The sequence below is a fragment of the Thermus neutrinimicus genome, assembly GCF_022760955.1.
Taxonomy (GTDB): Bacteria; Deinococcota; Deinococci; order Deinococcales; family Thermaceae; genus Thermus; species Thermus neutrinimicus.
Window position 1 is genome coordinate 1 of the sequence record NZ_JAKTNU010000011.1, and the last position, 55536, is coordinate 55536.

The window sequence follows — 55536 nt, forward strand, 5'->3', positions numbered from 1 at the left end:
TGGCTAAAATGCAAGCGGAGTCGGTCCCCCAGTCTCAGATGTATTGACCGATTACACTTTCTTGACAACGCCCGGGTTGGGTCTGCTAGAATCGAGCTAAGCCGGTCCGCTTCCCGACAAAAGGAGTGCCCATGGAGCTGTACCTGGATACCGCCAACTTGGAGGAGATACGGGAGATCGCCGCTTGGGGGGTGCTCTCCGGTGTGACCACCAACCCCACCCTGGTGGCGAAGGAGTATGCGGGCCGAGGAGCCAAGTTGACCGAGGAGGCCTTGTTCGCCCACCTAAGGACCATCTGCGAGGTGGCAGACGGGCCTGTTTCGGCGGAGGTGACCACCTTGGAGGCAGAGGCCATGGTGGAGGAGGGCCTGCGGCTTGCCGCCATCCACCCCCACATCGTGGTCAAACTGCCCACCACCGAGGAGGGCTTGAAGGCCTGCAAGCGCCTTTCCACCCGGGGGGTGAAGGTGAACATGACCTTGATCTTCTCCGCCAACCAGGCCCTGCTGGCGGCCCGGGCAGGGGCAGCCTATGTCTCCCCCTTTCTGGGCCGGGTGGACGATATCTCCTGGGATGGGGGAGAGGTTTTGCGGGAGATCGTGGAGCTAATCCAGGTCCAGGACCTGCCGGTCAAGGTCATCGCCGCCTCCATCCGCCACCCCCGCCATGTGACGGAGGCCGCTCTTCTGGGGGCGGACATCGCCACCATGCCCTATGGGGTCTTCAAGCAGCTTCTTAAGCATCCCTTGACGGACCTAGGCCTTAGGCGCTTTATGGAGGACTGGGAGAAGGTTAAGCCATGAGGAGAAAAGCGGATACCCAACAGGAAGCACCCCTTACCTACCAGGAGCTCTCGGCCAAGATTCTTCCGGAGCTCCACCTGCTGGCCCAGGAAGCGGGGATCGAGAACTACAAGCGCATGAAGAAGGACCAGCTCATCATGGCCCTCCTGGAGCGGCAGACCCAAGGGGAGGGCCTGCAGCTGGTCAAGGGCTACCTGGAGATCAGCCCGGATGGGTATGGGTTCATCACCGAGAACCTGTACAACTTGGAGTCCAGGGTGGCCATCGTCTCTGCAGGGCTCATCCGGCAGTATGCCCTAAGGAGCGGGGACTACATTGTGGGCCGGGCGCGGCCGCCGCGGGAGAATGAGCGGTACGGCACCCTCCTCAAGGTGGAGGCGGTAAACGACCTAGATCCCGAGGCCGCTAAGAGCCGGCCCCGCTTTGACGAGCTCATCCCCCAGTTCCCCGACCGGCAGATCAAGCTGGAGACCACCCCGGACGAGCTTTCCACCCGGGTGATCGACCTGCTGGCCCCCATCGGCCGGGGGCAACGGGGGCTCATCGTGGCCCCGCCCAAGGCAGGCAAGACCACCCTCCTCAAGAAGATCGCCAATGCGGTCCTGAAGAATGAGCCCGACATCAAGGTGATCGTTTTGCTCATAGATGAGCGCCCCGAGGAGGTCACGGACTTCCGGGAAAGCGTCCAGGGAGCCGAGGTCATCGCCAGCACCTTTGATGAGCCGCCCCAAAACCACATCCGGGTGGCGGAGTTTGTGCACGAAAGGGCCAAGCGCATCGTGGAGGAGGGAGGGCACGTGATGATCCTCCTGGACTCCATCACCCGCCTGGCCCGGGCCAACAACCTGGTAACCCCGCCCACGGGCCGCACCCTTTCCGGCGGGTTGGACTCCGCTGCCCTTTACTTCCCCAAGCGCTTCCTGGGGGCAGCCCGCAACATCCGGGGCGGGGGTAGCCTCACCATCCTGGCCACCGCCTTGGTGGAGACCGGAAGCCGCATGGACGATGTGATCTTTGAGGAGTTCAAGGGCACGGGCAACATGGAGCTCCACCTTTCCCGCCGCCTCGAGGAGCGTCGCATCTTCCCGGCCATAGACATCCTGAAGTCCGGGACCCGTCGGGAGGAACTCCTTTTGGGCGAGGAGGTGGTGCACAAGATGTGGCTTTTGCGCAAGGTTCTGGCGGACATGGACCCGGCGGAGGCCATGGAGATGCTCCTGGCCCGCTTGGCCCGCACCAAAAACAACAAGGAGTTTTTGGCATCCCTGGCCGCCCGCTAGGCGGCATTTCCCCTTGGGGGGGGCGGGTAGCCCGCCCCCCCAAGGCCTTTTGCCCCTTGCGTTTTCCCCGCTTGGTCCTGGTATAATCCCCGCGAGGTTTTGGCGGGGTTTGGGAGGTGAGCATTGCGGGGAGTATGGGGAGGTATATGGATCCTGGTTTCCTCTTTGGCCTTCGCCAAGCTGCCTGTTCTTAGCCCCCTTCCCCTTCCCGAGAACACGGTGGAGGTGGGCCAGGCATCCAAAAAGGGGTGGGTCCTCTATGAGGTAAAGCCTGGGGATACGTTGGCAGGGGTCGCGGCCCGCTATGGGGTGGACCCTCGGCACATCATCTGGTCCAGCGGTCTGCAAAGCGACCGCCTGCAGGTGGGGCAAAGGCTTCTCATCCCCTTGGTGGCTGCGGAGGACCGTCCTCCCAGGGTGCCTCCTGGAGTGGAGGTGTATCGGGTGCGCCCGGGGGATACCCTGCAGGGGGTGGCGAGCCGTTATGGTGTAGGCGTTCTGGACCTGGTTTCCGCCAACCCTTCCCTGGAGAGCCTGGACCGGTTGGTGGCGGGGAGCGTCCTTTACATCCCCAAAAGGGCCAAGGGTTTGGTGCTAACCCTGCCCGAGGGGGAGACCTTGGTGGACCTGGCGGCTCGTTTTGGCCTTTCCCCGGTGGCGGTGGCCCGGGCCAACGGGGTGGAAAATCCCACGGAGCTCCGTCCCGGCGACCTGGTCCTCCTCCCCGGCATAGAGGCCAAGACCACCTACCAGCGCCTTCTGGCCAAGCAGGAAGAGGAACGCAAGGCCCGCCTCGAGGCGGAGCGGCGCCGCCAGGAGGAGCTAAGGCGTCTGGCGGAGGAACGTAGGAGGCAGCAAGCCCTGGCCCAGCAGCGTACCCGGGAGGCGCAGCGGGTCCAGGCCCAGCGGCCCCAGGTGCGCCGGGTGAGCTACCAGGAGGGGGCCATGCGCTGGCCCCTTTCCGGCTTCCGCATCACCACCTACTTTGGGCAAAGGGGGGCCTTCCAGCGCTATCACACGGGGATCGACCTGGCCGCTCCTTACGGCACCCCCATCGTGGCCGCCAAGGCGGGGCAGGTGGAGGTGGCGGGTTGGAGTTCGGTGGGATACGGCTTCCACGTGGTCTTGGACCACGGGGGTGGGGTAGAGACCCTTTACGCCCACATGTCCCGCATCGCCGTGCGGGCCGGGCAGTGGGTGGAGGCTGGGCAGGTGATCGGGTACGTGGGGTCCACCGGCTGGTCCACGGGGCCCCACCTGCACTTTGAGGTGCGGGTGGGGGGCGTGGCCCGTAACCCCTTGGCCTACCTCCCCTAGGCGTGGGTGAGCGGTCCGGGGGCCTTTGGGCCCCCGGCTTCTTTCCGCTTGACCCGGCGGGCGGTAAGCTGGAGGATGGAGGACGGGATGGAGAAGGGAACCTTCCAGATCAAGACCGGCTTTGCCGAGATGTTCAAGGGCGGGGTGATCATGGACGTGACCACCCCCGAGCAGGCGGTGATCGCCGAGGAGGCGGGGGCGGTGGCGGTGATGGCCCTGGAGAGGGTACCCGCCGACATCCGGGCCCAGGGAGGCGTGGCCCGCATGTCGGATCCCAAGGTCATCAAGGAGATCATGGCCGCGGTGTCCATTCCCGTGATGGCCAAGGTGCGCATCGGCCACTTTGTGGAGGCCATGATCCTCGAGGCCATCGGGGTGGACTTCATCGACGAGTCCGAGGTCCTCACCCCTGCCGACGAGGAGCACCACATCGACAAGTGGAAGTTCAAGGTGCCCTTCGTCAACGGGGCCCGCGACCTGGGGGAGGCCCTGAGGCGCATCGCCGAAGGGGCGGCCATGATCCGCACCAAGGGGGAGGCGGGCACGGGCAACGTGGTGGAAGCGGTCCGGCATGCCCGCACCATGTGGAAGCAGATCCGCTACGTGCAGTCCCTACGGGAGGACGAACTGGTGGCCTACGCCAAGGAGATCGGGGCCCCCTTGGAGCTGGTAAGGTGGGTCCACGACCACGGCCGCCTTCCCGTGGTGAACTTCGCCGCCGGGGGCATCGCTACCCCGGCCGACGCCGCCTTGATGATGCACCTGGGCATGGATGGGGTCTTCGTGGGGAGCGGCATCTTCAAATCCGGTGACCCCAGGAAGCGGGCCAGGGCCATCGTGCGGGCGGTGACCCATTACAACGACCCCGAGGTGCTGGCCGAGGTCTCCGAGGACCTGGGTGAGCCCATGGTGGGCATCAACCTGGACCAGCTTAAGGAAGAGGAGCGCTTGGCCAAGCGGGGCTGGTGAGGGAAGCCTTGGGTAGGGCCATGGCGCGGGCGGTCTGCGGGGTTTACGAGATCCACCCCGAGCGGGTGGAGAAGGCCCGTGCGGCTTTGCCCCAGGAGGCGGCGCTAAGGGAAGCCGCCCTCCTTCTCAAAGCTTTGGCCGACCCTACCCGGATGCGCCTTCTTCTGGCTTTGAAGGCGGCAGGGGAGCTTTGCGTGTGCGATCTAGCCCTCCTCGCTGGGGTCTCGGTGTCCGCGGTGAGCCACCAGCTGAGGCTTTTGCGCCAGGGGCGGCTGGTGGCCTTCCGGCGGGAAGGAAAGCAGGTCTACTACCGCCTGGCGGATGAACACGTGGAAAGGCTTCTTGAGGGGGCTTTGGAGCACGCACTAGAAAACACTTGAACAACTACTCAAGTGATGCTACCCTGGGGGCATGGAGGCTCCCAGGGTTCGGGTCTTCCGGGTGGAGGGCCTGGACTGTGCTGACTGCGCCTTGAAGGTGGAGAAGGCCCTTTCCGGGGTTCCTGGGGTGGTGCAGGCCCAGGTCAGCTTTGCCAGCGGTAAGGCGTACCTGCACCTCGAGGTCCCCGGGGCGGAGAAGCAGGCGGAAAGGGTGGTTTCCGCCTTGGGCTATCGCCTGAGGCCTGAGGGGGAGGTGGCCAGGGGTGTTCTTGGACCCTGGCCCTGGGCCCTGGCCTCCGGGGGGCTTCTCCTGCTGGCCTTTTTAGCCTCTTTCCTCCTCCCCGGATTAGCCCCCTGGGGTTATGGGCTGGCGGCCTTGGTGGGGGTTTTCCCCCTGGCCCGCCGTGCGGCGGCCGCTTTGCGGCAAAACCCCTTCTGCATGCAGGCCCTGGTCACGGTGGCCACCCTGGGGGCCCTCGTCATCGGGGCGGAGGCCGAGGCGGCAGCGGTGGTTTTTCTCTTCCTGGTGGGAGAGGTGCTGGAGGCCTACAGCGTGGCCCAGGCGCGTAGATTCCTTTATGCCCTTTCCGAGCTTCTTCCCAGGCGGGCCTACCGCCTAAGGGAGGGAAGGGTGGAGGAGGTGTCCCTTAGGGCCTTGAGGGTGGGGGACTTGGTGCGGGTGCCCCCGGGGGAGAGGGTACCGGCCGACGGGGTGGTGGTGTCTGGGCAGGCCTCCTTGGAGGAGGCCGCCTTCACCGGGGAGTCCTTGCCTAGGCCTAAGGGGGCAGGGGACCGCGTTTACGGGGGTAGCCTGCTGGTGGAGGGAAGCCTGGTGGTAAAGGTGGAGCGCCTTCCCGAAGAGGGCTTCTTGGCCGAGATGGAACGCCTGGCGGAGGAAGCCCTTCTCAGGAAGAGCCAGGCGGAGCGGGTGGTGGATGCCTTCAGCCGCCGCTACACCCCGGCGGTCCTTGCCCTGGCGGGCTTTGTGGCCTTGGTGCTTCCCCTCTTTCAAGGGGATTTTCAAGGGCATATGTATAAGGCCCTAGCCCTCCTCCTCATCGCCTGCCCTTGTGCCTTGGTGGTTTCGGTGCCTGCGGCCATCGCGGCTGGGGTAGCCCGGGGGGCCAGGGCCGGGGTGCTCTTTAAGGGTGGGGTGGCCCTGGAGCGCTTAGCCGGGGTGCGCTTCGTGGCCTTGGACAAGACGGGGACCCTGACCCTGGGGAGGCCTCGGCTGGTTAGGGTGGTTCCCTTCGGCATCTCGGCGGAGGAGGCCTTGGCCCTGGCCAAAGGGGTGGCGGAGGGGTCTTCTCACCCTTTGGCCAAGGCGGTGCGGGAAGCTTCGGGATCCAAGGCCTTGCCCTCGGAGGAGCACCGGGCGGTGCCGGGTCTTGGAGCCTTCGCCCGGGTGGAGGGGCGGGAGGTGGGACTGGTGCGCCCAGAGGCGGTTAGCCTACCTCAGGAAGTCCAGGCCCAGCTTATGGCCCTATCGGGGGAAGGCTTCAGCCTTTCCCTGTTGGTTAGGGAAGGGGTTCCCCTGGCCCTTTTGGCCTTCCAGGACATCCCCCGCCTCGAGGCCCAGGAAGCCTTAACAAGGCTACGCCAACTGGGCCTTAAACCCATCCTCCTCACCGGCGACCGGGAGGCCCCGGCCCTGGCCCTGGCCGCGGCTTTGGGGCTGGCTTCCGAGGAGGTCCGGGCGGGTCTTTCCCCCTTGGAAAAGCTCCGCCTGGTGGAGGAGATGGAAAGTAGGGGCGGTGTGGCCATGGTGGGGGATGGGGTGAACGACGCCCCAGCCCTGGCCCGAGCTACGGTGGGACTTGCCGTGGCCGAGGGAACCGAGGTGGCTTCAAGGAGCGCCGACGTGGGACTTTTAGGCCTTTCCGCCTTGCCTCGGGCCTTTCGGCTGAGCCGCCTCACCCTTTCGGTGATCCGCCAGAATGTGGGCCTGGCGGTGGGGCTCAAGGGGCTTTTCCTCCTCACCACCTTACTGGGCTTAACCGGTCTCTGGCCGGCGGTTTTAGCCGACAACGGGGCCCTGGTCTTGGTAACCCTAAATAGCCTACGCCTTCTTTGGGCTCGGTTATAGACTATAATGCCTCCATGCCTAGGGTCTATCCACGTTTGCTGGAGCAGTTTCTTCAGAGCGAGGCCAAAGGGGGTATTCTTCTTTTCTTAGCAGCCCTTTTGGCCTTTATCCTAGCCAACACCCCATGGTCTAGCATGTACTTTGCTCTGCGGGAGGTGCCCGCTGGTGTCCGGCTGGGAACCTTTGACCTGGAAAAGCCCCTTCTCCTTTGGGTCAACGATCTCCTTATGGCACTTTTCTTTCTTCTGGTGGGGCTTGAGCTTAAGCGGGAGGTTCTTTCGGGGGAGCTAAGGGACTACCGGCGGGCGGGCCTGGCCTTGGCTGGGGCTTTGGGGGGTATGGCAGGCCCCGCCCTCCTCTTTCTGGTGGTGAACCCCGGCCTGCCCGAGGCCCGGGGATGGGGGGTGCCCATGGCCACCGATATCGCCTTTGCCCTCGGGGTGCTGGCCTTGGTGCCCAGGGCGCCTCTTGGGCTAAAGCTTTTCCTTACCGCTTTGGCCATTGTGGATGACCTGGGGGCCGTTTTGGTGATCGCCCTCTTTTACACGGGAGGCTTAGAACCCCTCCCCCTGGGCTTGGCGGCCTTCACCCTGGGGGTGGGTTTGCTCCTAAACCGCTTGGGGGTCTGGTACATTTGGCCCTACATGCTTCTGGGATTGCCCCTGTGGTACTTTGTCCTCAAGTCCGGCCTCCACGCCACCTTGGCTGGAGTGCTTTTGGCCTTGGCTATCCCTTTGCGGAGGGCTAGGCCCTTCCAAGGGGCTACTTCTGCCCAGGATCCCGAGGATTTGGAGGGGGAGCTGGAGGGCCTCGAGGAGGGGGTGGAGGGGGCCCAAAGCCCCCTGCACCGCCTGGAGCACACCCTGCACCCTTGGGTGGCGTATGGGGTGCTGCCCGTCTTTGCCTTTTTCAACGCGGGGGTAGCCTTGGCGGGCTTGGAGTTTGGAGCCGTGGCCCTGGGCGTGGCCTTGGGGCTTTTGCTGGGCAAGCCCTTGGGAATCCTCCTTATGGCCTGGTTGGCCCTGCGACTGGGGCTTGGGACCTTGCCCGAGGGAGTGGACCTGAGGGCCATCCTGGGGGTAGGGTTTCTGGCGGGCATCGGCTTTACCATGGCCCTTTTCATCGCGGGGCTTGCCTTCGAGGGGAGCCTATTGGACCAGGCCAAGGTAGGGGTGATGGCGGCTTCCGTGCTGGCTGGGCTTTTGGGCTTTACTTTGGTGCGGGCTTCCCTTGACAGGGCTTTGGCCTAGGCCCAGGATGAGGAGCGTGGTTGGCGTCCTGGCCCTACAAGGGGATTTCCGCGAGCACAAGGAGGCGCTAAAGCGCCTGGGGGTTGAGGCCAAGGAGGTGCGCAAAAGGGAGCACCTGGAAGGAGTGAAGGCCTTGGTGATCCCGGGGGGTGAATCCACCACCATCGGCAAGCTGGCCCGGGAGTACGGCATAGAGGAGGAGGTGCGAAGGCGGGTGGCAGAAGGCTCCCTTGCCCTCTTTGGCACCTGCGCCGGGGCCATATGGCTTTCCCGGGAGATTCTGGGCTACCCCGAGCAGCCCCGCCTTGGGATGCTGGACGTGGCGGTGGAGCGGAATGCCTTTGGCCGGCAGGTGGAGAGCTTCGAGGAGGACCTCGAGGTCCGGGGCCTGGGTCCCTTCCACGGGGTCTTCATCAGGGCCCCGGCTTTCCGCAAGCTGGGAGAGGGGGTGGAGGTGCTGGCGGAGCTGAGTGGCCTTCCCGTCTTGGTGCGCCAAGGTAAGATCCTCGCCAGCGCCTTTCACCCCGAGCTTACGTCGGACACGAGGCTTCACGGATACTTTCTGGGGTTAGCGGGTTTTTAATGGCAGCTACTTGTCGTAAACTAGGCTCGGTAACCATGTGGCCAATCCTGGGAAGAGCATGAGGAGGATAAGGCCCGTGAGCTGAAGTAGGAGAAAGGGGATGGCTGCCCGGTATATAGTACCCATGGAGATCTGGGGTGCCACCCCCCTTACGTAGAAGAGAGCGTACCCGAAGGGAGGAGAGAGGAAAGACATCTGCATGTTTACCAAGTAGAGGACCCCAAACCACAAGGGATCAAATCCAAGGCTCCGGATAATGGGTACAAAGACGGGGACAGCCAGGAGGAGTATTCCTACCCAATCCAGAAACATCCCCAAAACGATAAGGATGATCTGCATTACAATCAAGATTCCCCAAGGGGAAAGCCCTGTGCCTAAAAGGAGCTCGCTGACGAAGCGGTCCCCTCCTTGGGCCACGTAGAAGGCCACGAAGGCGTTGGCCCCAAAGATGATCCAAAGCACCATGGCGGTGGCCTTGGCGGTCTGTTCTAAAGCCAGCCGCAGGTTTTTCCAGGTGAGCTTACGATGTAGGCCTGCCACCACCAGGGACCCGAAGGCTCCTACGGCTGCTGCTTCCGTGGGGGCGGCTAGGCCCAAAAAGATGGTTCCGAGCACCAGGAAGATGAGAAGGAGGGGGGCCCAGATGGTCCTTAGGGCTCGCCAGCGCTCCGCCCAGGTGGGCATTTCCTCCCTTGGGATTCTGGGCACAGCCTGGGGGTAGAGGAGCGCATAGACGATGGAGAAGAGCATGTATAGGCCCGAGAGGACCAACCCGGGAAGCACGGAGCCCAGGTAAAGCTCTCCCACGGACTGGTTGGCCACCAGGCCGTAAATGATGGCGAGAACACTGGGAGGGATAAGGATGCCGAGGGTGCCCCCTGCCATCACGGTGCCTGCGGCTAGCACAGGGCTATACCCCCGGCGTAGCATCGCTGGTAAGGCCACTAGTGCCATGGTGACCACCGCCGCGCCGATCACCCCCACCATGGCGGCGAGAACGGTAGAAGCAGCAACGGTAGCGACCGCTAAACCCCCTGGGATCCGCCCCAGCCACTTGTAGGCGACGTCAAAGATTTCCTCAATAAGCCCAGACTTTTCTAGCATGGACGCCATGAAAATAAAGAGGGGAATGGCCGCTAGAAGGTACTGGGTCATGTTATTCCACATGCGCTGGGGCACTAGGGCTAAGGCGTCCGGGCTCCAGAGCCAGGCAATGAAAGCCACAGCAACGCCTCCTATCAAAAAGGCCAGCGGGTAACCCGTAAACAGGAGGAGGAAGAGACTCCCGAACATCAACCAGGTCAGCGTTTCAATGGGCACGATCTTCCTCCTTTCCTAGAAGCACGAGAAGGTCTCGGATTGCGTTAGCTAGACCCTGTAGAAGCAGCAGAGCGGCACCCATGGGGATGGCCAGCTTGAAGGGAAATATGGGGATGGCCTGGTTGGCCAGGGAAAACTCCCGGTTCTGCCAGGAAGCCAGGAAGAACTTCCAGCCATACACCACCAGGGTGCCAGCAAATAGCGCTAGAAAAACGAAGCCCAGAAGGTTGACCCAGGCTTGTCCTTTACGGGGGAGCCGGCTATAGAAGACGTCCACACCCACGTGAGCCTTTTCCTTTAGGGCATAAGCACCAGCCAGCACATACAGGAGGCCGAAGAGGAGCGTGGACACCTCGTGGGCCCACTGGGTGGGGGCGTTGAAGAAGTATCGCCGCACCACCTCGGCGGTAAGGATGAGAACCGCCAGCAAGGTAAGCCAGGCGACCAACCGCCCTGACCCTAGGCTTAAGGCGTCAATGAGGTTGAGGAGGCGCAGCAGGGTTTGGATCACGGCGCAACCCTCGAGGCTAGAGGCTCAAGCCGCGGATATCCGCATCGGTGACGTACCCCAAGGCCTTCATGTACTCCAGTTGGCTAGCAAAGGCTTCTCGAGCGTACTTGTCCTGTTTGGCCCACTTGAACCAGATGGGGATGGCCACGCGGCGGAACTTGCGCACATCCACCGTGGAGAGGCGAATGATCTGCACACCCGCGGCCTTGTATTTGGGCCAGGTTTCTAGGTTTGCCTTCTGGATGCCGGCATAGTGGATCCAGCTCCACTCGTGAACTGCTGCCTCAAAGCGCTCCTGAAGGTTCTTGGGCAGGGCGCGCCAGCGGTTGATGTTGATGGTGATATCCGCCAGGTCCACAGGTTGATGGATGCAAGGCGTTTCGGGTGGACCCATAATGATGTATTTGGTGACTTGGTGGAAACCCAGGTTGTAGTTCACCGCCGGGCCTACAAAGTCGGCCGCATCGATGACCCCGCGCTCCAAGGCTGGATACACCTCACCGCCCGGCAGGAGCACCGTGGCAGCGCCGGCGGCGGCAAAGATCTCGGCGATCATGCCCCCGGGCACCCTGAGCTTCACCCCCTTAAAGTCCTCGAAGCTCTTGATCGATTTCTTGGAATGAATGAGGTTATAGTCATGCTGGACCGGGCCCACAAAGAAAAGCCCCTGTTCCTCGTAGGCTTTGCGGGCCAACTGCAGGCCACCTAGTGCGTAGTACCAAGTTTCCCACTGGTCAGGACGGTCCAGGCCCAAAGGATAGGAGGAAAGGAAGGCAGTAACGGGCATCCTCCCTGCCCAGTAGAGGGTAAAGGGATGCATGCCATCCAGGACCCCGGTCTTGACCGCATCGAACATGTCAAAAGTGCCCACCACTGCCCCGGCAGGGAAGGTTTGGATTTCTATTTGGCCGTCGGTGAGCTCTTTGACCCGCTCGGCGAACTTCTGGAACAGGCTATAGCCCACGGTTCCTGCGTCCCAGGCCGACTGGATGCGCCAGCGGAACCTGGGGGCCTGGGCAATAGCCAGAGGGCTAAACACCGAGCTCGCCGCCACGCCAGTGGCTAGCCTGCGAATAAAGTTCCTCCGGTTCTCCTTCATGGTTCCCCTCCAGCGTAGAACGATACAAGCACCTCTGGGAATAACGCAGCAGGTTGGTGACGGACTTATAGAAACACGAGTTGCCTCATTTGTCAAGCCTTGGTATGTTTTTTCATTTAGCGAAATATCGGGATTCCTGATGGGACCAGGCACTCAAGGAAACTTCCCCCCGCCAGAGAGCGTGGGAAGGGGGATTTTAGGGTCGGAAGGAAGAAGGTACCCTGATGCTCAGGGCCGCATCCGGGTGTACATCCTGGGGAAGGGGATGGCCTCGCGCACATGGGAGAGGCCGCAGATCCAAGCCACGGTGCGCTCCAGGCCCAGGCCGAAGCCCGAGTGGGGCACGCTGCCAAAGCGCCTCAGGTCCAGATACCAATCGTAGACCTCCTCCGGGAGGCTGAACTCTTGAATTTTCCTGCGTAGGAGCTCCAGGTCGTGGATTCTCTGGCTTCCCCCGATGATCTCCCCGTACCCCTCGGGGGCCAGGAGGTCGTCGTTGAGGACCAGTTCCGGGTCCTCTGGGTCCGGCTCCATGTAGAAGGCTTTGATGCGGGCGGGGTAGCGCTCGATAAAGACGGGCCGGTCAAACTGGCGGCTGAGGGCGGCCTCCTGGGGGGCCCCGAAGTCCTCCCCGTAGGGCAGGGGTGGCACCTCGGGGTCCTTTTCCGCCAGCCGGTTTACCAGGGCCACGGCCTCCTTATAGGTGAGGCGAGGGTAGTTCCCTTCTGCGGCGGGTTCCAGGGCCCTGGGGTCCCGCCCTAGCATCTCCAGCTCCTTAGCCCTGCGCTCCAGGACACGGCCCACCAGGTAGCTCACCAGCTCCTCCTGCAGGGCCATGTTCTCCTCGTGGGTCATGAAGGCCACCTCGGGTTCCACCATCCAAAACTCCAAAAGGTGGCGGCGGGTTTTGCTCCTTTCTGCCCGGAAGGTGGGGCCAAAGGTATAGACCTTGCCATAGGCCAAGGCCCCGGCCTCCGCGTAGAGCTGGCCCGACTGGGAGAGGTAGGCCTTTTCCCCGTCAAAGAGGTCCACCTCAAAGAGGTCCGTGGTGCCCTCCACGGCGCTGGGGGTGAGGATGGGGGCGTCAAAACGCAGGAAGCCCTGCTCGGCGAAGAAGTCGTGGATGGCCCTTTCCACCTCGTCCCGGATGCGCATCACCGCAAAAGGGCGGCGGTGGCGGAGCCACAGGTGCCGGTGGTCCATGAGGAAGTCGATGCCGTGCTCCTTGGGGCCAATGGGATACTCCCCGTGGGGGAGGCTCATCACTTCCAGGTTCCGCACCGCCAGCTCAAAGCCCCCGGGGGCCCTCGCGTCCCGCAGCACCAGGCCGAAGGCCTTTAGGGCCGTTTCCTGGGGCAGGTGATCCGCCTGCTCAAAGACCTCCTCCGGCACCTCCCCCTGGAAGAGGGTGGCCTGCAGGAAGCCCGTGCCGTCCCGGAGGATGAGGAAGTGGATCTTCCCTTTGGAGCGCTTTTGGTAGAGCCAGCCCCTGAGCTCCACCTCCTGGCCCTCGTATTTGGCGATCTCATCAACGAAGACCCGCATACCCTTTCTATCCTAAGGGGCCTCGAGGCGTCTATGGGGATGGGGCGGTAAGAAGGGTACGGATCTGCCTTTTCCGCCCAGGGCAAAAGCCAGCCCCGAAAGGGGTGCGCACGGGGGTAGGAAGGGGCTTGTGGCCCCTGGGGCTTAAGAAGACGGAAACGAGGCAGTAAGGACCCCGGTCTTAAGAACCAATCCAGAAGGGGCCGGCATTTAGGTGGGAGCCAGGCTGGGCGGGTGGTAGGGGCAAGGTTCAGACCATTCCCTTAGGGCGTTTGGCTGGGCAGTAGGCCGGCAAGGGCCTCCGCCAGGCCGCACGCCTCCACGGGAGCCACTACTCGTTGGGCTGCCCTCTTGACCTGGGGTGAAGCGTTGCCCATGGCGATGCCCAGGCCTACTTCTTGTATAAGTTCCAGATCATTTTCCCCATCCCCCACCATGGCGCACTGGGCCAGGGTGAGGCCGTAGCTTTCCGCCACGAAGCGGGCGGCGGTGAGCTTGCTCACCCCCCTTTTGGTAAGGGAGACGAAGCGTACCCCGGGCATCCTGGGGCTTTCCGCCACGTGGGCTTGGAGTTCTCGGGGCAAGGGGTCCATAAAGGCCCCCAGGGGGGCTTGGGCCTCGGCCAGCACCTGGAGGCGGACCAAAGGAGTGGGAAGCCCCAACAGGTCCGCTTCCTCGGCCACTATGCCCAGGAGTTCTTGGTGGGCCTTTAGGAGAGGGTTATCCCCCTCGATGAAGAAGCCCCCGTCGGCGGTGTAGCCCTCGAGGGGAAGCCCAAGCCTACGGGCCAGGCGGATGGCTTCCCGGGAAGCCTCCTTTGGCAGGGCCTCCACCAGGAGGGGCTGGGTAGGCGGGGAGTGGGGATCCTGGGAAAAAGCCACCACCACCGCCCCCGACTCAAACACGTGTAGGCCCGTGGGGTCCAGCCTACGGGCGTAGGCCAGGGCGTGTCCTCGGCCCGGCCGGCCAGTGATGAGGCTTAGGCGGATCCCTCTGGCCCTAAGGGCTTCCACCGCGGGCCACACGCACTCGGGCACCCCTTCCTTGCCCACCAGGGTGCCGTCCACGTCCACAAAGACCAGCTTCACCATCAGATTTCCCCTGCGAACACCTGGACCGCCTCCCCTCCGATCTGCACCCCGTAGGGTTGGCCCGTGGGGCTGTACTCCACCACCACCTCCACCACCCCCGGGTTGCCCAGGCGGTGGCCCTGGTAGATGGTGAGGGCCACCCGGCCCTCCCGCCTGGGCACCACCCCGGAGCGGGCCAGGAGGGCCCCCAGGGCGGCGTTGGCGGAGCCCGTCACCGGGTCTTCGGGAATGCCCAGGATGGGGGCGAAGTCCCGGGCGTAGAAGCTCCTGGGTCCCATGGGGGCGTAGGCGTGTACGGTGGCGATCTCCAGCTTCCGCGAGACCCCCGCCAAGGCCTCCATCTCCGGCTCCAGGGCATCCACCACCCCGGGGGCAACGAGGGGGACGAAGAGGCTCCAAAGCCCGGTGTAGGCGATGCCGTAGGGCAGGCCCCGGTGCAGGTAGCGTTCGTCCGAGCCCAGGGCCTCGAGGACCTCCTTAAGGACCTGGAAGGGAGGGAGATCCCGGAACCTGGGAGCAGGACCCCTCACCAAGGCCTTCTTGGGTTCCCCAGCCTCGTAGAGGATTTCCACCGGCAGGGCCTCCGTGGGGGTGTGCAGGAAAAGCCGCTGGGTGCCCTCGGGAGCCAGGCCCAGGCGCACCAGGGTAAGGCCCAGGGCTACGGCGGCGTGCCCGGAGAACTCCACCTCTCCCGCAGGGGTGAAGAAGCGCACGGCGAAGAGGGTGCCTTGCTTTTCCGTCACGAAGGCGGTTTCCGGTTCGCCCAGCCGACGGGCTAGGCTTCGCATCTCTTCCAGGTCCATACCCCGAGCGTCCAGTACGATGGCCACCCGGTTCCCGGCCCCCGGGGTGGAGGCGAAGGCGTCCACAATCACGTAGGGGATCCTAGCCATGGGCGATCACCTTGAGGCCCAGCTCCCGAAGCTGTTCCTCGGATACTGGGCTCGGGGCCCCGGTGAGGGGGTCCTTGCCCTCCTTGTTCTTGGGGAAGGCGATGACCTCGCGGATGGAGGGGCTGGCCGTCATGAGGGCCAGGAGGCGGTCCAGGCCCCAGGCGATGCCCCCGTGGGGCGGGGCGCCGTAGGTGAGGGCCTCGAGGAAGAAACCGAACTTTTCCCGCTGCTCCTCCTCTCCGATGCCCAGCACCTGGAACATCCTGGCCTGGAGAGCAGGATCGTGTATGCGGATGGACCCGCCCCCCACCTCGGTGCCGTTCAGGACCAGGTCGTAGGCCAAGGCCCGCACCCTCCCAGGGTCGGTGTCCAGGAGGGGCAGGTCCTCGGGATGGGGGCTGGTAAAGGGGTGGTGCATGTAGGTGTACTGGCCCCTTTCCTCGTCCCACTCCAAAAGGGGAAAGTCCACCACCCAGAGGAAGCGGAAGCCCTCCCGGGGAAGGCTCAGGAGCTCAGCCAGCTTAAGCCGCACCTGCCCCAAGGCGGTAGCCGCCACCTTGGCGGGCCCCGCCACGAGGAGAAGGGTGTCCCCCGGGGCCGCGCTGGTGAGCTCCAGGAGGCTTTGCCGCACAGGCTCCAGGAACTTGGCGACCCCGCCTGCAAATCCTCCCTCCTCCACCCGGGCAAAGGCCAGGCCCTTGGCCCCGTGGCGCTTGGCCAACTCCTCCAGGTCGGCGATTTCCCTTCGGGAAAGGGCCCTAGGCACCGCCAGGGCCTTTACCCTCTCCGCCTCCCGGAAAACCTGGAAGGCGCTTTCCCGGAAGAGGTGCCCCACCTCCTTAAGCTCCAGACCGAAGCGGGTGTCGGGCTTGTCCGAGCCGAAGCGTTCCATGGCCTCCAGGTAGGTGAGGCGGGGGAAGGGGAGAGGAAGCTCCACGCCCAGGGCTTCCCGAAACACGTGGGCCATGAGCCTTTCGTTAAGCGTTAGGATATCCTCCACCTCCACGAAGCTCATCTCCAGGTCCATCTGGGTGAAGTCGGGCTGGCGGTCGGCCCGAAGGTCCTCGTCCCGGAAGCAGCGGGCGATCTGGAAGTAGCGGTCCAAACCCGCCACCATGAGCATTTGCTTGAAGAGCTGCGGGGACTGGGGGAGGGCGTAGAAGAGGCCGGGCTGCTGGCGGTAGGGCACCAGGAAATCCCGGGCCCCTTCCGGGGTGCTCTTGGTGAGAAAGGGGGTTTCCACCTGGATGAAGCCCTCCCGGTCCAGGAAGTCCCAGATGGCCTTGATGACCCGGTGGCGGAGGCGCAGGTTTTCCTGCATCCTCCTCCGGCGCAGGTCCAGGTAGCGGTACTTGAGCCGGAGCTCTTCGGAAACCTCCTTTTCCTCTTCGCCCCGCCAGCCGGCGTCCACGGGGAAGGGGGGTGTTCTGGCCTCGGAGAGGACCTCGAGGGAGGAAAGCTCCACCTCCACCTTTCCGGTGGGCAGGCGGGGGTTGGGCTCCGGGCGCAGGCGCACGGTGCCCCTGGCCCGCACCACCCACTCCGAGCGGACGCGCTCCGCTTCCCCATAGGCGGGGCTTTCCGGGTGGGCCACCAGCTGGACCAAACCCTCGCGGTCGCGGAGGTCCAGGAAGATGAGCCCCCCCAGGTCCCGGCGGCGGTTTACCCACCCCTCGAGGACCACCTCCTCCCCCACGTGTTCTTCCCTTAGGCTTCCGGCGAAGTGGGTACGGCGCATAATCCCCCAAATCTTAACGGATTCTCACGCCAGGGCGGAAAGGAGGAAGCCCAAGGCCTCCTGCTGGGGTAAACGGACCTGCTCGCCCGTGGAGAGCCGCTTCAGGGTGACCTCCCCCCCTTTGAGCTCGTCCTCTCCCAAAAAGCCCGCGAAGGCGGCGCCTCGCTTTAAGGCTTCCTCCACGCCCTTGCCCGGCTTCTTGGGGGTAAGGCCGTATTCCACCCGCAGGCGGGGCCTGAGCCTCTCTGCCAGGTAAAAGGCCTCGGCCACCGCACCCTCCGTGAGGGGGATGAGGTAGAGGTCGGGTCCCCTTTCCTCGGGGAGGCCAAACCCTTCCGCCTCGAGGGCCAAGGCCACCCGCTCCACCCCAAAGGCGAAACCCACCCCGGGTACCCTTGGCCCCCCCAGGAGCTCGGAAAGCCCATCGTACCTTCCCCCACCCCCCAAGGCGCTCTGCGCCCCGATCTCCGCATGGTGCACCTCGAAGGCGGTGCGCACGTAGTAGTCCAGGCCCCGCACCAGGGTGGGGTCCAGTTGGTAGGGCACGGAAAGCCTTTCCAGGTGGCGCTCCACCGCCTTTAGATGGGCCCTCGCCTCCTCCCCCAGGAAGTCCAGCATGGGCCTGATGCCGAGCTCCCTGAGGAGGGCCTGGTCTTGCTCGCTCTTGGAGTCCAGGATGCGCATGGGGTTGAGCTCCAAGCGTTCCTGGGAGTCCTGGGAGAGCGCCTCCCGGTGGGGGAGGAGGACCTCCCGTAGGTAGGCGTTGTAGCGGGCCCGGTCCCCTGGGTCCCCCACGGAGGACAGCTTGACGGTGAGGTTCCTCAGGCCGAGCTCCTTGAGGCTTTCATAGAGGAGCACCACGGCTTCCGCATCCAAAACGGGGCTTTCCGAGCCCAAGGCTTCGTAGTTCACCTGGTGGAACTGGCGGTAGCGTCCTTTTTGGGGGCGTTCTGCCCGGAACATGGGCCCCGCCATCCAGAGCCTCACGGGCTGTGGCCATACCTTCATCCCGTGTTCCAGATAGGCCCGCACCATGGCGGCGGTGCCCTCCGGGCGCAGGGTGAGGGAGCGCCCACCCCGGTCCTGGAAGGTGAACATCTCCTTCCTGACGATGTCGGTGGCGATCCCCACCCCCTTTTCAAAGACCTGGGTTTCCTCAAACACCGGGGTGATGAGCTCCAAGGCCCCCGCCGCCTCCAACACCCGGCGGGCGGTGGCCACGATGTGCTGGTGAAGCCTGAGCTCTTTGCCGAAAAGGTCCTTGGTGCCGCGCACGGCCATACCCCTTCACTTTACCCGAGGGGGAGGGCTATACTTTAGCCATGCCCTTTAGGGGTTCCGCACGGGGGTTCCTGGTCTTCCTCTACCTCCTCCTCACCCTCACTGCCTCCACCGGGGTGGCCCTGCAGATGTACCTCATGCAGGTGCAAAACCCCGGCCTCCGGGCGGACCTCTGCCAGGCTCCCGGGGAGGAGAGGGAGGTGGACCACTCCCTCTTCTGCGGCCTGCAGGTGGCCCCTGGCCTGCCTCCTATAGGGGAGGTGTCCCCTCCTACCCTGGTGGAGGTACTGCGGGCTAGGGTGGCGGCGGAGCCGGGTTATCCGGAACCCCCAGCAAGGGCTTTTTCTCCCCGCTCTCCTCCTTTTGCCCAGAGGGTTTTCGCTTGAGTAAGGCGAAAGGTCTCTAGGCGAAAGGAGGAAGCCTTGGAAGCGGTGGTGCATACGGACAACCTGTACATTTACGCCCAGGTTTTTGGGGCGTTGAGCAAAGCGGGTTGGAAGGTTTGCTGGAAAGAGGGCCAGGGCCTGGCCCTGGCGGGCTTAGATCAGCTGGAGAAGGGGGAGGTTCTTCTCTGGACCACCCCCTGGGGGCTTAGGGCCTATGACCCGAAGGGCAGGGCTTTCCTCACCCGTCGGGATGATCCCAAGACCCTGGCCCTGGGCCTCGAGGCGCGGGGCTTTCCCACGAGGCAGGGAAAGCTGGGCCTTAGGCTTCTCCCGGGGGAGGAGGCGGTGTTGCTGGCGGCGGGTCGGGGGGTTCCCCTGAGGCCAGGGCCCATGGCCCGGGCTCTTGGGCTTCCCCAGGACCGGGTCCGGTTTTTTCTGAAAGGCGTGGTCAACAAGTTTGGCCTGGGGGAGGAGGACCTAGTCCGCCTCGCCCGGCATCAGGTGCAGGTAATGGGGTTTGAGCACCACCTGAAGCCGCTGCCCGGGGTGGAGGTTCAGCCGGGCCTGGACGTGCCTGGGGAGCAATACCTGGAGGTGGATGGCTCCTTGGAACACACCCCGGTAGGCGAGGCCTTCCGGGTGGAGGTTGGCCAGCACGCCCTCTAGGACGTTTTCCGCAGGTGGGGGCCGGTCCTGGCGCACCACGATAACCTCCTCTGCCCGGATGCCCACCCAGGCCGTCTCCTCGGGCCGGGCCCAGGGGGGGAGGGAGAGGCGGAGGTGCACCCCATTGACCTCCACACCCCCAGGTCGGATACGGGCGGGAAACAGGTTTTCGTAGCCCAGCAGCCTGGCCACCAAGAGCTGGCTTGGGGCCGAGAACACTTCCTCCGGCGCTCCTTCCTGCAGGATGCTTCCCGGCCCCATCACCACCAGCCAGTCGGCCATGCGGGCCAGGATGGGGTCATGGCTCACCGCCAGGGTGGGGATCCCTTCCCGGCGGATGAGCTCCACCAGCTCCCCCAGAACCTGGTCTTTGGTGAGGGGGTCCAAGGCGCTGGTGGGCTCATCCAAAAGGAGCAGTTCTGGATTTCTGGCCAGGGCCCGGGCTAGGGCCACCCGTTGTCTCTGGCCGCCGGAGAGCTGGGCTGGGCGTTTGTGGGCGTGCTCCTCGAGGCCAACCCGCTCCAGGAGGGCCAAAGCCCTTGCCTTCCGGCTTCCTCCCGCAAGGGGAAAGGCCACGTTCTCCCAAGCGGTCATGTGGGGGAAGAGGGCCAGGTCCTGCGGCAGGTAGCCCACGGGCCGCCTTTCCGCGGGCAAGCCGCCGAAGGGGGTACCCTGGGCAGGTATGAGACCGGCCAGGGCCTTGAGGAGGGTGGTCTTGCCCACCCCGCTTTCCCCAAGGAGAACGGTAAAGCCCTGGATGCGAAAGCGGGCCTCGAGGAGAACGGGCTTTCTTATCAGGTAATGGACTTCCATGCGCGCCCCTTGGCCTCCAGGGTTCTTGCCGCCACCAGAAAGGCCAGGCTGAGGAAAAGAAGCACCAAGGCTGCTTTGGAAGCCTCCTCAAAGCGAAGGGCTTGCACCAGGTCGTAGATGTAGATGCTCACCATCTGGGTCTTGCCGGGGATGGAACCCCCCACCATCAGGACCACGCCAAACTCCCCCAGGGTGTGGGCGAAGGCCAGGAGGGTTCCGGAAAGGAGCCCTGGCCAGACCAGGGGTAAGACCACCTTGGCCCACACCTTGGGCTTGGGTGCCCCCAGGGTCCTGGCCACCTCCAGGAGGTTCCGGTCCAGGGCCAAAAAGGCCTCCCGGTAGGCGGTTAGGGCAAAGGGCAGGCTGAAGAGGACGCTGGCGAAAACCAGCCCCTCAAAGCGAAAGGCCCAGGAGAGGCCTGTGACCTTGTGCCAGGGGCCCTCAGGCCCCAAGAACAAGAGGACGTAGAAGCCCAACACCGTGGGGGGCAGGACCAGGGGCAGGAGAAAGATGGCCTCCAGGATGGCCTTTCCCGGGAAACGGCGAAAGGCCAGGGTCCAGGCCAGGGGAATGCCCAGGAGGAGAAGGATTAGGGAGGCTACGAGGGCCACCTGGAGGGATAGGCTGAGGGCGGTAACGAAGAGGGGGTCCATGCTACTCAGGTTTCTCGCCGGGCAGTAGGAACCCGTACCGCTTGAAGGTAGCCCGGGCCTCAGGGCTTTCCACGAACCGGTAAAAGGCCATAACCTCGGGCCGCTTCCTTCCCTTCAGGATCACGTAGTCCTGTTCCAGGGTAAGGTGGCTCCCCAGGGGGGAAAGCCAATAGACCCCGGGTTTGGAAAGGCTTTCATGCACGGCAAGGGAGAGGGCCAGGATGCCGGCCTTGGTGGCGGTGAGGGCCAGCTGGGCCGTGTGGGAGATGTTTTCCCCGTACACGAACTCGAAGCTGGGCTTCCCCTGCCTTAAGGGACTTGCGTCCCAGTAGGCCTCCACCCCGCGGGTAAGCTCCTCCCAAGGGATTTCTTCCCAGGAAAGGCTAGCAAAAGGTTTCTTTAAACCCGGGATGGAAACGTCGGGGCGGCGCTTAAGCAGGCCGAGATGTTCCAGGAGGGTGACGGCAGCCCGGCCGTAAGGGGCGTGCACGGGGTTGGCGATGGCGAGCCGGGTGATCCTGGGGTCCTTGAGGGCCTCGGGGCTTGGCTTAAGGCCCAGGCTCCGATCCAGCCAGATCACCATGCGCCCTATGGCGTAGGGCTTGCGGGTGTTGGGTTCAGCAAGCCCTTTTTCCTCGAGGAGCTGGGGATAGATCTTTTCGGCGGAAAAAAAGATGTCGGCCTCGAGGCCCTGGGTGAGCTGGGTGTAGAACTTACCCGAGGAACCAAAGCTTAGCGAAACCCGGATCGCGGGATTCTTGGCTTCAAACGCTTGGGCCACTTCCTTCAAGGCATACTGCAGATCCGCTGCCGCCACTACCTGCACGGTTTCCTGTGCCCAAGCAGAAATTCCAAGAACCGCTGCTAGAACCACAAGGGATTTTCTCATGTCTACCTCCTTTGCAACCGCGGCAGGCGGCGGGGTTGCCCCCGACACCCCGGGGCTTGAAGCCCGGCCCGGAAGGCCCAGGGGGTCTATCCGGGCTCGGAGGCTAGGGGGATGTTAGCCTGGGGGTTCATCCCCTGTCAACCTGAGGCTTGGGGTTGCATAAGTTTGCAAGGGTGCGGTATGCTATAGGCCTCATGGCGGGAGACGCCCTCACCCGGCCCAAGAATCTTTTGGACTTCTCGGCCTACGGCCGACAGGAGATCGAGGCGGTTTTGGCCTTGGCGGAGAGGCTGAAAAGGGAGCGCTACCGCGGGGATGACCTTAGGGGAAAGGTCTTGGCCCTTCTCTTTGAGAAGCCTTCCCTGCGCACCCGCACCACCCTCGAGGTGGCCATGCTCCACCTGGGAGGGCATGCCGTCTACCTGGACCAGAAACAGGTGGGGATCGGCGAGCGGGAGCCTGTGAGGGACATAGCCAAGAACCTGGAGCGCTTCGTGGAGGGGATTGCCGCCCGCGTATACCGGCACGGGACCGTGGAGGAACTGGCCCGCCACGCCCGCATTCCGGTGATCAATGCCCTTTCTGACCGGGCCCACCCCTTGCAGGCCCTGGCGGACCTCCTCACCTTGAAGGAGGCCTTCGGGGGATGGGAGGGCCTCGAGGTGGCCTGGGTGGGGGATGGGAATAACGTGTTGAACTCCCTCCTCGAGGTGGCTTCCCTGGTGGGCCTTAGGGTGCGGGTGGCCACGCCAAGGGGGTACGAGCCGGATCCTGGCCTTTTGCAAAAGGCAGGGGCCTTTCTCACCCACGATCCCAGGGAGGCCGCCTTGGGAGCCCATGCCCTCTACACCGATGTCTGGACCAGCATGGGCCAGGAGGCGGAGAGGGAAAAACGCCTGAGGGACTTTGATGGCTTCCAGGTAAACGGGGAACTGTTGCGCCTTTTACGTCCCGAGGGCATCTTCCTCCACTGCCTTCCGGCCCACTATGGGGAGGAAACCACGGAGGAGGCGGTGCACGGGCGGCAGAGCCGGGTCTTTGACCAGGCGGAAAACCGCCTCCACACCGCTAAGGCCGTCCTCCTGCGCCTGCTAAGCTAGGGGTATGGTCCGGCCTTTCCGCTTTTACCTCGAGGGGTTTCCACAGCTTCCCCTGCCCGAGCGGGGTATGGAGCTTTTGAGGGGAGAGACCCACCAAATGGCACCGATAGGATCCCGCCCTGCGGATCCAGGGGATCGCTGGGCAGAGGGGGTCCTGCGCATCCTCTCAGGTGGGGCCCGGGTACCGCCGCAGGGTCCTTTGGATAGCCCACCAGAGACCCATCTGGAGCCCCATATCCTTCTTTGCCAGGGGAAGGATTACCGGGAGCGCTATCCCGGTCCGGATGAGGGGGTACAGGGATCAACCCAAGGCCGCCTCTTGGCCTTCCCTGGCCTCCCTTTGGAGGTGCCGTGGTAAGGGTGGGGATCATCGGGGCCTCGGGGTATGGGGGAGGGGAACTGATCCGCCTCCTCAAGGCCCATCCCGGGGTGGAGTTGGTGGGGTTTAGCAGCCGCAAACACGAGGGGAAACCCCTTGCCGCCGCCTGGCCCCAGTTATGGGATGGGGAGCTTTTTGCTTCCCTGGAGGAGGTTCTGGAGCGGGCAGAGGTGGTCTTTTTGGCCTTGCCCAATGGGCTTGCCATGGAGCTCGCCCCCCGGGCCTTGGGGGAGGGCAAGCGGGTCATAGACCTCTCCGGGGACTTCCGGCTTCCCCCGGAGGTTTACGAGTCCTGGTACGGGATCCCCCACAGGAGCCCAGGGCTTTACCGGGAGGCGGTCTACGGCCTTCCCGAACTGCATCGGGAGGAGCTAGGGGAGGCCCGTCTGGTGGCCAACCCCGGGTGTTACGTGACGGCCACCACCTTGGCCCTGGCCCCTCTGGCGGCGGAGGGTGTCTTGCGGGGAGCCTTCGTGGTGGGCCTTAGCGGGGTTTCCGGGGCGGGTAGGGAAGGGGAGGGTACCTTCTTTGCCGAGGTGAACGAGAACCTCAAGCCCTACAAGGTGGGGGGCGTTCACCGCCACATTCCGGAGATGGAGAGAAACCTGGGCCGCCTTTTGGCCCAGGGGCGTCCGGTGCGCACCCATGGGCCCCTGGGAGAGGTGCGCCTCTCCTTTGTCCCCCACCTGGTGCCCATGACCCGGGGCATCCTGGTCACGGTGGAGGCGGCGGTGGAGGGAAGTTGGAGCCAAAAGGCCTTGGACGAGCTTTACCAGGACTTCTACGCGCGGGAGCCTTTTGTGCGGATCACTTTGGCCTTGCCGGAGACCAAGGGTACCTATGCTTCCAACCGGGTGGATGTGAAACCCCTTTATGAGGCGAGGACGGGGCGCGTGATGGTGTTTGCCGCCTTAGATAACCTGGTGAAGGGGATGGCGGGGCAGGCGGTGCAAAACCTGAACCTGATGCTGGGTTTGCCTGAGGAGACCGCGCTTCCCAAGGAGGGCATATGGCCATAAGGCTTCCCCGGGGTTTTCGCGCCGGGGCTACCCGGGCGGGCATCAAGCCTTCCGGAAAGCCCGATCTCGCCTTGTTGGTTTCCGGTCTTCCCGCTTCCTGGGCCTATGTGGCCACGCAGAACCGGGCTGCTGCCCCTTGCGTTCATCGGGGCAGGGCCCTTTACGCCCAGGCTAGGGCCTTGCGGGCGGTGGTGGTCAATGCGGGCAACGCCAACTGTGCCACCGGGGAGCAGGGCTTTTGGGATGATCGGCGTATGGCCGAGGCCGCTGCCTTGCGCCTGGGGGTTTCCGTGGAAGAGGTCTTGACCGCCTCCACAGGGGTTATCGGCGTTCCTCTGCCCGTGGAAAAGGTGGAGGCGGGGTTGCCCCAGATAGAACTCGCCCCCTATGCCGATGCCTTTGCCGAGGCCATCCTCACCACCGATCTGGTTCCCAAGGTGGCTGAGGCCGAGGTGGAGGGGGCGAGGATCGTGGGCATGGCCAAGGGAAGCGGGATGATTCACCCCAACATGGCCACCATGCTGGCCTTCTTGGTGACGGATGCCGCTTTGCCCCAGGAGGCCTTGAGGGAGGCCTGGCGAGGCATCGTGGACCGCACCTTCAACCAGGTGACCGTGGACGGGGACACCTCCACCAACGATCTCGCCCTGGTGATGGCGAACGGGGCCCATGGGGCGGTGCCCCTCGAGGCCTTCCTCCCCGCCCTGGAGGAAGTGGCCCGCGAGCTGGCGCGTAAAATCGCCCGGGACGGGGAGGGAGCCACCAAGCTCATGACCGTGCGGGTGGTGGGGGCGGCCACGGAGGAGGAGGCCAGGCGGGTGGCTAGGGCCATAGCGGGAAGTGCCCTCTGGAAAGCGGCCCTCTACGGTAATGACCCCAACTGGGGCCGCATTCTGGCCGCTCTGGGGAATTCCGGGGCCCGTTTTGACCCCTTGAGGGTGCGTATCCAGGTGCAAGGGATTCCCCTTTACGCCGGGGGTGCCCTTCCCTTTGACCGGGAGGCGGCCAGCCAGGCCATGCGCTCCGAAGAGGTGGAAATCCTGGTGGAGCTTCAGGAGGGAAAGGGGGAGGGTGTGGCCTGGGGGTGTGACTTGACGGAAGGTTATGTTAGAATTAATGCCCTTTATATGACATAACTTCATGATTGACATTTCCGACAGCACTTGATAACCTTAACGTGAACAAGCTCTAAAGCAGAGCTTGTTCGGAAGGGAGGTTAGGAATGAAGAAGCTTATCCTAGGTGGTCTCGTGGCTTTGGGGTTGGCGTTGGCGCAAGCGCCCTATGTAGGTGGTCACGTGGGACTTTTTGGGGGCTCCGGCGTGAACCTCTTCAATGGGGGGATCCACGCGGGGGTTGGTTTGTCAGGGGGCCTCGAAGTGCGGGGTGGGGTTGACTTCACCCCTACCATGGGCGTTGTTATTACCGGCGTTAGCGCCGATCTTTTGCTGAACCTGAACATGACGGGCTCCCCGGTTCTTCCTTATGCGGGTTTAGGTGGCAACCTGTGGCTTCTTCCTGGTGGAAATAACTCTTTTGGCATTCACGGGACGCTGGGCCTTAAGTACCCTATTGTCGGCGTTCCTGTGGTGCCTTTCCTGGAGGTGCAACCAGCGTATGCCTTTGGGGGAGGAGGTAGCTTTGTCTACTACCTGAAGCTTGGGGCTAACTACGGCTTCTAGCAGAGGAGGGTAAGATTGGGGGGATGCGCTGGCATCCCCTCGTCTTACTCATATTGCTCGCCTCTTGTAGCCGGCCTGACACGTCTTCCCCTGAGGTGGGGCTTACCGAGCCCTTGGGCGGAGCGGTGGCCCCAGGAAGGGAGGTCAGGGTCCAGGGCTACGCTTTTGATCCCATAGGGGTGGCGAGCGTAAAGGTGAATGGGCGCGAGATCTTGCCCTCTGAGGAGGCGGGTAAGCGCTTGGTTCAGTTTCGTTTCCGCCTGCAGGCTCCGGCTTCTGGGAAGGTGGAGCTTTTGCTACAAGCAGAGGACGTCCGGGGGAACCGGGGAGAGAAGAGGGTGCCCTTGGTGTTGGATGCGTCCCCGCCCCGCATCGTGGTGGAGCGATGGGAGCGGGAAGGGGATCTATACCACGTTTACGGGCGGGTGGAGGACAATGTGCAGGTGGACCGGGTGGTGGTCCAGGTGGGTGGCCGTTTCGTCCCCCTATCCTTGCCTAAGGAGCCCTCGGTGGCCTTTTCCGCAGAGGTGCCCGCGGGGGCTATAGTGGTGGCGGTGGATGCTGCTGGGAACCGTACCAGCCGGCACGTTCCATAAGGGGCGGGGTATGATATGCTCCTTGGGGTTATGGGGCGGAACGGCGACACCTTGGCGGATCTAGCCCGGGCTTTAAGGGGAACTCCCCTCGAGGCCAGCCAGGCTTCCAGGTTCCGCGAGATCGCCAGGCTTCTCCACCGGCTTCCCCCAGGGCGCGAGCGGGATGGACTTTTGGCGGTGGCCTATCTGAAGCTCTACCAGCTTTTGGGCCAGGAGGAGGATTACCTGAAGGGCTATAGCTACGGGCGCACGGCAAAGCTGGAGCCTGTGCGCCTTTTGGGCGAGCGGCTAGCGGAGGGGAAGCGGTGAGGGAACTCTTGGGTTTGCTGGCGGTTTGGAGCATTGTGCTTTCCGGGTTAGCCCTGGTGACAGGGGTCATCCTGATCAAGAGGGGAAACCGGGTCGCCCACCATCGGGCCATGTTGACGGCTACTTCTTTAGCCCTCCTTTTTCTGGTGTTTTACCTGGCCAAGTGGGTCCTCCACGGCACCACCACTTACGGGGGGCCGGAGGCTTTTCGGGGGGCTTACTACCTCCTGCTAATCAGCCACACCCTCCTGGCCACCCTGAACGGACCCCTGGCCCTTTATGTGATTTGGCGGGCTTTTAGGGGGGAGTTTGTTCTGCACAAGCGTTGGGCCAAGGTGCTGGTGCCCATCTGGCTCTACGTGGCGGTATCGGGTTGGATTATTTATGTGGTGCTGAAGCGGTACGGGGTAGAAACGGGAACTATCGCTTTCTAGCCGGCTCCACCACGATCTTTCCTTCCTGGACCCGGGCGATCTCAGGGCCCTGCGTGCCCTGCCCCTCCGGTGCTTGGGCCAAGTGGGGGCCGATGCGTACCTGCTTGGCGGCCAGCTCCAGGGCGAAGATGAAACGCTCCTCGTCGCCCCCCGCTCCCGCGTGGGCCAAACCCCGCAGCTTGCCCACCACGATCACGTCCCCCCCCGCCACCACCTCGGCCCCGGGGTTCACGTCGCCCAGGACCACCACCGTGCCGGGATGTTCCACCCGTTCGCCGGAACGCAGGGTCTTGCTGAGGACCAGGGTGCCGGCGGGAAGGCGGTTTCTGGGGGGAATCAGGACGAGGGGCCGGCCAAGCTCCAGCAGGGCTTGGAGCGCGTCCCGAGGCACGGGCCCGGCCACTTCCACCTCGAGGGGAAGACCTTCCGGTAGCTGGAGGTTTTGGATTTCTTCCGGGGTTTCCCCCCCGTCCAGGCGCAGGGCTAGGGCTTTGGGGGTGGCGCGAAGCCGCATGGGGCTATTCTACCTGGCCTGGGCCTCCTCCACCTGCCAGTAAGCGGCCATCACCTTGCGCACTGCAGGGAGGGCCACGCGGCTTCCCTCCCCCCCGTTTTCAAAGAAGGCCACCACCACCAGGGGCGGGTAGGGGGAGCCAGGTTCAGCGGGGCCGTAGCCCATGTACCAGGCGTGCTCGAGGCCGGCCCTCTTGCCCGGGGTTTCCGCGGTGCCCGTCTTGCCCCCGGTGGGTACGGGAAAGTTCCCGAGGATGTGGCGGGCGGTACCCTCCCGCACGGTCTTTCGTAAACCTTCCTGGAGAACGTTCCAAAAACGGCCGGGTACCGGCTCAAGCCGGGGTCTAACCTCCTTTGGGCCCAGGCGTTTGACCAGGTGGAGGGTGGGCTTCTTCCCGCCGTTGGCGAGGGTGGATAGCATGCGGGCCACCTGGGCTGGAGTGGTGAGGACGGGGCCCTGTCCGATGGCCAGGGAAAGGGTTTCCCCCGGGTACCAGGGCTCGTTTAGGGCTTCCCGCTTCCAGGCCCGGGTGGGGAGAAGCCCCGTGCGCTCAGCGATTTCCAGCCCGGTAGGCTCCCCCAGGCCCAGAAGGCGGGCCCTGGCCGCCAAGCGGTCCACCACCCCCAGGGGGTCCTGGGCTACGGCCTGGTAGTACCAGGTGTTGCAACTCCAGGCGATGGCCTCCTTCACCGTCATGGGGCCCATATCCCGGGTGGCCCAGTTGCGGCGCACCTGGCCGCCGAAGACGATATAGGGGCTGCACCGGAAGGGGGTGGAGGGGTTTACGTAGCCCTCTTCCAGCAGGGTGTAGCTGGTGGCCAGTTTGAAGGTGGAGCCCGGGGTGTAGGGCTGTACCGCCCGGTTCAGGAGGGGAAGGTCCTTGTCCTTTAGGAGGGCCTGGACCTCCTGGGGTACGGGCCGTTTGGCGAAGAGGCTTGGGTCGAAGGAAGGGGCGCTGGCCATGGCCAGCACCTCCCCCGTTTGGGGATTCACGGCTACGATGGCCCCTTTGGTCCGGGTGGCGGGGGGAAGACCCTTGGACCTCCGCCCAGCGTTGATGTCGGCCAAGGCTTCCTCCAGGGCTTTTTCCGCGGCTCGCTGGAGGTCCAGGTCCAGGGTGAGGACCACGTCCTGCCCGGGGGTGGGTTCCTCCAGGATGGTTTCCCTGAGGCGCTCCCCCCGGACGTTGACCTCCACCGCCTTCAGGCCGCGCTTGCCCCTGAGGTAGGGCTCGAGGGCCGCCTCCAGGCCCGCTTGGCCCACCTGCTCGTCGGGGCTGTATCCCCGCTTCACCTGTTCGGCATTGGCCTGGAGCACATACCCGAGGACGGGGCCCGAGATGGGGTTGGGGTAGGAGCGCTCGATGCGCTCCACCAGCTTGAGGTTTTTCTGGCCGGCGGTGATCTCCGCCAGAGTGGGCAGGAGATGCTCAGGCACCCCCGCCTTCAGAACCGTGGGACCTTGCACTTTGGGGAGCTCCTTTAGGCCCAAAAGGGGGAGAAGCCTTTCCTTGAAGGCCACCTCGCCCCCCTCGTACACCAGGTCCACCACCAACCGGTCCTGGGCGATCACCCGGCCCTTGCGGTCCAGGATGCGGCCCCGGGGGGCGGGTATTCCCTCGGTCTTCAGGTAGTTGCCCTGGCTCCTCAGGGCGTAGCGCTCGTGTTCCAACACCTGCAGCTGCCAGGCCCTAAGGGCCAGGAGGCCGAAGGCCAGGAGGAAGAAGAGCATCAGGGCGTAAAGCCGGCCAGTCATGGTCGTCGAGGGGAGGGCAAAAAGCGCCAGGCCAGGAGGAGGAGGGGAAGGGTGAAGAGGCCCTCGAGGAGAAGGTCCATGGGCAGGAGGGGGGGAAGCTCCAGGCGGAGCCAGTAGGCCACCAGGAAGTAGCCCGCCCACTTGGCCAGAAAGGCCCACACAAAGGAAAAGAGAACCCCTGGGGTCTCCTCCGGGGCCAGGCGGCGGCTTGCCGCATAGAAGGCGTAGCTGGCGCTCAAGAGCCCCACCGCGTGGAGGCCCAAAAGCCCAAGGCCCAGCAGGTCTTGCACAAGCCCCAGGAAAAAGGCCCAGGGAAGACCTAAGTAAAAGGGAAGGCTACGGGCGTAGAGGAGGGCCAGGACCAGGAAGAGGTCTGGGGCCATCAGCCCTTGGGGCCAGAGGGCCCCTAGGAATCCGGAGAGCACAAGGGTGAGGAGGAGAAGAATCCCCATCATAAGGGCCTCAGCACGATTACCTCCTCCAGGAGGGAAAGCTCCACCAGGGGCTTGACCCAGGCCCGTAGCTTTAGGCCGCCCTGGACGCGCTCGAGGCGTTCCACCCGGCCCACGGGGATCCCGTCTGGGAAAAGGCCCAAGGGAGCCCCGGTGAGGAGCAGATCGCCCGGGGCCACCTTGACCGTGGGGGGAAACTCCGCCACCAGGTGGTCAGGGGGAACACCCCGGGCCACTCCCCGTCCTGGGGTCTTTTCCGGCCGTACTCCCACCTGGCTTTCCGGATCCAAGAGGGTGCGCACCAGGGCCCGGCGTTCCTCCACCTCCACGACAAGCCCCACCAGCCCTTCCGGGGCGGTCACCGGCATGCCCACCCGGAGGCCATCCCGCTCCCCAAGGCCCAGGAGGAGCCGGCGGTAAAGGCCGGAGAGGTCCTCCCCCACCACCGGGGCCACCGCCACCACCCCTGGGGCCTGCGAGGCCTGCACCTTGAGGGCCCGGGAGAGGCGTTCCACCTCGAGGCGAAGCCTCCGGTTTTCGCTTTCCAGCTGGGCCAGCTGGGCTTTTAGGGCTCGGTTCTCCGCATAGAGGTCTTGGCGGTCAAGGAGGGCGGTCAGGGCGGCCCTTAGGTTCTGCCCCAGGCGGTGGCCCAGGGCCGGCAGGGGCGCGGTGAGGGGGGAAAGGGTAAGGCTTAGGCGGGGGGCAAGGGGGCGCGTTAAGGCCGCCATGGCCAGGCCCAGGGCCAGGAGGAGGAGGAAGAGCCCCCGCCGAAGGGCCACTTCCCTCACGGCCTAAACCCCCTTTCCCAAAGCAGGGCGAAGACCCGGGCCACGGGCAGGCCCACCACCGTGTAGAAATCCCCCTCGATTCCCTCCAGGAGGGCCATTCCCAGGCCTTGGGCCCCGTAGCCCCCTGCCTTGTCCAGGCCTTCTCCGCTCTGCACGTACCAGGCGATCTCCTCCTCGGAAAGGGGGCGGAAGCGGACTTGGGTGGTGTGCACCTCCACCACCAGGTCCTGAGGGGTGCGCAGGTAGATGGCGGTGTGGACCCGGTGGGTTCTGCCGGAAAGGAGGCGGAGGAAGAGGTGGTTTTCCCCCCGATCCTTGGGCTTGCCGAGGACCTGGCCGTCCAGGTCCACCACGGTGTCCGCCGCCAGCACCCACTCCCCCAGTACCTCCTCTCCCTTGCGCAGGGCTAGGGCTAGGGCCAACTCCCTGGGGTCCTGGGGAAGGTCGGCTCCGGTTTCCTCCACCCTTGGGGGCACCACCCTTAGGGGAAAGCCCAGGGCCTCGAGGAGGGCCCTGCGCCTAGGGCTTCCCGAGGCCAGGGTGAGCACTAAAGGGGTTGCCCTTCCCGCCATAGCCTTAGGATCTCCTCCCGGTAGCGCTCCGCCAAGCCGGGGCTTTGCAGGATCAGGAGGTTTTCGTTGTTCACCTGCCACGCCCTGGCGGTGAAGTTGTAGCTTCCCGTGACCACGAAGGCGCCGTCGATGACCATCACCTTGTGGTGCAGGGTGTAGGGGTTGCCATCCTTGCGCACCGCCACCCCGGCCCGTAGGAGCTCGTCTTCCCGGCTATCCTTTAGGTTGCGGGTTTCCAGAAGGACCTGTACCCCCACCCCTTTCCTGTGGGCCTGGACCAAAGCCTCCACCACCTCCCGGTCCGTGAGCACGAAGGCGGCCACCAGGATCTCCTTCCTGGCAGCCCTAAGCCTTTCCAGAAGAGCTTGTCGGGCCAGGGCACCCCCTTTGGGGCTGAAGTAGGCGGTACCCTGCGCCGCTATGCCCTTTTCCGGGGAAAGGCTGAAGGCTAGCGGTTCCCCTAAACCCTCCTTGGTTCCGCCAAAAAGGGCGGCAAACTCCCGGGCGTAGCCTTGGGCCAAGGCGGCAGAGGGCAAAAGGAGGCTGTTTTCGTTGTTTTGAGCAAAAGCGTTCCAGGTCATGTTGGTGCTTCCCGTCCACACCACCTGTCCGTCCACCACCAAGAACTTGTGGTGCATGAAGCCTTCCCGTTCGTCAAAGCAAACGGGGATGCCCACGATCTCTTCACAGTCCAGGGATAGGGGCTTGACCCGTTGCCTCAGGGCTTCCTGGGGTACCCTGGGGGTGTTTCCCCCTTGGCCCAGGGCGCCCCCCACCAGGTAGCGGCGGAAATCGCTTCGGTAGTCGCTTTCCCCGTAGAGCCTGACCCTCACCCCTCGCTCCTTGGCCCTGAACAAGGCCTTGGCGATCTCCAGGTCGCGGAACTCATAGAAGGCCCCCTCCAGGCTCTCCTTGGCCCCGTCCATGAGGGCGATGAGCCGGGCCTTGGCGGCCTCCCCTTCCCGGGGCATGAAGTAGACCTCCGCGCCCCCCGCTTCCGCCTGAGGGGGAGGGGAAGGGGGGCCTGGGCGGAGCTCCTGGAAAAGCCAGAGGAGGAGGATGACCAGGAGGAGCAAATAGCCGGGAAGCCCGCCCAGGGTGGGCTTTTCCCGCCGCCTTTTAGTACCCATTCCCGCTCTCCCCTTTCACTAAGGCCACCCCGCTGGAGGTGCCCAGCCTTGTGGCCCCCGCCTCGAGGAGCTTGATGGCGGCCTCTCGGTCGCGGATGCCTCCCGCCGCCTTCACCTGGGCCCGGCCCCGGGCCACCCGGACCAGGAGCTCCACGTCCTCCAGGCTGGCCCCCCGGGGTCCAAAGCCGGTGGAGGTTTTCAAAAAGTCGGCCCCGCCCCGGATGGCCGCCTCGGCCAGGCTGCCCAGGGCCTCAGGGGCGAAGTGGCCTGTTTCCAGAATCACCTTGAGCACCGCCTTGGGTGCCGCCTGGCGCACGGCGCGGACCTCCTCCTCGATGTAGGCGTAATCTCCGGCGGAGGCTCGGCCCAGGTGGATCACCATATCCACCTCATCGGCCCCTTGGGCAAGGGCCAAGGCCGCCTCGAGGGCCTTGACCTCCTTGGCTGGGTAGCCTAGGGGAAAGCCCACCACGGTCACCAGGCGAAAAGGGGCATGGGGGTAACGCTCCCGCACCAAGGGGATGTAGGACGGGGGGATGCAGAGGCCGAAAAACCCGTATTCCAAGGCTTCCTCCGCCACCTTCAGGATCTCTTCCGGGGTGGCGGTGGGTTTTAAGAGGGTGTGGTCGATGTGGGCGGCCAGGTCCATACCCTGCCATCATACGCAAAGGGTGTGATAGGATGAAAAGAGGCCCCTTGGTGGGGCTTTTTTTGAGGTCGAGATGCTGGCTGTGGGAATCGTCGGTCTGCCCAACGTGGGCAAGTCCACCCTCTTTAACGCCCTCACCCGGGCTGGGGCTTTGGCGGCCAACTACCCCTTCGCCACCATTGACAAGAACGTGGGCGTGGTATCCCTGGAGGACGAGAGGCTTTACGCCTTGCAGGAGGTGTTTGCCAAGGGGGGTCGGAAGCCCCCCATCGTCCCCACCCACGTGGAGTTTGTGGACATCGCTGGCTTGGTCAAGGGGGCCCATAGGGGGGAAGGCCTGGGCAACCAGTTTCTGGCCCACATCCGCGAGGTGGCGGCCATCGCCCACGTGCTCCGCTGTTTTCCCGACCCCGATGTGGTGCACGTGATGGGCCGGGTGGATCCCCTGGAGGATGCCGAGGTGGTGGAAACCGAGCTCCTCCTCGCAGACCTCGCCACCTGGGAAAGGCGGCTTGAGCGGCTGAGAAAGGAAGCCCGGGCCAACCGCGACCTGGCCCCCACCCTCGAGGTGGCGGAGGCCCTTCACGCCCACCTTCAGGGGGGAAAGCCTGCCCGCACCTTTCCCTGGGACGGGCAGGAGGGGAAGGATACCGAGCTTCGCCGCCTCCTCAAGGAAACCCCCCTCCTCACCGCTAAGCCGGTGATCTACGTGGCCAACGTGGGCGAGGAGGACCTGCCTGAGGGGGAGGGTAACCCCCACGTCCAAGCGGTGCGGGAAAAGGCCACGGCCGAGGGGGCAGAGGTGGTGGTGGTTTCCGCCCGGCTGGAGGCGGAGCTGGCCGAGCTTTCAAAGGAGGAGGCAAAGGAGCTCCTTGCCGCCTATGGCCTAAGGGAGAGCGGCCTCCAGCGCCTGGCCCAGGCGGGGTATAGGGCGCTTGGCCTCATCACCTTCTTCACCGCCGGGGAAAAGGAGGTGCGGGCCTGGACGGTGCGCCGGGGAACCAAGGCCCCAGAGGCGGCGGGGGAGATCCACTCCGACATGGAGAGGGGCTTTATCCGGGCCGAGGTCATCTCCTGGGAAAAGCTGGTGGAGGCTGGGGGATGGGCCAAGGCCAAGGAGCGGGGTTGGGTGCGCCTCGAGGGCAGGGAGTACGAGGTTCAGGATGGGGATGTCCTCTACGTTCTCTTCAACGTGTGATCCCATCCGGACATGGCCTAGGCGAGAGGGTTTGACGGGAGGCCCTCTTTGCCCTACAATCTTGATGGCCTTGCCCATCGGGGCAGACCCTTAGCGCTGGGGCGTCGTCTAATGGCAGGACAGCGGACTTTGGATCCGCCGGTCGTGGTTCGAGTCCACGCGCCCCAGCCAGATTTTTTCACATCCTTTTCGCAACCCCCCGATAGACTAGCCCCGTGGCGACGGATTACCCGGGGCTTCTCCTATTAAGCCGCAACGATGCCCTGCGGGCCTATGTGGATCTGGTGCTTTCCGAGCGGGGCATCCCTGTCCGCCACTTTGACCTGGCCCGGGAAGGCCTTTTTTGGCTTGTGGACCACACGCCCAGGTATGTGCTTTTGGACCAAGACCTGGACGTGGATCCCTTTGCCGTGGCCGCCCGCATCCGGCATGTGCGCCGGCTTAAGGAGGTGCCCTTGGCGGTGCTGATAGAGCCCACCGAGAAGCACCGGACCACCGCCCAAGTGGTGCGGGTGAAGGCCATAGAGAAGCCCCTCACCCGGGACAAGCTCTACCGCTTTTTGGGGTTGGGGGAGGCCCATGTAAACTGAGGGCCGTGCGGGTGCTCCGCTTCCTCTTCCTTTTGCTGGCCGGCCTTTTGGGGGGATTGGGCCTGGCCTTGGGCTACCTGGCCTATGCCTACACCCGCGACCTTCCCGACCTCTCCCAGTTTGATCGGTTGCGCCTCACCGCCACCTCCACCCTCTATGCCCGGGACGGTACCCCCTTGGCCCAGATCGCCAGCGTGGAGGAGGGAAGGGCCATTCACCGGAGCCTGGTGCGGCTTACCGAGGTGTCCCCGGCGGCGGTGGCGGCGGTGGTCTTTTCCGAGGACCGCCGGTTTTTCCGGCACTACGGGGTGGATTTCGTGCGCCTTCTAGGGGCCCTCTACGCCATCCTTCGGGGGGATCTCCAAGGAGGAAGCACCATCACCACCCAGGTGATCAAGAACACCCTCCTCAAGGAGCTGGCCCAGACCCGTTCCCTGGAACGCAAGTTCAAGGAGTGGGCCTTGGCCCTCGAGCTGGAGAGGCGCTACACCAAGGAGGAGATCCTGGAGATGTACCTGAACGTGGTGCCCTGGGGAGGCAACGCCGTGGGCATCAAGGGGGCAGCGGAGGCCTATTTCGGCAAGGACCCTGCCGCCTTGACCCTGGCGGAAGGCCTCTACCTGGCCTCCCTGATCCCGGCCCCCAACGCCCGGTACCAGGACCTGAAGGGGGTGCGGGAGCGGATGCGCCTGCTTTTGGACCAGATGGTGGCCGAAGGCTGGGTGAGCCGGGAGGTGGCCGAGGCCGCCTGGCGGGAGCCCCTTGCCCCCAAGGGGTGGGAGGTGCGCTACGACGGGGAGGGAAACCTCCTGGAGGCCAGGCTGGTGGATCCCGAGGCCCGCATCCTCAGGCAACTGGACTATCGGATGGCCCCCCATTTCGTCCTCGAGGTGCGCCGCTTCCTCGAGGCCCGCTTCGGAAAGGAAAAGGTCTACGGTGAGGGGGGGCTTAAGGTGTACACCACCTTGGACCCGGTCATGCAACGGGCAGCGGAGGCTGCGGCCAAGGGGGCCAGGCTTCCCGAGGGGGCAGAGCTGGCCATGGTGGGCCTGGACCCCGAGACGGGGGAGGTGCTGGCCCTGGTGGGGGGGGTAAGGAGGGAGGGGGATGAGTACAACCGGGCCACCCGGGCCCTGCGCAATCCTGGGAGTGCGGTGAAACCCTTTGTCTACGCCACCGCCTTTGAGGAGGGCTGGACCCAGGCCACCTTGGTTCCCGACCGCCCCCTGGAGTTTCCCGATCCCAGCCAGAAGGGGGGCGTATGGCGGCCCAAGAACTTCTCCGGTACCTTTCTCCACCGGGAGATCACGGTGCGCTATGCCCTGGACCTCTCCCTCAACCTGCCCGCCATCTACACCGCCCAGGCCATAGGGGTGGAGAAGGTGGCGAGAAAACTCTCCCAGGCGGGTTTTGCGGTGAAGTATCCCACCCTGGCCATCGCCATCGGGGGAGCCTCCATCACCCCGGTGGACCTGGCGGCAGCCTATGCCGCCTTCGCCAATGGGGGCTACCGGGTCACCCCCATATACGTGAGGCGGGTGGAGGACGCTCAGGGCCAGGTGCTCTACCAGGCCATTCCGGAAAGGCGGAGGCTCTTTGATCCCCTGGTGGCCTACCAGGGGTGGGACCTCCTGAAGGGATATGTCTACGACCTGGGGGAAAAGGGCCTGGCCAAGGGGGCCCGCATCCCCGGGCGGGTGGTGGGGGGAAAGACCGGGACCACCAACGAGGCCCGGGATCTGTGGTTCGCTGGGGTCACCCAGGGGCTTTCCGCGGTGGTCTGGGTGGGCCGGGATGACAACAAGCCCTTGCGCATGGGAGGAAGGGAGCCTTCCAGCTCCGTGGTCAACCCTCCCATCTGGCGGGAGTTCGTGGCGGGGGCCTTGCGGGGACGGCCTGGGGGGGATTTCTCCCCCCCTGCGGGCCTTGTGCAGGCGGAGATGGATCTCCTTTCAGGCCAGCCCTCCCAGGGGGGGATAAGGGCTTGGTTCCCTCAGGGGAAGGTACCCGTGGCCCTCCCGCAGGCTTCGCCTTCGCAGGGAGCTGGGCCTCTTCGGGAAGCCCCACCGGCTGGGATAGGGTCCATGAACCATCCCCCGGATTCTAACGAGGAGGCTTTCCCTGCCCCCCCACCCGGGCAGTGAGGACCTCGAGGAGGAGGCTGTGTTGGAACGCGTGCGCATCGTCTTGGTGGAACCCCAGGAGCCCATGAACGTGGGTGCCGTGGCCCGGGCCATGCGGAACTTTGGCCTTTCGCGGCTTTACCTGGTGAAGCCTTCGCCCCGGGTGGGCCCTCCCTGGGCCCGGGAGGCCTACTGGCTGGCGGTGCATGCCGAGGAGGTGCTGGACCGGGCGGTGGCGGTGGAAAGCCTTGGGGAGGCCCTCGAGGGGGTGAGCTTCGTGGTGGCCACCACGGGAAGACCCCGCGAGCTCTACCCGGCCCCGGTGGTGCCGGCCCGGGAGGTACCGGCCCACGTGCTTTCCGTGAAGGGGGAGGTGGCTTTGGTCTTCGGTCGGGAAACCTTTGGCCTCACCAACGAGGAGTTAGACCTGGCCCATCTCATCGGCACCATCCCCACCGCTCCCGAGCAGCCTTCCCTAAACCTGGCCCAGGCGGTGGTGGTCTTTGCCTATGAGCTTTACCAGGCCTGGCTAGGGGAAAGCGGTGGGGCATCCAGGGAGGAACTGGCGGACGTGGCGGCCCTGGAGGGATTCTTCACCGATTTGGGGCGGTATGTATTGGAGATCGGGTTCACGGACGAACACCGTCACCCTTACGCCATGCGCCGCCTGCGCCGCATCTTCCACAAGGCCCGGCTTTCCCCGGGGGAGGTGCAGCTTCTCAGGGGGCTTCTGCACCAAAGCCGGTATGCGGTGGCCTCCTCCCTGAAAAAGGAGGGAACGAAGGGAAAGGATGGCTAGCCACAGCCTTTACCGATTGGTGCGCTTGGCCCAGCGGCTTTTGCCGCCCCTGATCGCTTCGGTGGTGGTGGTCTTTGAGCTGGCCCTTCTGCCCTACCGGCACGTGGATAGCCTCCTTTGGCTACGGCTCGGCTTTTACGGCTTGGTGGGCCCTCTGGTCACCTATGCGGTGCTGGAGTGGATCGCCCAGGAAACCCTGGAGAAGGTGCGGGCGGAAAGGGCCTTGGAGGAGGCGAACCGCCGCCTTTTGGCGGCCGGTAGGGTGTTCCGGGAGGCCTTGGAGAGCGAGAACCTCGAGGAGGCGGTCTCCCGGATCGCCCGGGCTTTGGGGGAAACCCTGGGGTATCCCGTGGCCCTCGAGGCCGAGGGGGTGCATGCCGGGGAGGAGTGCGGGGGAATGCGGGTGGAGCTTCCGGGTTTGAGAGGGTACCTGGAGGCCTGTTCCCCGGAGCCGGAAAGGGTCTTCTTGGAGGTGCTGGCCCACGAGGTGGCGGGAGCCTTGCAATCCGTGGTGGCCCGAAGCCGGGACCGGCTCACCCTCTTTGAGGTGGACCAAGCCCTCAAGGCTGAGGCCAACCTGGACCGGCTTCTGGAAGGGCTTCTGGAGAGGATCCAGGCCTGGGCGGAGGCGGAGGGGGGAGGGGTTCTCCTCATGGACGAGGAGGGGTTCTTGGTACCCCGGGTGGTGCGGAACCTGGCCCTACCCTCCCACCCCTTCCTGCCGGATGGGGTGTGGAAGGGGAGCCTCGAGGGGCCGGTGTTCGTGGAGGAGGACACCCTGGCCCTGCCCCTAAAGGCCAGGGAGACGGTGGGGGTGCTGGTCCTCAAGGGCAAGGGCCTTTCCCGGCGCATTCCCTTCCTCTCCTTCCTGGCCTCCCAGGTGGCCTTGGCGGTGCGCAACGCCCAGGCGTACCTGAGGGCAGAGGAGCTGGCCATCAACGAGGAGCGCACCCGCATCGCCCGGGAGATCCACGACGGCATCGCCCAGAGCCTGGCCTTCATGGCCTTGAAGCTGGACCTGGCGGAAAGGCTCCTTCCCAAGGACCAGGAAGCGGCCCTGAAGGCCTTGGCCGAGGTGAAGGAAACCCTTAGGGCGCAGATCCGGGAGGTGCGCCGGAGCATCTTTGCCCTGAGGCCCATCGACCTGGAGCGCTACGGTTTCCTGGAGTCCGTGCGCCGCTATGCCCAGGCCTTTGCCGAGCAGGCGGGCTTTCGGGTGCAGCTTTCCCTACCTGAGAGGGTGGGGCTTTCCCAGGCCAGCGAGCTGGTCCTCTTCCGGGTTCTGCAGGAGGCCCTCACCAATGCCGCCAAGCACGGAAAGCCTAGCCGGGTGGAGGTGGAACTCCTCCCCTTAGGGGAGAGGGGGGCGCGGCTTGTGGTCCGGGATAATGGAAAGGGATTCCAAAATGCCGAGGCCCGAGGTTTAGGCGGGTTTGGCCTCACCCAGATGCGGGAGCGGGTGGAGGCCCGGGGTGGGCGTTTCCAGGTGCGCTCGGAGCCGGGGAAGGGTACGGAGGTGGTGGCGGAGGTTCCCTACTAGGAAGCCCCTTATCATGGGAGGCATGGACCGTCCCGTACGGGTGCTCTTCGTCTGCTTAGGGAATATCTGCCGAAGCCCCCTGGCGGAAGGGGCCTTTCGCAAGCTCATTGGGGAGCGGAGCCTCGAGGCCCGGTTTGAGGTGGATTCCGCGGGCACGGGGGCTTGGCACGCCGGGGAGCCCATGGATCCCCGGGCCCGCAAGGTGCTGGAGCGGGAGGGGGCCTACTTCCCCCATGTGGCCCGGCAGATGACCCGGGAGGATGCCCTCCGCTATGACCACATCCTGGTGATGGACCGGGAGAACCTTGAGGAGGTAGAAAGGCGTTTCCCCGAGGCCAAGGGGAAGGTACGCCTCCTCCTGGACTACCTGGGCGGGGGGGAGGTGCCGGACCCGTACTATGGGGACCTGGAGGACTGCCAAGAGGTCTACTGGATGGTGGAGGCCGCGGTCAGGGCCTTTCTGGACCGCCTTCTGGAGGAGGATGGACTTCAGAAAACTCCTTGAACGGGCGGGGCTTGAGGCCAAGGGTTCGCCCCAAGCCCTATACGGCGGGGACATTTCCCGGGTGTACCGCCTGGGGGACTATGTGGTGAAGACGGCGCCAAACCCTCCCATAGGCCTCTTCCCCGCGGAAGCCCGGGGGCTTAGGGCCTTAGCCGAGCGGGGGGTACGGGTTCCCCGGGTATTCCTCGCGGCCGAAGAGGGGTTGGTCTTGGAATATTTGCCGGAGGGGCCGCCCGATTGGGAGGGCCTAGCCCGCATGCTGGCGGGTCTACACCGCCAGCGCGAAGCCCTCTATTGGGCGGAGGCGGGGTTTTTAGGCACCTTTGCCCTGCCGGGTGGGGAAGGGAGGGACTGGACAGAGTTCTTCTTCTTGCGGTGCATAGAGCCTCTCCTGCAGGCTACTTGGGACCGCCTCGAGGGCCTTGGGCCTAAGGTGGAGGCCCTCTTCCAAAGGCCCTTACCCACCGAGGGCCCTGCACCCCTACATGGGGATCTTTGGCATGGCAACCTCCGCTTTACCCCGGAGGGGCCTGCCCTCTTGGATCCTTCCTTCTTCGTGGGGGAACGGGGGGTGGACCTAGCCATGATGCGCCTTTTTGGAGGGTTTCCCCAGGCTTTCTGGCAGGCCTACCAGGCTCTTTACCCCATCCCGAAGGAGGTGGAGGAGGCCCTGACCCGGTACCAGGTTTACTACCTCCTGGCCCACGTCCACTTCTTCGGCAAGGGGTACCTAGGTTCTCTATGGAAGGCGATTTCCGCCTCCTAGGCCCCATAGACTGGCTCCAGCTCCTCGCCCAGGGGGGAAAGACCGGGGTCTTTGTCGTGGAGGCAGGGGAGGGAAAGGGGGAGGTTTTCCTGGAGCAGGGCCGTCCCGTCCATGCGGTGTTTGGGGAGAAGGTGGGGCAGGAGGCCTTGCTGGAGGTGCTGGGGTTGAAGGAGGGGCGCTTTCGCTTCCTATTTGGCGTGCGCCCTCCCTTAAGCTCCCTGGAAGGGCCCCTAGAGGCCTACCTCTTGCAGGCCATCCGCCATCTGGACGAGCGGGTGGCGGTGGGTCCTTTTGACCTGGTGCGGCCGGGATCCCGGGCCCAGGCGGTTCAAAGTACCCTGGACCCCGCGGAGCTTTCCCTCCTTTTGGCCCTGGGGGGTGGCCAGAGCCCCCTGGACCTGGCCTCCCGCCTGGCCCTGCCCCTGGGGGATGTCCTGAGGCGCCTGGGCCAGTTGGCCCGGCTGCGCCTGGTGGAGGTGTTCCCCCGGGTGCCGCGCACGGCCCGCCTCCGCCTAGCCCTGGGGCGCCAGGGGGCGCAGGTGGATGCCTTGCTGCTTTCCACCTGGCGGGAGCATTATGGCCCCTTCCAGCGGGTAAGGGTAAAGGCTAAAAAGGAGGTGCTCCTTTCCGTGGAGGGCGTGGAGGGTCTGGGGGTGGAGATCCGCCTGGCGCCCGAGCTTCTCCTCTTCCACGGGCTCCAGGTGGGGGAGGAGGTGGTGGTGTGGCCGGAGGTGTGAGGCATGGTATCCTTCCCCCATGGCGGAAGCGTGGGTGGCCCTGGAATCCGCCCTTCTGACCCATGGATTGCCTTACCCCTTGAACCTGCGCACCGCTATGGCCCTGGAGGAGGCGGTGCGGGCCGAAGGAGCCATCCCCAAGACCATCGCCCTGGTGCAGGGGGAGGTGCGCCTCGGCCTTTCGCAGGAGGAGATGGAGGCCCTGGCCCAAGGGGGTGCGGAGAAGGCGAGCCTCTGGAACCTCCCCGCCCTCTTGGTCCAGAAGAAAAGCGCTGGGACCACGGTGGCGGCCACGGTCCACCTGGCCCACCGCCACGGGATACCGGTCTTGGCCACCGGGGGGATCGGGGGGGTGCATCCCGAGCCCTTTGACGAGAGCGCGGATCTTTTGGCCCTTGCCCGCACCCCCATCCTGGTGGTTTCCTCCGGGCCCAAGGCCATCTTGGACCTAAGGGCCACCTTAGAGCGCCTGGAGACCCTGGGGGTTTCCGTGGTGGGCTACCGCACGGACCGCCTGCCCGCCTTTTTTTCCCCCTCCTCCCCCTTCCCCGTGCCCGCCCGGGTGGAAACCCCCCTCGAGGCCGCCTTGCTCCTCCGCAAGTCCCGGGAGCTGGGCCTAGGGGCGGTCCTCCTGGTGAACCCCGTCTCCCAGGGCCTTTCCTACGAGGAGGTGGCCCTTTGGGTGGAGGAGGCCAACCGCCAAGCGGCCCGGGAGGGGATTTTCGGCAAGGCCCTTACCCCCTATCTCCTGAGGCGCCTCAGCGAGCTTTCCCATGGGGAGACTGACCGGGTGAACGAAAGGCTCCTCCTGGAAAACGCCCGCCTGGCGGCCCGGGTGGCCTTGGCCTTTGCCGGGCTAGAATAGCCTTGTGTGCGAACTGGGGGAGAGGTTAAGGCGGGCCCGGGAGGAGAAGGGGCTTTCCCTAAAGGAGGCGGCGGCGCGGCTGGCCCTGAAGGCCAAGTTGCTGGAGGCCCTGGAGGCGTGTCGCTTTGAGGAGCTCCCCGAGCCGGCCTTAGCCCGGGGCTACCTCCGGCGTTACGCCCTTCTCTTGGGGCTGGATCCCGAGCCCCTTCTGGCCCTTTATCCCCGGGCCCCCACCCCTACGCTCCCACCCCCGCCGGCTTTCCGGCGGCCTTTTCCCTGGCCTCTTTTGCTGGCCTTGGTCCTTCTGGGCGCTTTAGGGTACGGGGCGTACCTGTTCCTGCGTCCTGCCCCGGTGCAGACGCTCAGCCTGCCCCCCGAGCCCTCGCCTGAGCCGCCGGAGCGCTACGGGCTTCGGGTGGTAAGCGAGCCCCCAGGGGCCCGGGTATACCTGGACGGCTTCTATCTGGGCCAGACCCCCTTGGCCTCGCCTCCCCTGGAGGGGGGCAGAAGGCTCCTTAGGTTGGAACTTCCCGGATACGAGCCGGTGGTGGAGGAGGTGAACCTGGACCGGGACCTCTCCTTACGCTACCGCCTGGTGCCCAAGCCTTCCCCCCTGCCCGCCCCTTCCAATCCCCAGGCGGAGGCTTCCGCGGGGAGGCTGGTGCTTCGCCTCGAGGGCCGGAGCTGGCTCCGGGTTACCCAGGGGGAGAAGCGGCTGTACGAGGGCATCCCCGAGGTGGGTGCGGAACTGGCCTTTGACCTTCCGGTGGAGGTGCGCTCGGGGAACCCCGGGGCGGTGCGGGTTTTTCTGGACGGCAAGGACCTGGGGCCTATGGGGGAGCCGGGAAAGCCCCTCACCCGCCGCTTTGAGGCCCCTTGACTCCTTCCAAGGGAAGCTGGAGGAAGGCTATACTGGTCCGTTGGAGCCCCGAGGAGGGCCCTTGGGGCTCCCGGAGGTCTATGGCGAAGATCGGTTTTGTGAGCCTGGGTTGCCCCAAGGCCCTGGTGGATTCCGAACAGATCCTTTCCCGGCTGAAAGCCCTGGGTTACGAGACCAGCCCCAGCTACCAGGAGGCGGAGCTGGTGGTGGTGAACACCTGCGGCTTCATCACCCCGGCCATCGAGGAGAGCCTCGAGGCCATCGGGGAGGCCCTGCGGGAAAACGGCAAGGTGGTGGTGACGGGGTGCCTGGGGGCCAGGCCCGAGGTGATCCGGGAAAGGTACCCCAAGGTGCTGGAGGTCACTGGCCCGGGGGAGGTGGAGCGGGTCCTGGAGGCGGTGCAGGAGGTGTTGCCCGCACCCCGCCACCCGCTTTTGGACCTCATCCCACCCCAGGTGAAGCTCACCCCCCGGCACTACGCCTACCTGAAGCTTTCCGAGGGATGCGACCACCGCTGTAGCTTCTGCATCATTCCCCAGCTGAGGGGAGGCCTGCGCTCCCGCGACGCCGGGGAGGTCCTGGCGGAGGCCGCCCGGCTGGTGGCCACGGGCTCCCGGGAGCTCCTCCTCATCGCCCAGGACCTCTCCGCCTACGGGGTAGACCTCCGCCACCGGGAAAGCTTCTGGGGAGACCGCCTGGTGAAGGCCGAGCTCAAGGACCTCCTCACCCACATGGCGGAGCTTGGGGCCTGGATACGGCTTCACTACGTCTACCCCTACCCCCACGTGCGGGAGCTTCTTCCCCTCATGGCCGAGGGAAAGGTGCTCCCCTACCTGGACGTGCCCTTGCAGCATGCTTCCGAAAGGATTCTTCGCCTCATGCGCCGCCCCGGGGGGTACCGAAGCCACCTGAAGACCCTTAAGGCCTGGCGGGAGGTGGTTCCGGAGCTTGCCATCCGCTCCAGCTTCATCGTGGGCTTTCCGGGGGAAACGGAGGAGGACTTCCAGATCCTCCTGGACTTTTTGCAGGAGGCGGAGCTGGACCGGGTGGGGGTTTTCACCTACTCTCCGGTGGAGGGGGCCGAGGCCAACGCCCTTCCGGGCCATGTGCCCGAGGAGGTCAAGGAGGAACGCAGGGCCAGGCTCATGGAGGTGCAGGCGGAAATCAGCCTGCGGAAAAACCAAAGCTTCGTGGGGAAGACCCTCGAGGTCCTGGTGGATGACCTTCCGGAGCCCGGCTTGGCCCTGGCCCGGAGCTACCGGGACTCCCCGGGTATCGACGGGTTGGTCCATGTGGAAACCGACGGCACGGCCCGGGTGGGGGAGAGGATCCAGGTCCGGATCACCCGGGCGGACACCCACGACCTTTACGGGGTCCAGGTTTAGGATAGGGGCGGTATGTACATCGTCATCGCCGGGGGCGGGGAGGTGGGCGGGGAACTGGCCCGCACCCTGGAAAAAGCCCACGAGGTGGTGGTTCTGGACCGCAACCCCCAGGCCAAGGAGCGCTTCGCCCATCTGGACGTGAAGGTGGTGGTGGGGGGGGCCACGGATCCCGATGCCCTGAGGGAGGCGGGGGTGGACCGGGCGGACCTCTTCATCGCCAGCACGGACTCTGACGAGGTGAACCTGCTGGCCTCCCTTCTGGCCAAGGGCCTGGGGGCCAAGGAAACCCTGTGCTTTGTGGGGAAGGGCGGGTACGTGGAGGTGCTCACCGACCCCCGCACCGCCGAGATCCTAGGCACCCGCATCGACAAGGTCCTCTGGCCGCAAAGGGCCATGGCCCGGGAGATCGTGGAGGTGATCCTGGTTCCCGGGGCCGTGGACACCGAGGTGCTGGCGGAGGGGCGTCTGCGCTTTGTGGAGTACCGGGTCAAGGAGGGTGGCCCCTACGCCCACCGCCTTCTGACCGAGCTGCCTTGGCCGGAGGGGGTTTTGGTGGTGGGGCTGGTGCGGGACGGAGCATTCTGGAGCTTCGCCCACCCGGAGTACCCCGAGGTCATCCTGGAGCCCGGGGACAAGATCCTTTTCGTCACCTCCTTAAGGGCTTTCCCTGAGCTGGAGGCCTACTTTGCCACGGGGCGGGGCGTGCACAGGGTGATGGTCATCGGTGGGGGGAACGTGGGGTTCATGGTGGCCCAGGAGCTTCTAAGGCGGCGCCTCGAGGTGGTGATCATCGAGCCCAGCCGCGAGCGGTGCGAATGGCTTTCCCAGGAGCTTCCCGGCGCCCTCATCATCCAAGGGGACGGTACCGATCTGGAGCTTTTGGAGGCGGAGGGCTTGCAGGAGGCCGATGCGGTGGTGGCGGTGACCGATAACGACGAGAAGAACCTCCTGGCCTCCCTGCTGGCCAAGCAGCTTGGAGTGGGCAAGGTGATCACCCGGGTTTCCCGCTCGGAAACCCGCAGGCTCTTTGAACAGGTGGGCATAGACCTGCCCCTCACCCCCCGCCAGGCTGCGGTGCGGGCGGTTTTGGACTACCTAGGGCCCGAGAACGTGGAGCATGTGTCCACCATGGACGAGAACATCGAGCTCTTGGAGGTGGAGCTCCCGGAAAACTTCAGGCCTCGGTACCTGAGCACCCTGGCCACGCCCCAGGTGGCCCCGGTGGCCCTGGAGCGGGACCATCGGGTGATGCTCTACCGCGAGGACCTCGAGGCCCTTCCCAATGACCGGCTCTTTTTGGTGGTGGCCCGGGAGGTGGCGGATGAAGCCGTGGCCCGCATCGTCGGGTAGGCAAGGGTTTCGTTCCAGCCTGTACCTCTTGGGCCTCACCTACCAGGGCTTTGGCCTTCTCATGCTGGCCTTTGCCCTCTTGGCCCTAGGCTGGGGGGAGGACGCCCGGGGATTCCTCCTTGGGGCGGTGCTGGGGGTGGGGTTGGGCAAGGCCCTGCAAGGGGCGGGGCATCCCCAAGCCCAGCCGCCCCGGGCCGAGGTCTTTGCCGCCGTGGCTCTCCTTTGGCTTTTGGTGCCCGCCCTGGGGGCCGTACCCTACTGGATCTCCGGGGGGATGGGCTACCTAGACGCCCTTTTTGAGGCTGTTTCCGGCTTTACCACCACGGGGGCCACGGTGCTTTCGGACTTCGAGCAGTTTGGCAAGAGCCTCTTTCTCTGGCGGAGTTTCACCCAGTGGATGGGGGGCATCGGCATCGTGGTGCTCTTTTTGGTGGTCTTTCCCCAGCTTCAGGTGGCGGGCCGCCAGGCTTTCTTCGCCGAGAGCACGGGGGTGGAGAAGGAAAGGCTCACCCCCAGGCTCCGGCACACCGCCCAGGCGGTCTTGCGGGTGTACCTGACCCTTACCGCCTTGGCCTTCCTGGCCTATTGGTGGGCGGGTATACCCGTCTTCGAGGCCTTGGCCAACGCCCTAACCACTACCCCTGCGGGGGGGTTCAGCCCCAACCCGCAGAGCTTTGCAACCTACCCCTCCTTGGCCCAGTGGCTAGGAAGCTTCTTCATGTTCCTGGCAGGGGTGAACTTCCTGCTGCAGTACCGCCTTTTCTTCGGGCGGGAGGTCCAGCCCCTTTTCAAGGATGTGGAGTTCCGGGCCTATGCCCTGCTGATGCTCCTGGCGGGCTCCCTCCTAGCCCTTTACCTGTACACCCACCACATGTACAGCCTCGAGGCTAGCCTCCGCCATGCGTTCTTTCAGGTGATCTCCATTGTGACAACCACAGGTTTTGCCAGTGTGGACTTCGCCCAGTGGGTGGTGCCGGCCCAGGCCATCCTGGTAATCCTCATGTTTGTGGGGGGAAGTGCGGGCTCAGGGGCGGGGGGCATAAAGGTGGTGCGCTGGCTCTTGCTTTTTGGACTTCTCAGGCGGGAGATCACCCGCACCCTGCATCCCAGGGCGGTCCTTCCCCTGCGCCTGGGCCACCGGGTGGTTTCTGAGGAGGCCATGCGGCAGGTCTCCGTTTTCATTTTCCTCTACACCCTCTTTTTTGGCTTTGGTACCCTGACCCTGGCGCTTTTGGAGGGGAGTTTTGTGGAGGCCTTTACCGCCAGTGCCCAGGCCATCGGCAACATCGGGCCGGGGCTGGGAGCTGTGGGTCCCATGGGCTCCTATGCGGAACTCCATCCTGTTTCCAAGATGGTCCTCATCTTCCAGATGTGGGCGGGGCGGATCGAGATCCTTCCCGTGGTCCTCCTCTTCAGCCCGGAGCTGTGGCGCCGGCTACGCTGAGCTTTGCGCCTTGCTGAGCGTAGAAAAGCTTCCTTGTCCTATAAGCAGGGCAGGTTTGGGGCTGGGCGGAGGAGCGGGTATAATCCCCTTTGTGAAGGTACTTGGGCACCTTACTGCCATGCCAGAGCTTCCCGAGGCCCTTAAGGGGTTAAGGAAGCTGGCCTATAACCTCTGGTGGAGTTGGAATCCGGAGGCAGCGGAGCTTTTTCAGGAGATCGATCCCGCGCTTTGGAAGCGTTTCCGCGGCAATCCCGTCAAGTTGCTCTTGGAGGTGGACCCGGCCCGCCTCGAGGCCCTGGCGGGGAGCACCTATCCCGCCCGGGTCCAAGCGGTGGTGGCGGCCTTGGAGGCCTACCTCAAGGAACGGGAGGCGAAGGAAGGGCCCCTTGCGGCCTACTTCTCCGCGGAGTACGGCTTCCACAGCTCCTTGCCCATCTACTCGGGGGGGCTTGGCGTGCTGGCTGGGGACCACATCAAGTCAGCCAGCGACCTGGGCCTGAACCTGGTAGGGGTGGGGCTCTTTTACCACGAGGGCTACTTCCACCAGCGCCTTTCCCCGGAGGGAGCCCAGGTGGAGGTGTACGAGACCCTGCACCCGGAGGAGCTTCCCCTGTTGCCCGTGCAGGACCAGGAGGGCCGCCCTTTGCGGGTGGGGGTGGAGTTTCCCGGGCGGACGGTCTGGCTTGGGGCCTTCCGGGTACAGGTGGGTGCCGTTCCCGTATACCTCCTCACCGCGGACCTCCCGGAGAATGCCCCGGAGGACCGGGCCATTACCGCCAGGCTTTATGCCCCCGGGCTGGAGATGCGCATCCAGCAGGAGATGGTGTTGGGGATCGGGGGGGTCCGGCTCCTACGGGCCTTGGGGCTTAACCCCCAGGTCTTCCACATGAACGAAGGGCACTCGGCCTTCCTGGGCCTGGAAAGGGTGCGGGAGCTGGTGGCCGAGGGGTATGCCTTCCCGGTGGCCTTGGAGCTGGCCCGGGCCGGGGCCCTTTTCACCATCCACACCCCGGTGCCCGCAGGGCACGATGCCTTCCCCTTGGAGCTTGTGGAACGGTACCTCTTGGGCTTCTGGGAAAAGCTGGGCTTGGACAAGGAGGGCTTTTTTGCCCTGGGCCTCGAGGAGAAGCCCTGGGGCAAGGTTTTTTCCATGTCCAACCTGGCCCTTAGGACCAGCGCCCAGGCGGGTGGGGTTTCCCGCCTGCACGGGGAGGTGTCCCGGGAGATGTTCCACCACCTATGGCCGGGGCTTTTGCGGGAGGAGGTGCCCATCGGACACATCACCAATGGGGTCCACACCTGGACCTTTCTCCACCCCAGGTTGCGGCGCCACTATGCCGAGGTGTTTGGCCCTGACTGGCTAAGGCATCCTGAGGACCCCGCCACCTGGAGGGTGGAGGGGTTGGGGGAGGAGTTTTGGCGCATCCATCGGGACCTCAGGGCTGAGCTGGTGCGGGAGGCGCGGGCCCGCCTATATGAGCAACGCCGCCGGAACGGGGAAAGCCCAAGCCGCCTCCGCCAGGCGGAGCGCGTCCTCGACCCCGAGGCCCTCACCATCGGCTTTGCCCGCCGCTTTGCCACCTACAAGCGGGCCGTGTTGCTCTTTAAGGATCCCGAACGCCTCCTGCGCATCCTAAAGGGGCCCTATCCCGTGCAGTTTGTCTTTGCGGGCAAGGCCCATCCCCAGGACGAGCCCGGCAAGGCCTACCTACAGGAGCTCATGGCCAGGATCAAGGAGTATGGCCTCGAGGACCGCATGGTGGTCCTGGAGGACTACGACATGTACCTGGCCCGGGTTCTGGTCCATGGCAGCGATGTCTGGCTCAACACCCCCCGCAGGCCCATGGAAGCCTCGGGCACCAGCGGGATGAAGGCGGCTTTGAACGGGGTCTTGAACCTAAGCGTCCTGGACGGCTGGTGGGCTGAGGCCTACAACGGGAAGAACGGTTTTGCCATCGGTGACGAAAGGGTCTACGAGAGCGAGGAAGTCCAGGACATGGCCGACGCCCAGGCTCTTTACGACGTGCTGGAGGGGGAGGTACTTCCCCTTTTCTACGCCAAGGGGCCTGAGGGTTACTCCTCGGGGTGGCTTTCCATGGTCCACGAGAGCCTTCGCACCGTGGGCCCCAGGTTCAGCGCCGCCCGCATGGTGCGGGAGTACCTGGCCCTCTATGGAAGGGGGCAGGAGTGGGCGGGGAAGGCGAAAGGTCAGGAGGAGGTGCTACGCGCCTTCCACGAGGCCTTGCCCGCCTTTTATGCCTTGGCCCTCCGGGTGGAGGTTCCTGGGGACCTGACCTTAAACGGGGAGCCCTTGCGGGCGCGGGCCTATTTGGAGGGGGAGGTGCCGGAGGCCCTAAGGCCTTTCCTCGAGGTCCAGCTGGTGGTGCGCCGTGCGGGTGGGGGTCTGGAGGTGGTGCCCATGGCCCAGGGTCCCGGGGGGTTTGAGGTTCTCTACCGCCCTTCCCGCCCAGGGAGCTACGCCTACGGGGTGAGGTTGGCCCTCAGGCATCCCGTCACCGGTCGGGTGGAGTGGGTGCGCTGGGCCTAGCGGGGGATGGCCTTGGGAAAGATGGGAGAGGGTCCTATGGGTAAGGCCAGCCCTCTTCTCCCTGCCTTGACGAGGGGGTTGCTGCCGGTATAATCGGCCCGTATTACAGGGGAGGTGGAGCATGAAACGTTGGTTGATTGTGCTGGGACTGCTAGGCCTTGCGGTGGGGTTTGCCCAGGTGCGCACCCTGGACCAGATCAGGCGCTCCGGGGAGATCCGCATCGGCACGGAGGGGGAGTTTCCCCCCTTCAACTACTTTGACGAGAAAAACCAGCTGGTAGGGTTTGAGATCGATCTGGGCAACGCCATCGCCAAAAAGCTGGGGTTGAAGCCCGTCTGGATCACCCAGGCCTTTGACAGCCTCCTCATCCAGCTGAACCAGGGCCGGTTTGACTTCGTGATCGCCTCCCACGGCATCACCGAGGAACGGGCCAAGGCCGTGGACTTCAGCGACCCCCATTACTGCACGGGCGGCATCATCGTGAGCAAGAAGGGAGGCCCAAAGACGGCCAAGGAGCTAAGGGGCAAGGTGGTGGGGGTGCAGATCGGCACCACCTACATGGAGGCTGCCCAGAAGATTCCCGGCATCAAGCAGGTGCGCACCTACCAGAAGGACCCCGATGCCCTTCAAGACCTCCTCTCGGGCCGCTTGGACGCCTGGATCACGGACCGGTTCGTGGCCAAGGAGGCCATCAAGGAGCGAAAGCTGGAGAATACCCTCCAGCTTGGAGAGTTGGTTTTCCAGGAAAGGGTAGCCATGGCGGTGGCTAAGGGCAATAAGAGCCTGCTCCAGGCACTTAATCAGGCCCTTGCCGACCTGATGAAGGACGGCACCTACGCCCAGATCAGCAAGAAGTGGTTCGGCGAGGACGTGCGCTGTAAGTAAGCCAGGTTCGGGCCCGGGGTAATGGGGTGCCCTGGGCCCTTTCCCTGCCTTGAAGATGCCATCCTGGTTGCGGGTTTTCGTGTTCCTGGCCCTCCTCCTTGGGGGGTATTTTGGCTTGTTCGCCCTTTTGGGCGTGGTCCTGGAGCGCTACTTCCTCCTCACGGGCTTTGGCCCTGACCGGGCGGCTTCCGCGGCCCAGGCCATGGCCTTGGGGGCGGAGATCACCTTAAAGCTCACCTTAATCTCGGGCTTGGCGGGGCTTGTCATTGGTGTGTTTGCCGGGATGTTCCGCCTCTCCCGCCGCCTTTGGGTACGGCTTCCCGCCAGCTTTTACATCTGGGTTACCCGCGGTACACCCCTTTTGGTGCAGATCCTCTTCGCCTACAACGCCTTGCCCCTTCTGTTAAAGCCCCTTTGGCCCGAGGCCCAGCAGGTTCTCACCCCCTACTGGGCGGCCTTCATCGCCCTTTCCTTCAACGTGGGAGCCTATAACGCCGAGGTGGTGCGGGCGGGTATCCAGGCCATTCCCAAGGGGCAGTGGGAGGCCGCCTGGTCCTTAGGGCTCTCCCCGGCGGATACCATGCGCTTCGTGATCCTGCCCCAGGCCCTGCGCATCGTGGTGCCTCCTTTGGTCAACAACGTGGTGGCCCTCCTCAAGGATTCCTCCTTGGCCAGCGTCATCGCCCTTACCGAGCTGGCCCTTTCCGGGCAACGCATCATCTCGGCCACCTTTCGGCCCGTGGAGGTCTACCTGGCGGTGGCGGCCATTTACCTGCTCCTCACCACCGTGCTTACCTTCTTTACCAACCTCCTGGAGCGGAGGCTTCAGGTGGCGGGGAGGTAGGGCTTGTGTAAGGGAAGGGGCTATGGGTATACTGCCTGCGGCATAAAGGAGGTGTAAGGTTATGCGGCTAAAAGGGACGTTGTTGGCAGGGATCGCTTTCCTAGGCTTGGGCCTGGCCCAGGAGTTTATCACCATCGGCTCGGGTTCCACCACGGGGGTTTACTTCCCCGTGGCCACGGGCATGGCCAAGCTGGTGAACGATGCGGGCGTGGGCATCCGGGCTAACGCCCGCTCCACCGGGGGCAGCGTGGCCAACATCAACGCCATCGCCGCCGGGGAGTTTGAAATGGCCCTGGCGCAAAACGATATCGCCTACTACGCCTACCAGGGGTGTTGCATCGCTGCCTTTGACGGCAAGCCGGTGAAGGGCATCCGCGCCTTGGCGGCCCTTTACCCCGAGGTGGTCCATATCGTGGCCCGGGCGGATGCGGGCATCCGCACCGTGGCGGATCTCAAGGGTAAGCGGGTGGTGGTGGGCGATGTGGGCTCGGGTACCGAGCAGAATGCCCGGCAGATCCTCGAGGCCTACGGCCTCCGCTTTGAGGATCTGGGCCAGGCCATCCGGGTGAGCGCCACCCAGGGCATCCAGCTGGTGCAGGATAAGCGGGCGGATGCCCTTTTCTACACGGTGGGCCTGGGGGCCAGCGCCATCCAGCAACTGGCCCTCACCACCCCCATCACCCTGGTGGCGGTGGACCTGGGTAAGGTCCAGGCCATCGCCAAGAAGTACCCCTTCTACGTGGGCTTCAACATCCCTGGGGGCACCTACAAGGGGGTGGAGGTCACCACGCCCACGGTGGCGGTGCAGGCCATGCTGATCGCGTCGGAGAAGCTATCCGCCGAAACCGTGTACAAGTTCATGAAGGCGGTGTTCGGCAACCAGGAGGCCTTCAAGAAGATCCACCCCAACCTGGAGCGCTTCTTCAGCTTAGAGAAGGCGGTGAAGGGCTTGCCAATCCCCTTGCATCCTGGTGCGGAGCGGTTCTACAAGGAGGCCGGAGTCCTCAAGTAGGCTGTAGGCTGAGCCCAGGGGGCCCCGCCTGGGGCCCCCTTTGCCTGGAGGGAGCATGGAGAAGGACGCCTCGCTTTTGGTGGAGGAGACCGAGCTGGGAGGGCGAAGGCCCAAGGGAGCGGCGCGGTACCTGGTCTTTGGCCTGGGGGTGGTCTGGAGCCTCTTTCAGCTTTGGGCCACCGAGCTGGGCACCCTGGATCCCATGCGGCTCAGGGCGGTGCACCTGGCCTTCGCCTTAGCCCTGGCCTTTCTGGCCTACCCCGGGAGGCGAGGGCCGAGGGACCGCATTCCCCTTCTGGATTGGGGCCTAGCGCTGCTGGGAGTGGCCGGGGCCCTCTACGTGGTCTTTGAGTATTACGGCATCACCCAGCTCCGGGGAGGTATCCCCAGCCAGCAGGATGTTTTCATGGGGACCCTGACCCTTGTGGTCCTCTTCCTGGCTGCCTGGCGGGTGGTGGGGCCCGCGTTGCCCATTATCGCCTCGGTGTTTATCCTCTATGCCCTTACCGGGCCTAAGGGGCTTCTCCCCTTTACCCTTCCCCCTTGGCTTCAGCTCCATGCGGGTAGCCAGTGGGGTCAGCTCATGGGGCAGCTCTACACCACCGCCGAGGGCATCTGGGGTGTGCCCTTGGGGGTTTCCGCCACCTTTGTGTTCCTCTTCGTCCTCTTTGGGGCGTTACTCGAAAGGGCAGGAGCGGGACATTTCTTCATCCAGGTGGCCTACGCCCTGTTGGGCCACTTCCGCGGGGGGCCGGCTAAGGCAGCGGTGGTGGCCAGCGCCCTCACGGGGGTGGTTTCGGGAAGTTCCGTTTCCAACGTGGTCACCACGGGCACCTTCACCATCCCCCTGATGAAGCGGGTGGGTTATCCACCGGAGAAGGCCGGGGCGGTGGAGGTGGCCTCCTCCTCCAACGGGCAGCTCATGCCTCCGGTCATGGGAGCGGCGGCCTTCATCATGGCGGAGTTCCTGGGCATCCCCTATAGCCAGCTCATCCTGATCGCTGTCATCCCCGCCGTTTTGGCCTATGCCACCCTTTTCATCACCGTGCACCTCGAGGCCCTCCACCTTGGGCTCAAGGGGGTGCCGCGCTCGGAGCTTCCCCCGGTGGGCCCCATCCTGCGCTCCGGGTTCCATTACCTTTTGCCTCTGGTCTACCTGATCTATGCCCTGGTGGGCCTGCGGCTTACCCCAGAGCGGGCGGCCTTGAACACCATCTTCCTCATGCTGGTCCTCATCCTGCTCCAGGAGGTGTGGCGGGCCCATAGGGGGAAAACCGGGCTCGGCTTCGGTCTTCTTAGAGGGGGGAGGCTTATCCTGGAGGGCCTCGAGGCGGGGGCCCGGGGCATGGTGGGCATCGCCTTGGCCACCGCCAGCGCCGGGGTCATCGTGGGCATCGTCACCATGACCGGGATTGGCTTTGGCCTCACGGACATCGTGGAGCGCTTATCGGGGGGGAATCTTCTCCTGGTCCTCATCCTGGCCCAGCTCGCCAGCCTCCTCCTCGGCATGGGGCTTCCCACCACCGCCAACTACATCGTCATGGCCTCCTTGGTGGTGCCGGTGGTGCTTCAGCTTGCAGAGAAGGCGGGCTATGCGGTGCCCCCCGTGGCTGCCCACATGTTCGTCTTCTATTTCGGCATCATGGCCGACTCCACGCCCCCGGTGGCCTTGGCCGCCTACGCGGCCAGCGCCATCGCCAGGTCCGATTTCTGGAGGACGGCGGTCCAGGGTTTCGTGTATGAGCTTCGCACCGCCCTCCTGGCCTACATGTTCTTCTTCAGCCCCAAGCTTCTCCTTTTGGGGGTGGGAAGCGTGGCCGAGGGGGTGTGGATCGTGCTTTCCGCCCTCTTGGGCCTGACGGCCTTCAGCGCCAGCCTGGTGGGCTTCCTACATAAGCGCACCACCCTCTTGGAGAGGGCCCTTCTCATGGCGGCGGCCCTCACCTTGGTGATACCGGGGGTTCTTACGGATGCCATCGGCTTGGCCCTCTTCCTCCTGGTTTACGCCATGCAACGGGTGCGAAAATGAAAGCGGTGGACCCCATCATCCGCATCCACAACCTGCACAAGTGGTTTGGTGCCCTGCACGTGCTCAAGGGGATCCACCTGGAGGTGGCTCCTGGGGAGAGGCTGGTGATCATCGGTCCTTCGGGCTCGGGGAAGAGCACCCTGATCCGCTGCATCAACCGCCTGGAGGACTTCCAGGAGGGGGAGGTGGTGGTGGACGGGCGCAACGTGAAGGAGGAGAAGGCCCTCAAGGAGGTGCGGCGGGAGGTGGGGATGGTCTTCCAGCAGTTCAACCTCTTCCCCCACATGACGGTGTTGGAGAACATCATCCTGGCTCCCATGCGAGTGCGGGGCTGGTCCCGGGAGCGGGCGGTGGGGAAGGCTTTGGAGCTATTGGAGCGGGTGGGGATCCTGGACCAGGCGGGGAAGTACCCGGGCCAGCTTTCCGGGGGCCAGCAGCAGCGGGTGGCCATAGCCCGGGCTTTGGCCATGGAGCCCAAGGTGATGTTGTTTGACGAGCCCACCAGTGCTTTGGACCCGGAGATGGTGGGGGAGGTGTTGGACGTGATGCGGGATTTAGCCAGGGGGGGCATGACCATGCTGGTGGTGACCCACGAGATGGGTTTTGCCCGGGAGGTGGCGGACCGGGTGATATTCATGGACGGGGGGCAGATTGTGGAGGAGGGGAGGCCGGAGGAGATCTTCTCCTCCCCCAAGGAGGAGAGGACCCGGGCCTTCCTGCAACGGGTGCTCCACCATTAGGCCCATGCCCGAACCCGGGTGCAAAGGAGGTCTTTGGGGGCTTTTGGAGGCCCTTCTGGATCCAAAGGCCCCCTCATCCTGGCGCCTAAAGGGGCTCAGGCTCTATGCGGGTTTCCTCCTGGCCCTTCAAGGGGGGGTGCTCCTCCTTCTGGCCTGGGTGTTGCCCAGGGCGTCCCACCCCCTTCTTTGGGGCTTGGCCCTGGGAGGTGCTCTATGGCTTCTCCTCCAGGCGGAGGCCGCTTGGAGGAAGGAAGGGGAGGAGCCCCTCACTCCCTTGCGGGTTTTGGGTCTGGGAGGAGCCCTCTTCTTCTTTTTGGGGGTGATGGGCCTTCTGCTTTGGCCTGGGGGTTTGCTTCTTTTTCTC

The 55536-nt window shown here is 64.8% G+C and carries 54 protein-coding genes, 1 tRNA gene and 1 riboswitch (1 of these 56 only partly in view); of the genes, 37 read left to right on the forward strand and 18 right to left on the reverse strand.

Going from position 1 to position 55536, the window contains the following annotated elements; translation table 11 throughout:
- Positions 1–131 precede the first annotated feature (131 nt).
- The 8 genes from fsa to pdxT all read left to right on the forward strand — a co-directional run bounded on the left by fsa (position 132) and on the right by pdxT (position 8668).
- Positions 132–803 (forward strand): fructose-6-phosphate aldolase, encoded by a 672-nt coding sequence (gene fsa, locus L0C59_RS07475; protein ID WP_243090735.1) that lies wholly within the window; start codon positions 132–134, stop codon positions 801–803.
- Positions 800–2083: a transcription termination factor Rho gene (rho, locus tag L0C59_RS07480; protein ID WP_243090736.1), complete on the forward strand. Its 1284-nt coding sequence runs from the start codon at positions 800–802 to the stop codon at positions 2081–2083. The genes fsa and rho overlap by 4 nt, the downstream gene beginning before the upstream one ends.
- Positions 2084–2248: 165 nt before the next feature.
- Positions 2249–3400, forward strand: coding sequence for a peptidoglycan DD-metalloendopeptidase family protein (locus tag L0C59_RS07485; protein ID WP_423247928.1), 1152 nt, complete (start codon positions 2249–2251; stop codon positions 3398–3400).
- 87 nt (positions 3401–3487) lie between these two features.
- Positions 3488–4369: a pyridoxal 5'-phosphate synthase lyase subunit PdxS gene (gene pdxS / locus L0C59_RS07490; protein WP_054391771.1), complete on the forward strand. Its 882-nt coding sequence runs from the start codon at positions 3488–3490 to the stop codon at positions 4367–4369.
- 20 nt (positions 4370–4389) lie between these two features.
- Positions 4390–4749, forward strand: a complete 360-nt coding sequence (locus L0C59_RS07495; RefSeq protein ID WP_243090797.1) for an ArsR/SmtB family transcription factor — start codon at positions 4390–4392, stop codon at positions 4747–4749.
- 31 nt (positions 4750–4780) lie between these two features.
- Positions 4781–6835: a heavy metal translocating P-type ATPase gene (locus L0C59_RS07500; protein WP_243090738.1), complete on the forward strand. Its 2055-nt coding sequence runs from the start codon at positions 4781–4783 to the stop codon at positions 6833–6835.
- Positions 6836–6849: 14 nt separating this feature from the next.
- Positions 6850–8085, forward strand: a complete 1236-nt coding sequence (nhaA, locus tag L0C59_RS07505) for a Na+/H+ antiporter NhaA (RefSeq protein WP_243090739.1) — start codon at positions 6850–6852, stop codon at positions 8083–8085.
- Positions 8086–8092: 7 nt separating this feature from the next.
- Positions 8093–8668 carry a pyridoxal 5'-phosphate synthase glutaminase subunit PdxT gene (gene pdxT / locus L0C59_RS07510; protein WP_243090740.1) on the forward strand — a complete coding sequence of 192 codons (576 nt, stop codon included), beginning with the start codon at positions 8093–8095 and terminating at the stop codon, positions 8666–8668.
- A gap of 6 nt (positions 8669–8674) precedes the next feature.
- On the opposite strand, the gene L0C59_RS07515 is transcribed toward pdxT, so the two are convergent.
- From L0C59_RS07515 to hisS, 8 genes are all read right to left on the reverse strand, one after another.
- Positions 8675–9961 (reverse strand): TRAP transporter large permease, encoded by a 1287-nt coding sequence (locus L0C59_RS07515; RefSeq protein WP_243090798.1) that lies wholly within the window; start codon positions 9959–9961, stop codon positions 8675–8677.
- 16 nt (positions 9962–9977) lie between these two features.
- On the reverse strand, positions 9978–10496 hold the full coding sequence (locus L0C59_RS07520) for a TRAP transporter small permease subunit (RefSeq protein ID WP_341474746.1): 519 nt from the start codon (positions 10494–10496) through the stop codon (positions 9978–9980).
- A 19-nt stretch (positions 10497–10515) separates the two neighbouring features.
- The gene (gene dctP / locus L0C59_RS07525; RefSeq protein ID WP_243090742.1) at positions 10516–11598 is read right to left on the reverse strand and encodes a TRAP transporter substrate-binding protein DctP; all 1083 of its coding nucleotides are present in this window, start codon (positions 11596–11598) and stop codon (positions 10516–10518) included.
- 228 nt (positions 11599–11826) lie between these two features.
- Positions 11827–13143, reverse strand: a complete 1317-nt coding sequence (gene asnS / locus L0C59_RS07530; RefSeq protein WP_243090743.1) for an asparagine--tRNA ligase — start codon at positions 13141–13143, stop codon at positions 11827–11829.
- Positions 13144–13406: 263 nt separating this feature from the next.
- Positions 13407–14234, reverse strand: a complete 828-nt coding sequence (locus tag L0C59_RS07535; RefSeq protein WP_243090744.1) for an HAD family hydrolase — start codon at positions 14232–14234, stop codon at positions 13407–13409.
- Entirely contained in the window at positions 14234–15127 is an 894-nt protein-coding gene (locus tag L0C59_RS07540) for a PhzF family phenazine biosynthesis protein (protein ID WP_243090745.1), read from the reverse strand. The genes L0C59_RS07535 and L0C59_RS07540 overlap by 1 nt, the downstream gene beginning before the upstream one ends.
- Positions 15120–16865 carry an aspartate--tRNA ligase gene (gene aspS / locus L0C59_RS07545; RefSeq protein WP_243090746.1) on the reverse strand — a complete coding sequence of 582 codons (1746 nt, stop codon included), beginning with the start codon at positions 16863–16865 and terminating at the stop codon, positions 15120–15122. The genes L0C59_RS07540 and aspS overlap by 8 nt, the downstream gene beginning before the upstream one ends.
- Positions 16866–16889: 24 nt before the next feature.
- Positions 16890–18146 carry a histidine--tRNA ligase gene (gene hisS, locus L0C59_RS07550; RefSeq protein WP_243090747.1) on the reverse strand — a complete coding sequence of 419 codons (1257 nt, stop codon included), beginning with the start codon at positions 18144–18146 and terminating at the stop codon, positions 16890–16892.
- 41 nt (positions 18147–18187) lie between these two features.
- Here hisS and L0C59_RS07555 point away from each other — a divergent pair, with 41 nt between their 5' ends.
- Positions 18188–18532, forward strand: coding sequence for a hypothetical protein (locus L0C59_RS07555; RefSeq protein WP_243090748.1), 345 nt, complete (start codon positions 18188–18190; stop codon positions 18530–18532).
- 477 nt (positions 18533–19009) lie between these two features.
- Here L0C59_RS07555 and L0C59_RS07560 read toward each other — a convergent pair whose 3' ends face one another.
- The 3 genes from L0C59_RS07560 to modA all read right to left on the reverse strand — a co-directional run bounded on the left by L0C59_RS07560 (position 19010) and on the right by modA (position 21553).
- A complete protein-coding gene (locus tag L0C59_RS07560; protein WP_243090749.1) occupies positions 19010–20011 on the reverse strand; it encodes an ABC transporter ATP-binding protein in 1002 nt (333 codons plus the stop codon).
- Entirely contained in the window at positions 19993–20664 is a 672-nt protein-coding gene (gene modB / locus L0C59_RS07565; RefSeq protein WP_243090750.1) for a molybdate ABC transporter permease subunit, read from the reverse strand. The genes L0C59_RS07560 and modB overlap by 19 nt, the downstream gene beginning before the upstream one ends.
- Position 20665: 1 nt before the next feature.
- Positions 20666–21553: a molybdate ABC transporter substrate-binding protein gene (modA, locus tag L0C59_RS07570; RefSeq protein ID WP_243090751.1), complete on the reverse strand. Its 888-nt coding sequence runs from the start codon at positions 21551–21553 to the stop codon at positions 20666–20668.
- Positions 21544–21667, reverse strand: a riboswitch (molybdenum cofactor riboswitch). Its footprint overlaps the gene before it by 10 nt.
- A gap of 80 nt (positions 21668–21747) precedes the next feature.
- Between modA and argF the strand changes: the two genes are divergently transcribed.
- From argF to L0C59_RS07605, 7 genes are all read left to right on the forward strand, one after another.
- On the forward strand, positions 21748–22653 hold the full coding sequence (gene argF, locus L0C59_RS07575; protein WP_243090752.1) for an ornithine carbamoyltransferase: 906 nt from the start codon (positions 21748–21750) through the stop codon (positions 22651–22653).
- A 360-nt stretch (positions 22654–23013) separates the two neighbouring features.
- Positions 23014–24051: an N-acetyl-gamma-glutamyl-phosphate reductase gene (argC, locus tag L0C59_RS07580; RefSeq protein WP_243090799.1), complete on the forward strand. Its 1038-nt coding sequence runs from the start codon at positions 23014–23016 to the stop codon at positions 24049–24051.
- A complete protein-coding gene (gene argJ / locus L0C59_RS07585; RefSeq protein WP_243090753.1) occupies positions 24042–25187 on the forward strand; it encodes a bifunctional glutamate N-acetyltransferase/amino-acid acetyltransferase ArgJ in 1146 nt (381 codons plus the stop codon). The genes argC and argJ overlap by 10 nt, the downstream gene beginning before the upstream one ends.
- Positions 25188–25273: 86 nt before the next feature.
- Positions 25274–25732, forward strand: coding sequence for a hypothetical protein (locus L0C59_RS07590; RefSeq protein WP_243090754.1), 459 nt, complete (start codon positions 25274–25276; stop codon positions 25730–25732).
- 23 nt (positions 25733–25755) lie between these two features.
- Entirely contained in the window at positions 25756–26328 is a 573-nt protein-coding gene (locus L0C59_RS07595) for a hypothetical protein (protein WP_243090755.1), read from the forward strand.
- Between the two features lie 30 nt (positions 26329–26358).
- The gene (locus L0C59_RS07600) at positions 26359–26637 is read left to right on the forward strand and encodes a hypothetical protein (RefSeq protein WP_243090756.1); all 279 of its coding nucleotides are present in this window, start codon (positions 26359–26361) and stop codon (positions 26635–26637) included.
- Complete coding sequence (locus L0C59_RS07605; RefSeq protein WP_243090757.1) at positions 26634–27071, forward strand: DUF420 domain-containing protein; 438 nt, start codon at positions 26634–26636, stop codon at positions 27069–27071. The genes L0C59_RS07600 and L0C59_RS07605 overlap by 4 nt, the downstream gene beginning before the upstream one ends.
- On the opposite strand, the gene L0C59_RS07610 is transcribed toward L0C59_RS07605, so the two are convergent.
- From L0C59_RS07610 to deoC, 7 genes are read right to left on the reverse strand one after another with little or no spacing between them, the layout of a single operon-like run.
- Positions 27058–27585 (reverse strand): septum site-determining protein MinC, encoded by a 528-nt coding sequence (locus L0C59_RS07610; RefSeq protein WP_243090758.1) that lies wholly within the window; start codon positions 27583–27585, stop codon positions 27058–27060. The genes L0C59_RS07605 and L0C59_RS07610 overlap by 14 nt on opposite strands.
- Positions 27586–27594: 9 nt before the next feature.
- The gene (locus L0C59_RS07615) at positions 27595–29340 is read right to left on the reverse strand and encodes a penicillin-binding transpeptidase domain-containing protein (protein ID WP_243090759.1); all 1746 of its coding nucleotides are present in this window, start codon (positions 29338–29340) and stop codon (positions 27595–27597) included.
- The gene (gene mreD / locus L0C59_RS07620) at positions 29337–29795 is read right to left on the reverse strand and encodes a rod shape-determining protein MreD (protein WP_243090760.1); all 459 of its coding nucleotides are present in this window, start codon (positions 29793–29795) and stop codon (positions 29337–29339) included. Before mreD ends, L0C59_RS07615 begins: the two co-directional genes overlap by 4 nt.
- The gene (gene mreC, locus L0C59_RS07625; RefSeq protein WP_243090761.1) at positions 29792–30580 is read right to left on the reverse strand and encodes a rod shape-determining protein MreC; all 789 of its coding nucleotides are present in this window, start codon (positions 30578–30580) and stop codon (positions 29792–29794) included. The genes mreD and mreC overlap by 4 nt, the downstream gene beginning before the upstream one ends.
- Positions 30577–31152 carry a Maf family protein gene (locus L0C59_RS07630; RefSeq protein ID WP_243090762.1) on the reverse strand — a complete coding sequence of 192 codons (576 nt, stop codon included), beginning with the start codon at positions 31150–31152 and terminating at the stop codon, positions 30577–30579. Before L0C59_RS07630 ends, mreC begins: the two co-directional genes overlap by 4 nt.
- Complete coding sequence (locus tag L0C59_RS07635) at positions 31128–32282, reverse strand: phospholipase D-like domain-containing protein (RefSeq protein WP_243090763.1); 1155 nt, start codon at positions 32280–32282, stop codon at positions 31128–31130. Before L0C59_RS07635 ends, L0C59_RS07630 begins: the two co-directional genes overlap by 25 nt.
- Positions 32272–32931: a deoxyribose-phosphate aldolase gene (gene deoC / locus L0C59_RS07640; protein ID WP_243090764.1), complete on the reverse strand. Its 660-nt coding sequence runs from the start codon at positions 32929–32931 to the stop codon at positions 32272–32274. Before deoC ends, L0C59_RS07635 begins: the two co-directional genes overlap by 11 nt.
- A 73-nt stretch (positions 32932–33004) precedes the next feature.
- Between deoC and ychF the strand changes: the two genes are divergently transcribed.
- The 21 genes from ychF to L0C59_RS07745 form a co-directional block, all read left to right on the forward strand.
- The gene (ychF, locus tag L0C59_RS07645) at positions 33005–34129 is read left to right on the forward strand and encodes a redox-regulated ATPase YchF (RefSeq protein WP_243090765.1); all 1125 of its coding nucleotides are present in this window, start codon (positions 33005–33007) and stop codon (positions 34127–34129) included.
- A gap of 97 nt (positions 34130–34226) precedes the next feature.
- Positions 34227–34300: transfer RNA gene (locus tag L0C59_RS07650), tRNA-Gln, on the forward strand.
- Between the two features lie 44 nt (positions 34301–34344).
- Positions 34345–34719, forward strand: coding sequence for a response regulator (locus L0C59_RS07655; protein ID WP_243090766.1), 375 nt, complete (start codon positions 34345–34347; stop codon positions 34717–34719).
- Between the two features lie 5 nt (positions 34720–34724).
- Positions 34725–36863 (forward strand): transglycosylase domain-containing protein, encoded by a 2139-nt coding sequence (locus L0C59_RS07660; RefSeq protein WP_243090767.1) that lies wholly within the window; start codon positions 34725–34727, stop codon positions 36861–36863.
- Between the two features lie 22 nt (positions 36864–36885).
- On the forward strand, positions 36886–37641 hold the full coding sequence (locus L0C59_RS07665) for an RNA methyltransferase (RefSeq protein WP_243090800.1): 756 nt from the start codon (positions 36886–36888) through the stop codon (positions 37639–37641).
- Positions 37634–39181, forward strand: a complete 1548-nt coding sequence (locus tag L0C59_RS07670) for a sensor histidine kinase (protein ID WP_243090768.1) — start codon at positions 37634–37636, stop codon at positions 39179–39181. Before L0C59_RS07665 ends, L0C59_RS07670 begins: the two co-directional genes overlap by 8 nt.
- 13 nt (positions 39182–39194) lie before the next feature.
- The gene (locus L0C59_RS07675; protein ID WP_243090769.1) at positions 39195–39686 is read left to right on the forward strand and encodes a low molecular weight protein-tyrosine-phosphatase; all 492 of its coding nucleotides are present in this window, start codon (positions 39195–39197) and stop codon (positions 39684–39686) included.
- A complete protein-coding gene (locus L0C59_RS07680; RefSeq protein ID WP_243090770.1) occupies positions 39664–40452 on the forward strand; it encodes a fructosamine kinase family protein in 789 nt (262 codons plus the stop codon). The genes L0C59_RS07675 and L0C59_RS07680 overlap by 23 nt, the downstream gene beginning before the upstream one ends.
- Positions 40428–41189, forward strand: coding sequence for a DUF4388 domain-containing protein (locus L0C59_RS07685; protein ID WP_243090771.1), 762 nt, complete (start codon positions 40428–40430; stop codon positions 41187–41189). Before L0C59_RS07680 ends, L0C59_RS07685 begins: the two co-directional genes overlap by 25 nt.
- A 19-nt stretch (positions 41190–41208) precedes the next feature.
- On the forward strand, positions 41209–42054 hold the full coding sequence (locus L0C59_RS07690; protein ID WP_243090772.1) for a pseudouridine-5'-phosphate glycosidase: 846 nt from the start codon (positions 41209–41211) through the stop codon (positions 42052–42054).
- Positions 42055–42058: 4 nt separating this feature from the next.
- On the forward strand, positions 42059–42934 hold the full coding sequence (locus L0C59_RS07695; protein ID WP_243090773.1) for a RodZ domain-containing protein: 876 nt from the start codon (positions 42059–42061) through the stop codon (positions 42932–42934).
- A gap of 80 nt (positions 42935–43014) precedes the next feature.
- Positions 43015–44319, forward strand: coding sequence for a 30S ribosomal protein S12 methylthiotransferase RimO (gene rimO / locus L0C59_RS07700; protein WP_243090774.1), 1305 nt, complete (start codon positions 43015–43017; stop codon positions 44317–44319).
- Between the two features lie 12 nt (positions 44320–44331).
- Complete coding sequence (gene trkA, locus L0C59_RS07705) at positions 44332–45669, forward strand: Trk system potassium transporter TrkA (protein WP_243090775.1); 1338 nt, start codon at positions 44332–44334, stop codon at positions 45667–45669.
- Entirely contained in the window at positions 45641–47113 is a 1473-nt protein-coding gene (locus L0C59_RS07710) for a TrkH family potassium uptake protein (protein WP_243090776.1), read from the forward strand. Before trkA ends, L0C59_RS07710 begins: the two co-directional genes overlap by 29 nt.
- Positions 47114–47204: 91 nt before the next feature.
- Positions 47205–49661, forward strand: a complete 2457-nt coding sequence (glgP, locus tag L0C59_RS07715; protein WP_243090777.1) for an alpha-glucan family phosphorylase — start codon at positions 47205–47207, stop codon at positions 49659–49661.
- Positions 49662–49782: 121 nt separating this feature from the next.
- Positions 49783–50547 carry an ABC transporter substrate-binding protein gene (locus L0C59_RS07720; protein WP_243090778.1) on the forward strand — a complete coding sequence of 255 codons (765 nt, stop codon included), beginning with the start codon at positions 49783–49785 and terminating at the stop codon, positions 50545–50547.
- A gap of 55 nt (positions 50548–50602) precedes the next feature.
- Entirely contained in the window at positions 50603–51391 is a 789-nt protein-coding gene (locus L0C59_RS07725) for an amino acid ABC transporter permease (RefSeq protein WP_243090779.1), read from the forward strand.
- A 61-nt stretch (positions 51392–51452) separates the two neighbouring features.
- Positions 51453–52403 (forward strand): TAXI family TRAP transporter solute-binding subunit, encoded by a 951-nt coding sequence (locus tag L0C59_RS07730; protein WP_243090780.1) that lies wholly within the window; start codon positions 51453–51455, stop codon positions 52401–52403.
- Positions 52404–52458: 55 nt separating this feature from the next.
- Positions 52459–54432 (forward strand): TRAP transporter permease, encoded by a 1974-nt coding sequence (locus L0C59_RS07735; RefSeq protein WP_243090781.1) that lies wholly within the window; start codon positions 52459–52461, stop codon positions 54430–54432.
- Positions 54429–55172 carry an amino acid ABC transporter ATP-binding protein gene (locus L0C59_RS07740; protein WP_279232600.1) on the forward strand — a complete coding sequence of 248 codons (744 nt, stop codon included), beginning with the start codon at positions 54429–54431 and terminating at the stop codon, positions 55170–55172. The genes L0C59_RS07735 and L0C59_RS07740 overlap by 4 nt, the downstream gene beginning before the upstream one ends.
- A gap of 4 nt (positions 55173–55176) precedes the next feature.
- On the forward strand, positions 55177–55536 hold the 5' portion of the coding sequence (locus L0C59_RS07745; protein ID WP_243090782.1) for a hypothetical protein. Its footprint extends 66 nt past the window's final position; only the first 360 of its 426 coding nucleotides appear in the window; its start codon is at positions 55177–55179; its stop codon lies off the right edge, out of view.

Bases quoted from the DNA above. Each gene is read 5' to 3' on its own strand.
- fsa (WP_243090735.1), top strand. From the start codon at position 132: ATGGAGCTGTACCTGGATACCGCCAACTTGGAGGAGATACGGGAGATC.
- rho (WP_243090736.1), top strand. From the start codon at position 800: ATGAGGAGAAAAGCGGATACCCAACAGGAAGCACCCCTTACCTACCAG.
- pdxS (WP_054391771.1), top strand. From the start codon at position 3,488: ATGGAGAAGGGAACCTTCCAGATCAAGACCGGCTTTGCCGAGATGTTC.
- L0C59_RS07495 (WP_243090797.1), top strand. From the start codon at position 4,390: ATGGCGCGGGCGGTCTGCGGGGTTTACGAGATCCACCCCGAGCGGGTG.
- L0C59_RS07500 (WP_243090738.1), top strand. From the start codon at position 4,781: ATGGAGGCTCCCAGGGTTCGGGTCTTCCGGGTGGAGGGCCTGGACTGT.
- nhaA (WP_243090739.1), top strand. From the start codon at position 6,850: ATGCCTAGGGTCTATCCACGTTTGCTGGAGCAGTTTCTTCAGAGCGAG.
- pdxT (WP_243090740.1), top strand. From the start codon at position 8,093: ATGAGGAGCGTGGTTGGCGTCCTGGCCCTACAAGGGGATTTCCGCGAG.
- L0C59_RS07515 (WP_243090798.1), bottom strand. From the start codon at position 9,961: ATGTTCGGGAGTCTCTTCCTCCTCCTGTTTACGGGTTACCCGCTGGCC.
- dctP (WP_243090742.1), bottom strand. From the start codon at position 11,598: ATGAAGGAGAACCGGAGGAACTTTATTCGCAGGCTAGCCACTGGCGTG.
- asnS (WP_243090743.1), bottom strand. From the start codon at position 13,143: ATGCGGGTCTTCGTTGATGAGATCGCCAAATACGAGGGCCAGGAGGTG.
- L0C59_RS07535 (WP_243090744.1), bottom strand. From the start codon at position 14,234: ATGGTGAAGCTGGTCTTTGTGGACGTGGACGGCACCCTGGTGGGCAAG.
- L0C59_RS07540 (WP_243090745.1), bottom strand. From the start codon at position 15,127: ATGGCTAGGATCCCCTACGTGATTGTGGACGCCTTCGCCTCCACCCCG.
- aspS (WP_243090746.1), bottom strand. From the start codon at position 16,865: ATGCGCCGTACCCACTTCGCCGGAAGCCTAAGGGAAGAACACGTGGGG.
- hisS (WP_243090747.1), bottom strand. From the start codon at position 18,146: ATGGCCGTGCGCGGCACCAAGGACCTTTTCGGCAAAGAGCTCAGGCTT.
- L0C59_RS07555 (WP_243090748.1), top strand. From the start codon at position 18,188: ATGCCCTTTAGGGGTTCCGCACGGGGGTTCCTGGTCTTCCTCTACCTC.
- L0C59_RS07560 (WP_243090749.1), bottom strand. From the start codon at position 20,011: ATGGAAGTCCATTACCTGATAAGAAAGCCCGTTCTCCTCGAGGCCCGC.
- modB (WP_243090750.1), bottom strand. From the start codon at position 20,664: ATGGACCCCCTCTTCGTTACCGCCCTCAGCCTATCCCTCCAGGTGGCC.
- modA (WP_243090751.1), bottom strand. From the start codon at position 21,553: ATGAGAAAATCCCTTGTGGTTCTAGCAGCGGTTCTTGGAATTTCTGCT.
- argF (WP_243090752.1), top strand. From the start codon at position 21,748: ATGGCGGGAGACGCCCTCACCCGGCCCAAGAATCTTTTGGACTTCTCG.
- argJ (WP_243090753.1), top strand. From the start codon at position 24,042: ATGGCCATAAGGCTTCCCCGGGGTTTTCGCGCCGGGGCTACCCGGGCG.
- L0C59_RS07590 (WP_243090754.1), top strand. From the start codon at position 25,274: ATGAAGAAGCTTATCCTAGGTGGTCTCGTGGCTTTGGGGTTGGCGTTG.
- L0C59_RS07595 (WP_243090755.1), top strand. From the start codon at position 25,756: ATGCGCTGGCATCCCCTCGTCTTACTCATATTGCTCGCCTCTTGTAGC.
- L0C59_RS07600 (WP_243090756.1), top strand. From the start codon at position 26,359: ATGGGGCGGAACGGCGACACCTTGGCGGATCTAGCCCGGGCTTTAAGG.
- L0C59_RS07610 (WP_243090758.1), bottom strand. From the start codon at position 27,585: ATGCGGCTTCGCGCCACCCCCAAAGCCCTAGCCCTGCGCCTGGACGGG.
- L0C59_RS07615 (WP_243090759.1), bottom strand. From the start codon at position 29,340: ATGACTGGCCGGCTTTACGCCCTGATGCTCTTCTTCCTCCTGGCCTTC.
- mreD (WP_243090760.1), bottom strand. From the start codon at position 29,795: ATGATGGGGATTCTTCTCCTCCTCACCCTTGTGCTCTCCGGATTCCTA.
- L0C59_RS07630 (WP_243090762.1), bottom strand. From the start codon at position 31,152: ATGGCGGGAAGGGCAACCCCTTTAGTGCTCACCCTGGCCTCGGGAAGC.
- L0C59_RS07635 (WP_243090763.1), bottom strand. From the start codon at position 32,282: ATGGGTACTAAAAGGCGGCGGGAAAAGCCCACCCTGGGCGGGCTTCCC.
- deoC (WP_243090764.1), bottom strand. From the start codon at position 32,931: ATGGACCTGGCCGCCCACATCGACCACACCCTCTTAAAACCCACCGCC.
- ychF (WP_243090765.1), top strand. From the start codon at position 33,005: ATGCTGGCTGTGGGAATCGTCGGTCTGCCCAACGTGGGCAAGTCCACC.
- L0C59_RS07670 (WP_243090768.1), top strand. From the start codon at position 37,634: ATGGCTAGCCACAGCCTTTACCGATTGGTGCGCTTGGCCCAGCGGCTT.
- L0C59_RS07675 (WP_243090769.1), top strand. From the start codon at position 39,195: ATGGGAGGCATGGACCGTCCCGTACGGGTGCTCTTCGTCTGCTTAGGG.
- L0C59_RS07680 (WP_243090770.1), top strand. From the start codon at position 39,664: ATGGACTTCAGAAAACTCCTTGAACGGGCGGGGCTTGAGGCCAAGGGT.
- L0C59_RS07685 (WP_243090771.1), top strand. From the start codon at position 40,428: ATGGAAGGCGATTTCCGCCTCCTAGGCCCCATAGACTGGCTCCAGCTC.
- L0C59_RS07690 (WP_243090772.1), top strand. From the start codon at position 41,209: ATGGCGGAAGCGTGGGTGGCCCTGGAATCCGCCCTTCTGACCCATGGA.
- rimO (WP_243090774.1), top strand. From the start codon at position 43,015: ATGGCGAAGATCGGTTTTGTGAGCCTGGGTTGCCCCAAGGCCCTGGTG.
- trkA (WP_243090775.1), top strand. From the start codon at position 44,332: ATGTACATCGTCATCGCCGGGGGCGGGGAGGTGGGCGGGGAACTGGCC.
- L0C59_RS07710 (WP_243090776.1), top strand. From the start codon at position 45,641: ATGAAGCCGTGGCCCGCATCGTCGGGTAGGCAAGGGTTTCGTTCCAGC.
- L0C59_RS07720 (WP_243090778.1), top strand. From the start codon at position 49,783: ATGAAACGTTGGTTGATTGTGCTGGGACTGCTAGGCCTTGCGGTGGGG.
- L0C59_RS07725 (WP_243090779.1), top strand. From the start codon at position 50,603: ATGCCATCCTGGTTGCGGGTTTTCGTGTTCCTGGCCCTCCTCCTTGGG.
- L0C59_RS07730 (WP_243090780.1), top strand. From the start codon at position 51,453: ATGCGGCTAAAAGGGACGTTGTTGGCAGGGATCGCTTTCCTAGGCTTG.
- L0C59_RS07735 (WP_243090781.1), top strand. From the start codon at position 52,459: ATGGAGAAGGACGCCTCGCTTTTGGTGGAGGAGACCGAGCTGGGAGGG.
- L0C59_RS07740 (WP_279232600.1), top strand. From the start codon at position 54,429: ATGAAAGCGGTGGACCCCATCATCCGCATCCACAACCTGCACAAGTGG.